This is a genomic window from Salibacterium sp. K-3 (assembly GCF_054052005.1).
Genome location: NZ_JBSVZE010000001.1, coordinates 2,297,790 through 2,354,322, shown reverse-complemented (window position 1 = coordinate 2,354,322; position 56,533 = coordinate 2,297,790). Strand labels below are relative to the sequence as shown.

63 protein-coding genes (2 of these 63 only partly in view) are annotated in these 56,533 nt (G+C 49.1%); 47 read left to right on the top strand and 16 right to left on the bottom strand.

The genetic code is table 11. From position 1 onward, the window contains the following. The 3 genes from ACW9JV_RS11870 to ACW9JV_RS11860 form a co-directional block, all read right to left on the bottom strand. A protein-coding gene (locus ACW9JV_RS11870; RefSeq protein WP_457334750.1) for an aminopeptidase crosses the window boundary here: on the bottom strand, positions 1-1,017 show its 5' portion. The gene continues 216 nt to the left of window position 1, outside the view; the window shows 1,017 of its 1,233 coding nt (coding positions 1-1,017); the start codon lies at positions 1,015-1,017; its stop codon lies beyond the left edge, outside the window. 145 nt (positions 1,018-1,162) lie between these two features. Further along, complete coding sequence (locus ACW9JV_RS11865) at positions 1,163-1,720, bottom strand: LemA family protein (protein WP_457334471.1); 558 nt, start codon at positions 1,718-1,720, stop codon at positions 1,163-1,165. Between the two features lie 107 nt (positions 1,721-1,827). Beyond that, positions 1,828-2,448 (bottom strand): NAD(P)-dependent oxidoreductase, encoded by a 621-nt coding sequence (locus tag ACW9JV_RS11860; RefSeq protein ID WP_457334469.1) that lies wholly within the window; start codon positions 2,446-2,448, stop codon positions 1,828-1,830. Between the two features lie 201 nt (positions 2,449-2,649). Between ACW9JV_RS11860 and ACW9JV_RS11855 the strand changes: the two genes are divergently transcribed. Then, positions 2,650-2,862, top strand: a complete 213-nt coding sequence (locus ACW9JV_RS11855; protein ID WP_457334467.1) for a small, acid-soluble spore protein, alpha/beta type — start codon at positions 2,650-2,652, stop codon at positions 2,860-2,862. A gap of 121 nt (positions 2,863-2,983) precedes the next feature. Here the strand turns inward: ACW9JV_RS11855 and ACW9JV_RS11850 are convergent, their stop codons facing one another. Next, complete coding sequence (locus ACW9JV_RS11850; protein ID WP_457334756.1) at positions 2,984-3,136, bottom strand: hypothetical protein; 153 nt, start codon at positions 3,134-3,136, stop codon at positions 2,984-2,986. A 177-nt stretch (positions 3,137-3,313) separates the two neighbouring features. On the opposite strand from ACW9JV_RS11850, the gene ACW9JV_RS11845 reads away from it, so the two are divergent. The 12 genes from ACW9JV_RS11845 to ACW9JV_RS11790 all read left to right on the top strand — a co-directional run bounded on the left by ACW9JV_RS11845 (position 3,314) and on the right by ACW9JV_RS11790 (position 14,451). After that, positions 3,314-4,450, top strand: coding sequence for a DUF445 domain-containing protein (locus ACW9JV_RS11845; protein ID WP_457334465.1), 1,137 nt, complete (start codon positions 3,314-3,316; stop codon positions 4,448-4,450). A gap of 80 nt (positions 4,451-4,530) precedes the next feature. Beyond that, on the top strand, positions 4,531-4,899 hold the full coding sequence (locus ACW9JV_RS11840; protein WP_457334463.1) for a YlbF family regulator: 369 nt from the start codon (positions 4,531-4,533) through the stop codon (positions 4,897-4,899). A gap of 122 nt (positions 4,900-5,021) precedes the next feature. Then, a complete protein-coding gene (locus ACW9JV_RS11835; RefSeq protein ID WP_457334461.1) occupies positions 5,022-5,861 on the top strand; it encodes an HAD hydrolase family protein in 840 nt (279 codons plus the stop codon). Between the two features lie 123 nt (positions 5,862-5,984). Further along, complete coding sequence (locus ACW9JV_RS11830) at positions 5,985-6,638, top strand: lytic transglycosylase domain-containing protein (RefSeq protein ID WP_457334460.1); 654 nt, start codon at positions 5,985-5,987, stop codon at positions 6,636-6,638. Between the two features lie 65 nt (positions 6,639-6,703). Further along, a complete protein-coding gene (locus ACW9JV_RS11825; RefSeq protein WP_457334458.1) occupies positions 6,704-7,123 on the top strand; it encodes a hypothetical protein in 420 nt (139 codons plus the stop codon). A 267-nt stretch (positions 7,124-7,390) separates the two neighbouring features. Further along, complete coding sequence (locus tag ACW9JV_RS11820; protein WP_457334456.1) at positions 7,391-8,623, top strand: metallophosphoesterase family protein; 1,233 nt, start codon at positions 7,391-7,393, stop codon at positions 8,621-8,623. Next, positions 8,613-11,492 carry an AAA family ATPase gene (locus ACW9JV_RS11815; protein WP_457334454.1) on the top strand — a complete coding sequence of 960 codons (2,880 nt, stop codon included), beginning with the start codon at positions 8,613-8,615 and terminating at the stop codon, positions 11,490-11,492. Before ACW9JV_RS11820 ends, ACW9JV_RS11815 begins: the two co-directional genes overlap by 11 nt. A gap of 43 nt (positions 11,493-11,535) precedes the next feature. Further along, on the top strand, positions 11,536-12,219 hold the full coding sequence (locus ACW9JV_RS11810) for a response regulator transcription factor (protein WP_457334451.1): 684 nt from the start codon (positions 11,536-11,538) through the stop codon (positions 12,217-12,219). After that, the gene (locus tag ACW9JV_RS11805; RefSeq protein WP_457334449.1) at positions 12,216-13,559 is read left to right on the top strand and encodes a sensor histidine kinase; all 1,344 of its coding nucleotides are present in this window, start codon (positions 12,216-12,218) and stop codon (positions 13,557-13,559) included. The genes ACW9JV_RS11810 and ACW9JV_RS11805 overlap by 4 nt, the downstream gene beginning before the upstream one ends. Before the next feature lie 60 nt (positions 13,560-13,619). Next, positions 13,620-13,886 carry a sporulation YhaL family protein gene (locus ACW9JV_RS11800; RefSeq protein ID WP_457334447.1) on the top strand — a complete coding sequence of 89 codons (267 nt, stop codon included), beginning with the start codon at positions 13,620-13,622 and terminating at the stop codon, positions 13,884-13,886. 370 nt (positions 13,887-14,256) lie between these two features. After that, entirely contained in the window at positions 14,257-14,340 is an 84-nt protein-coding gene (locus tag ACW9JV_RS11795) for a YjcZ family sporulation protein (RefSeq protein ID WP_457334749.1), read from the top strand. Positions 14,341-14,364: 24 nt separating this feature from the next. Further along, the gene (locus ACW9JV_RS11790; RefSeq protein ID WP_457334747.1) at positions 14,365-14,451 is read left to right on the top strand and encodes a YjcZ family sporulation protein; all 87 of its coding nucleotides are present in this window, start codon (positions 14,365-14,367) and stop codon (positions 14,449-14,451) included. A 60-nt stretch (positions 14,452-14,511) separates the two neighbouring features. Here ACW9JV_RS11790 and ACW9JV_RS11785 read toward each other — a convergent pair whose 3' ends face one another. Beyond that, positions 14,512-14,694 carry a hypothetical protein gene (locus ACW9JV_RS11785; protein WP_457334445.1) on the bottom strand — a complete coding sequence of 61 codons (183 nt, stop codon included), beginning with the start codon at positions 14,692-14,694 and terminating at the stop codon, positions 14,512-14,514. Positions 14,695-14,824: 130 nt separating this feature from the next. On the opposite strand from ACW9JV_RS11785, the gene ACW9JV_RS11780 reads away from it, so the two are divergent. After that, positions 14,825-15,388, top strand: coding sequence for a YpmS family protein (locus tag ACW9JV_RS11780; protein WP_457334443.1), 564 nt, complete (start codon positions 14,825-14,827; stop codon positions 15,386-15,388). A 12-nt stretch (positions 15,389-15,400) separates the two neighbouring features. On the opposite strand, the gene ACW9JV_RS11775 is transcribed toward ACW9JV_RS11780, so the two are convergent. The 5 genes from ACW9JV_RS11775 to ACW9JV_RS11755 form a co-directional block, all read right to left on the bottom strand. After that, entirely contained in the window at positions 15,401-15,949 is a 549-nt protein-coding gene (locus tag ACW9JV_RS11775; RefSeq protein WP_457334441.1) for a DUF3267 domain-containing protein, read from the bottom strand. Positions 15,950-16,155: 206 nt separating this feature from the next. After that, positions 16,156-16,737: an HTH-type transcriptional regulator Hpr gene (locus ACW9JV_RS11770; protein WP_457334439.1), complete on the bottom strand. Its 582-nt coding sequence runs from the start codon at positions 16,735-16,737 to the stop codon at positions 16,156-16,158. Between the two features lie 82 nt (positions 16,738-16,819). Then, positions 16,820-17,176 (bottom strand): YtxH domain-containing protein, encoded by a 357-nt coding sequence (locus ACW9JV_RS11765; RefSeq protein ID WP_457334437.1) that lies wholly within the window; start codon positions 17,174-17,176, stop codon positions 16,820-16,822. 208 nt (positions 17,177-17,384) lie between these two features. Then, on the bottom strand, positions 17,385-18,467 hold the full coding sequence (serC, locus tag ACW9JV_RS11760) for a 3-phosphoserine/phosphohydroxythreonine transaminase (protein WP_457334435.1): 1,083 nt from the start codon (positions 18,465-18,467) through the stop codon (positions 17,385-17,387). A gap of 83 nt (positions 18,468-18,550) precedes the next feature. Then, on the bottom strand, positions 18,551-18,979 hold the full coding sequence (locus ACW9JV_RS11755) for an HIT family protein (protein ID WP_457334433.1): 429 nt from the start codon (positions 18,977-18,979) through the stop codon (positions 18,551-18,553). A 145-nt stretch (positions 18,980-19,124) separates the two neighbouring features. Between ACW9JV_RS11755 and ACW9JV_RS11750 the strand changes: the two genes are divergently transcribed. The 4 genes from ACW9JV_RS11750 to ACW9JV_RS11735 are packed head-to-tail and all read left to right on the top strand — an operon-like array spanning position 19,125 to position 23,155. Continuing rightward, a complete protein-coding gene (locus tag ACW9JV_RS11750; protein ID WP_457334431.1) occupies positions 19,125-20,459 on the top strand; it encodes an AMP-binding protein in 1,335 nt (444 codons plus the stop codon). Then, positions 20,443-21,183 (top strand): ABC transporter ATP-binding protein, encoded by a 741-nt coding sequence (locus ACW9JV_RS11745; protein WP_457334429.1) that lies wholly within the window; start codon positions 20,443-20,445, stop codon positions 21,181-21,183. Before ACW9JV_RS11750 ends, ACW9JV_RS11745 begins: the two co-directional genes overlap by 17 nt. Beyond that, positions 21,183-22,418, top strand: coding sequence for an ABC transporter permease (locus tag ACW9JV_RS11740; protein ID WP_457334427.1), 1,236 nt, complete (start codon positions 21,183-21,185; stop codon positions 22,416-22,418). Before ACW9JV_RS11745 ends, ACW9JV_RS11740 begins: the two co-directional genes overlap by 1 nt. Further along, complete coding sequence (locus tag ACW9JV_RS11735) at positions 22,415-23,155, top strand: EcsC family protein (protein ID WP_457334425.1); 741 nt, start codon at positions 22,415-22,417, stop codon at positions 23,153-23,155. The genes ACW9JV_RS11740 and ACW9JV_RS11735 overlap by 4 nt, the downstream gene beginning before the upstream one ends. Positions 23,156-23,207: 52 nt before the next feature. On the opposite strand, the gene ACW9JV_RS11730 is transcribed toward ACW9JV_RS11735, so the two are convergent. Together ACW9JV_RS11730 and ACW9JV_RS11725 are read right to left on the bottom strand one after the other, a co-directional pair. After that, entirely contained in the window at positions 23,208-24,383 is a 1,176-nt protein-coding gene (locus ACW9JV_RS11730) for an amidohydrolase (protein ID WP_457334423.1), read from the bottom strand. A gap of 18 nt (positions 24,384-24,401) precedes the next feature. After that, on the bottom strand, positions 24,402-25,118 hold the full coding sequence (locus ACW9JV_RS11725; protein WP_457334421.1) for a cytochrome c biogenesis CcdA family protein: 717 nt from the start codon (positions 25,116-25,118) through the stop codon (positions 24,402-24,404). 57 nt (positions 25,119-25,175) lie between these two features. On the opposite strand from ACW9JV_RS11725, the gene ACW9JV_RS11720 reads away from it, so the two are divergent. From ACW9JV_RS11720 to hemY, 5 genes are all read left to right on the top strand, one after another. Beyond that, positions 25,176-25,388, top strand: a complete 213-nt coding sequence (locus ACW9JV_RS11720; protein WP_457334419.1) for a hypothetical protein — start codon at positions 25,176-25,178, stop codon at positions 25,386-25,388. Between the two features lie 58 nt (positions 25,389-25,446). Then, positions 25,447-27,600 (top strand): transglycosylase domain-containing protein, encoded by a 2,154-nt coding sequence (locus ACW9JV_RS11715; protein ID WP_457334417.1) that lies wholly within the window; start codon positions 25,447-25,449, stop codon positions 27,598-27,600. A 557-nt stretch (positions 27,601-28,157) separates the two neighbouring features. Then, a complete protein-coding gene (hemE, locus tag ACW9JV_RS11710; RefSeq protein ID WP_457334745.1) occupies positions 28,158-29,192 on the top strand; it encodes a uroporphyrinogen decarboxylase in 1,035 nt (344 codons plus the stop codon). Positions 29,193-29,209: 17 nt separating this feature from the next. Continuing rightward, a complete protein-coding gene (hemH, locus tag ACW9JV_RS11705; RefSeq protein WP_457334415.1) occupies positions 29,210-30,148 on the top strand; it encodes a ferrochelatase in 939 nt (312 codons plus the stop codon). A gap of 10 nt (positions 30,149-30,158) precedes the next feature. Beyond that, the gene (gene hemY / locus ACW9JV_RS11700) at positions 30,159-31,532 is read left to right on the top strand and encodes a protoporphyrinogen oxidase (RefSeq protein ID WP_457334413.1); all 1,374 of its coding nucleotides are present in this window, start codon (positions 30,159-30,161) and stop codon (positions 31,530-31,532) included. 61 nt (positions 31,533-31,593) lie between these two features. On the opposite strand, the gene ACW9JV_RS11695 is transcribed toward hemY, so the two are convergent. Beyond that, entirely contained in the window at positions 31,594-31,860 is a 267-nt protein-coding gene (locus tag ACW9JV_RS11695) for a hypothetical protein (RefSeq protein WP_457334411.1), read from the bottom strand. Between the two features lie 145 nt (positions 31,861-32,005). Here ACW9JV_RS11695 and ACW9JV_RS11690 point away from each other — a divergent pair, with 145 nt between their 5' ends. The 4 genes from ACW9JV_RS11690 (at position 32,006) to pheA (ending at position 35,304) form a co-directional block, all read left to right on the top strand. Next, the gene (locus ACW9JV_RS11690; protein ID WP_457334409.1) at positions 32,006-32,536 is read left to right on the top strand and encodes a Spo0B C-terminal domain-containing protein; all 531 of its coding nucleotides are present in this window, start codon (positions 32,006-32,008) and stop codon (positions 32,534-32,536) included. 10 nt (positions 32,537-32,546) lie between these two features. Further along, positions 32,547-33,827: a GTPase ObgE gene (gene obgE, locus ACW9JV_RS11685; RefSeq protein ID WP_457334407.1), complete on the top strand. Its 1,281-nt coding sequence runs from the start codon at positions 32,547-32,549 to the stop codon at positions 33,825-33,827. Positions 33,828-33,923: 96 nt separating this feature from the next. Continuing rightward, positions 33,924-34,376 (top strand): ACT domain-containing protein, encoded by a 453-nt coding sequence (locus ACW9JV_RS11680; protein WP_457334405.1) that lies wholly within the window; start codon positions 33,924-33,926, stop codon positions 34,374-34,376. A 46-nt stretch (positions 34,377-34,422) separates the two neighbouring features. Continuing rightward, complete coding sequence (gene pheA / locus ACW9JV_RS11675) at positions 34,423-35,304, top strand: prephenate dehydratase (protein WP_457334743.1); 882 nt, start codon at positions 34,423-34,425, stop codon at positions 35,302-35,304. 23 nt (positions 35,305-35,327) lie between these two features. Here pheA and ACW9JV_RS11670 read toward each other — a convergent pair whose 3' ends face one another. Next, positions 35,328-35,870, bottom strand: a complete 543-nt coding sequence (locus tag ACW9JV_RS11670) for a 3H domain-containing protein (RefSeq protein WP_457334403.1) — start codon at positions 35,868-35,870, stop codon at positions 35,328-35,330. A gap of 193 nt (positions 35,871-36,063) precedes the next feature. Here ACW9JV_RS11670 and ACW9JV_RS11665 point away from each other — a divergent pair, with 193 nt between their 5' ends. The 10 genes from ACW9JV_RS11665 to yajC all read left to right on the top strand — a co-directional run bounded on the left by ACW9JV_RS11665 (position 36,064) and on the right by yajC (position 43,548). Next, a complete protein-coding gene (locus tag ACW9JV_RS11665) occupies positions 36,064-37,047 on the top strand; it encodes a LysM peptidoglycan-binding domain-containing protein (protein ID WP_457334401.1) in 984 nt (327 codons plus the stop codon). A 79-nt stretch (positions 37,048-37,126) separates the two neighbouring features. Then, on the top strand, positions 37,127-37,861 hold the full coding sequence (locus ACW9JV_RS11660; protein WP_457334399.1) for a YhcN/YlaJ family sporulation lipoprotein: 735 nt from the start codon (positions 37,127-37,129) through the stop codon (positions 37,859-37,861). 131 nt (positions 37,862-37,992) lie between these two features. Then, entirely contained in the window at positions 37,993-38,742 is a 750-nt protein-coding gene (locus ACW9JV_RS11655; RefSeq protein WP_457334397.1) for a YebC/PmpR family DNA-binding transcriptional regulator, read from the top strand. Positions 38,743-38,801: 59 nt separating this feature from the next. Then, on the top strand, positions 38,802-39,086 hold the full coding sequence (locus ACW9JV_RS11650) for a BofC N-terminal domain-containing protein (protein ID WP_457334394.1): 285 nt from the start codon (positions 38,802-38,804) through the stop codon (positions 39,084-39,086). Positions 39,087-39,159: 73 nt separating this feature from the next. Beyond that, complete coding sequence (ruvA, locus tag ACW9JV_RS11645) at positions 39,160-39,759, top strand: Holliday junction branch migration protein RuvA (protein ID WP_457334392.1); 600 nt, start codon at positions 39,160-39,162, stop codon at positions 39,757-39,759. 29 nt (positions 39,760-39,788) lie between these two features. Beyond that, positions 39,789-40,793, top strand: a complete 1,005-nt coding sequence (gene ruvB / locus ACW9JV_RS11640) for a Holliday junction branch migration DNA helicase RuvB (protein WP_457334390.1) — start codon at positions 39,789-39,791, stop codon at positions 40,791-40,793. Continuing rightward, positions 40,786-41,004 carry a DUF2905 domain-containing protein gene (locus ACW9JV_RS11635; RefSeq protein WP_457334388.1) on the top strand — a complete coding sequence of 73 codons (219 nt, stop codon included), beginning with the start codon at positions 40,786-40,788 and terminating at the stop codon, positions 41,002-41,004. Before ruvB ends, ACW9JV_RS11635 begins: the two co-directional genes overlap by 8 nt. Before the next feature lie 51 nt (positions 41,005-41,055). After that, positions 41,056-42,105, top strand: coding sequence for a tRNA preQ1(34) S-adenosylmethionine ribosyltransferase-isomerase QueA (gene queA / locus ACW9JV_RS11630; protein ID WP_457334741.1), 1,050 nt, complete (start codon positions 41,056-41,058; stop codon positions 42,103-42,105). Beyond that, on the top strand, positions 42,093-43,232 hold the full coding sequence (tgt, locus tag ACW9JV_RS11625; RefSeq protein ID WP_457334386.1) for a tRNA guanosine(34) transglycosylase Tgt: 1,140 nt from the start codon (positions 42,093-42,095) through the stop codon (positions 43,230-43,232). The genes queA and tgt overlap by 13 nt, the downstream gene beginning before the upstream one ends. A gap of 61 nt (positions 43,233-43,293) precedes the next feature. Further along, positions 43,294-43,548, top strand: a complete 255-nt coding sequence (yajC, locus tag ACW9JV_RS11620) for a preprotein translocase subunit YajC (protein ID WP_457334384.1) — start codon at positions 43,294-43,296, stop codon at positions 43,546-43,548. 90 nt (positions 43,549-43,638) lie between these two features. Here the strand turns inward: yajC and ACW9JV_RS11615 are convergent, their stop codons facing one another. Further along, complete coding sequence (locus ACW9JV_RS11615) at positions 43,639-44,013, bottom strand: TIGR04086 family membrane protein (RefSeq protein WP_457334382.1); 375 nt, start codon at positions 44,011-44,013, stop codon at positions 43,639-43,641. Between the two features lie 161 nt (positions 44,014-44,174). Here ACW9JV_RS11615 and ACW9JV_RS11610 point away from each other — a divergent pair, with 161 nt between their 5' ends. Continuing rightward, the gene (locus tag ACW9JV_RS11610; protein ID WP_457334380.1) at positions 44,175-45,470 is read left to right on the top strand and encodes an ArsB/NhaD family transporter; all 1,296 of its coding nucleotides are present in this window, start codon (positions 44,175-44,177) and stop codon (positions 45,468-45,470) included. A 66-nt stretch (positions 45,471-45,536) separates the two neighbouring features. Continuing rightward, a complete protein-coding gene (locus ACW9JV_RS11605; RefSeq protein WP_457334739.1) occupies positions 45,537-46,184 on the top strand; it encodes a DUF421 domain-containing protein in 648 nt (215 codons plus the stop codon). Here the strand turns inward: ACW9JV_RS11605 and spoVB are convergent. Beyond that, positions 46,181-47,722 (bottom strand): stage V sporulation protein B, encoded by a 1,542-nt coding sequence (gene spoVB / locus ACW9JV_RS11600; protein WP_457334378.1) that lies wholly within the window; start codon positions 47,720-47,722, stop codon positions 46,181-46,183. The two genes, ACW9JV_RS11605 and spoVB, sit on opposite strands and share 4 nt — an antisense overlap. 104 nt (positions 47,723-47,826) lie before the next feature. On the opposite strand from spoVB, the gene ACW9JV_RS11595 reads away from it, so the two are divergent. The 8 genes from ACW9JV_RS11595 to ACW9JV_RS11560 form a co-directional block, all read left to right on the top strand. Beyond that, positions 47,827-48,159: a post-transcriptional regulator gene (locus ACW9JV_RS11595; RefSeq protein ID WP_457334376.1), complete on the top strand. Its 333-nt coding sequence runs from the start codon at positions 47,827-47,829 to the stop codon at positions 48,157-48,159. Positions 48,160-48,374: 215 nt separating this feature from the next. Continuing rightward, positions 48,375-49,676, top strand: coding sequence for a protein translocase subunit SecD (gene secD / locus ACW9JV_RS11590; protein ID WP_457334374.1), 1,302 nt, complete (start codon positions 48,375-48,377; stop codon positions 49,674-49,676). Next, positions 49,666-50,619 (top strand): protein translocase subunit SecF, encoded by a 954-nt coding sequence (secF, locus tag ACW9JV_RS11585; protein WP_457334371.1) that lies wholly within the window; start codon positions 49,666-49,668, stop codon positions 50,617-50,619. The genes secD and secF overlap by 11 nt, the downstream gene beginning before the upstream one ends. Positions 50,620-50,717: 98 nt before the next feature. Then, positions 50,718-51,590, top strand: coding sequence for a cation diffusion facilitator family transporter (locus ACW9JV_RS11580; protein ID WP_457334737.1), 873 nt, complete (start codon positions 50,718-50,720; stop codon positions 51,588-51,590). A 14-nt stretch (positions 51,591-51,604) separates the two neighbouring features. Beyond that, on the top strand, positions 51,605-51,931 hold the full coding sequence (locus tag ACW9JV_RS11575) for a LapA family protein (protein ID WP_457334369.1): 327 nt from the start codon (positions 51,605-51,607) through the stop codon (positions 51,929-51,931). Between the two features lie 79 nt (positions 51,932-52,010). After that, positions 52,011-54,383, top strand: coding sequence for a single-stranded-DNA-specific exonuclease RecJ (gene recJ, locus ACW9JV_RS11570; RefSeq protein ID WP_457334367.1), 2,373 nt, complete (start codon positions 52,011-52,013; stop codon positions 54,381-54,383). Continuing rightward, entirely contained in the window at positions 54,373-54,888 is a 516-nt protein-coding gene (locus ACW9JV_RS11565; RefSeq protein ID WP_457334365.1) for an adenine phosphoribosyltransferase, read from the top strand. The genes recJ and ACW9JV_RS11565 overlap by 11 nt, the downstream gene beginning before the upstream one ends. 169 nt (positions 54,889-55,057) lie before the next feature. After that, positions 55,058-56,533, top strand: the 5' portion of a protein-coding gene (locus tag ACW9JV_RS11560; RefSeq protein WP_457334363.1) for a RelA/SpoT family protein. It continues 705 nt past the right edge of the window; the window shows 1,476 of its 2,181 coding nt (coding positions 1-1,476); the start codon lies at positions 55,058-55,060; its stop codon lies off the right edge, out of view.

Sequence of the window (56,533 nt, the reverse complement as noted above, 5' to 3'; positions counted from 1 at the left end):
ATCGAAGAGTGTATTGTAAAACAAATCACCGGACTGGGAAATAGGTGAGCTGTGCGGAACGAGCGCAACCTCCCCGAGATAGTTTGACCCTTCATCGGTTTCAATAAGATTTTTCAGGGTCTCTCCACCTTCCCCGGCGCTGTAATCGGTAATTTTACCGTCGGTGAAGTGAATCGTGAAATCGTCAATAATGTTCCCGCTGTAATTGAGCGGTTTTGTATTGGTGACATACCCGTTCACGCCTGTTTTTTCCGGTACGGTGAATACTTCTTCGGTCGGCATGTTGGCGATGAAATGGACGCCGTCACTGTTCGGTCCGCCGCCGCCGACCCAGATATGACCTTCCGGAAGTTTAATGGACAGATCCGTGCCGGGAGCTTTATAGCGAAGTTCGCTGTAGCGCTTATCATTTAACACCGCAGCTTTTTCGCGGAGTTTTTTGTCGTGAGCTTCCCAGGCTGCCACCGGGTCGTCGAGATCGGCCCGGACAGCTTTGAAAATCGCGTTCCATAATTTACTCTCCGCTTCTTCCGGGCTGTCGTCAGGATATACTTTCTGTGCCCAGCCCGGCGAAGGAGCGGCAATGACGAGCCAGCTTACTTTATCGGACTGGATGTAGGAACGAAACGTTTCCATTGCTTCACCGGCTGCTTTATTGGCGTCGGCAATTTTGTCGGGATCGACCCCTTTCAATAAATCCGGGTCAGTCGATTTGACTGTAATAAAAGCCGCTCCATTTTCCGCAAGTTCTTCCCGGCCGCGGGCAATCCACTGCGGGAATTCCTTAAAAGCTTCCCGAGGAGCTTTGTCGTATTTCAATCTCGTGAGGGTTTCATCCACCCAGTCGACGTGCACATGTTTGGCTCCGGCATCATACGCCTTTTCAGCGATGGTCCTGACAAAAGACGAGGCTGTGATCGGAGCGGAAACAAAGAGTGTCTGCCCTTCCTGCACATTGACGCCTTTACGAACAGCGAGATCCGCATAATCTTTCAGGGTTTCATCAAATGGTTTCATCATTATTCACCTTCTCTGACAGGTTTATGTGTGCGGGATTATTGTAACATACCTTTGCTGCACAAATGGGTGTATTGCTTTTTCTTAGGATGGACAACAAGGAAAGAAAAAAATCACCATTCCAGAAGAGAAAGGTGATTTTTCCTTATGATGAGAGTTTGATGTTTTTAGATGTCTGCTCGGGCAGATCCAGTTGTTTCCGTTCTTTAAAACTGTGTATGTTGGCAACAAAATTTGCCGGCAGGGATTGAATCTTGGTGTTATATTTCTGAACGGTATTATTGTAAATCATGACAGCCCTCTGGATTTTTTGATCCGCGTCCTGAAGATTCTGCTCCAGCTGCACATATTCTTCGTTCTGCCGTAGTTCAGGCTGTTCTTCCTTCACGGCAAATAACGGTTCAACTGCTTTACGGAGTTCTTCATTGATCTGAAGCTGCTCTGTGCGGGTGGTATGCGGAGACATGAGACGGCTCCGTAATTCCACTACCTTTTCCAGCGCCTGCTGCTCATGTTTGGCGTAAGGCTGGATGGTGTCAATCAGGGATGGAATGGCATGCATTTTCCGTTCGAGCTGTGTGTTAATCTGCGCCCATGCTTCCTCGACCCAGTTCAGATATTTGATCAGGGCATTGTAGCCGACAATCCAGCTGATGAGCGCGACAATGATCACGATTCCGAGAACAGCACCGAAGATCGACAAGAGACTCCCTCCTTTCCTTTTTGTTTACCCAATCTGTTCCTTTATGTAACAGGTATTCCTCTCATCTTATCCTATTCTTTTCGTTAGTATATCATGATTGGATGATATTAGTAAGCCAGTCCAGCCCGCAGGCGGAAAAAAGATGCTTCCCCTTTTATAAGCTGATACAGAAACAAAGCGGTATCCCCCGTCGTTATACTGCTTCCTTCTTCTGGGAGAACATCCGCTTCTGTCCGGAATCTGCCGGATGCTTCGCCATCGGGCAGATAGGTGGGACAAACGATCGTCCAGTTCAGGGAGGACTGCTGCAGCAGCCGGTAAGCTTCGGCATGGTCCCTGGCGGCTGTTGTGCTGCGTCGTTTCGATTCGTTCGATTCAAAACGGAAAATGGATGGGTTATGCCGGGCATTCAATATACCCGCCGTCCCTGTTGCGATGAAGCGTTTGATGTCTTCTTTTTTCATCGCTTCGATGATCCCCGGAAAGGAGCGCTGGAGCGTATTCTGCTTATCTGTACCGAGTGTGCTGACAACGATATCAGCGCCGGGGACGGCAGTTTTTACGTCCGTGTCCGAAAGGACGTTTCCGTTTATGATCTCCAGTGCGGGATGGTTTTCGAGTTTTTCCGGAGACCGAACGAGTACCTTGACATGATGGCCGTCACGAAGAAGCATGGCAAGCAGCCTGTTTCCGACTCTGCCGGTTGCTCCAAACAAGGAAATAATCATATTCTGTTCTATCCTTTCTTCTGCCGATGCATCTTTTCTCTATACAAACATACTTCCTGTCCGGATACAACTCATCCACAGCACCGTGTGGCAGTACTTCTGCAGCAGGAGTCATTTTCTTTACCTGAATTTACTATATATTTAACAGCATAGTGTCCCGGATTCGTAACAAACTATAGATACCAAGAGGAGGTGAGACACATGGCCAACAACAACAGCTCTAATCAACTGGTCGTGCCTGGCGTACAGCAGGCAATGGACCAAATGAAGTTTGAAATTGCACAGGAATTCGGGGTTCAGCTTAGTGCAGACGCCACATCCCGTTCCAACGGCTCTGTTGGGGGAGAGATCACCAAGCGTCTTGTACAGATGGCTGAACAGCAAATGGGCGGCGGCCAAGGTCCGCAGCAGTAATTAAATATTATGGCTGGAGGGGCTGTCTGAAGGTGCTGCACTGCAGCACCGGGGCAGCCCCCTTTTTATTGGGAACGAAATCATGATGATCAGAAAAAGCCCGGTACAGAACCGGACTTTTTTAATGGTTGGGAGGTTCTTCTTCTGGAAGGTCCCTGGCCTCATCAATCTGGCCCTTATCTTCCGGCCGTCGGACAGTACCGCCGGCGAGTCCTTCGTTGATCATGCGGTCTTCATCATACTGCAGATTCTTTTCTTTTTCCGAACTGGACACACCAACTCCTCCTTCTGTTATCAGTGTCCCCGCGATGTCTCCGATTATGTACGACAGATCATGGAAATCCACCGGCCCTGAAAATGACAACGGCAGGTATGACTTGCCCCGCCGGTCACAAATTGATAAAGTAAGAATGGTCTTAAAATTGAACCGAAAGAATAAAGGAGTTCATACATGGATACTCTTCTGATGATCGCGGTGATGACAGCGATAGGATCCCTGATCGGGGGAGTGACGAATTCCCTTGCCATCAAGATGCTGTTCCGACCCCTTCATCCGGTGTATATAGGAAATCGAAGGCTGCCTTTTACACCGGGTCTTATACCGAAGCGGAGAAAAGAAATGGCGGAACAGATGGGGAAAATGGTCGTAAATCACCTGCTTACTCCGGACGGTCTCCGCAACAAATTGCAGGAAAGTCATTTTCATAAAAACATCCAGAACTGGGTCATCAAGGAGACCTCGTCTATTCTTCATGATTCCTCGACATTGAGGCAGATCGCAGAAAAAACAGCCGGCCGCAGCCTTCCTGTCGAAGAATGGTCCCGATCTTATTTGCAGAACTCGATGGATGCATGGCTTGAAAAAAACAAGGATGCAGCCTTACAGGATATCCTGCCGGAACCGCTTATCAAGAAAGGGGACAACCTGATACCGGTTTTTGCTTCGACAGTGACAGCCAGAGGGGCGGATTATTTCCGGGGAGAAGAGGGACAGCGACAGCTGCACCTGCTTCTTGATAAATTTCTCCAGGGTAAAGGTTCGATGTTGAATTTGCTGGGGTCGATGTTCGGCAGCGACAAAATCATTGAAAAACTGCAGCCCGAAATCGTTCGTTTTTTTGAAGATGAAGCCTCTGAGACGTTCGTCAAAAACATGCTGGAACAAGAGTGGGAGAGATGGAAGAAAACCCCCTTGTCGAACGTACAGCCCTATATTCATACCAGCGCCGCATCAGAGGAACTGATGTCGTTTCTTGAAAAAGAGGTCCCTTTCTTTGATTATCTGGACCGTCCTTTATCGGAATGGGCGCCTGCCTATGAAGAAACCATTGTGGAGCAGTGGGTACCTGACGTCGTTAATCAGATGCAGGCTTTTGTGATGGACAGGCTTTCCGTTCTTTTCGACACGTTGAACCTGGACGAGGTGGTACGGGAACAGGTGGATACTTTTTCTGTGGAGAGGCTGGAAGCGGTAGTACTTACGATCTCCAGACGCGAATTCAAGATGATCACCTATCTTGGGGCGCTGCTTGGAGCATTTGTCGGTTTATTCCAGGGATTGCTCGTGTTTTTCCTGCCCTTTGGTTAAAAGAATCATGGATAAATGGATGATTTCTATGTTTCATTCGTGTTATGCTCGGTGAAGATTGTAAAAAGGAGGACTATGACATGTCCAATGTATATGACAAGGCTCGCGAATTATCTCAGGAACTGAGAGACAGCGACGAATTCCAAAACCTGAAAAACCTTCATGAAGAAGTGGAAAATGATGAAGTAGCAAAACGTATGCTTGATAATTTCCGTTCCCTGCAGTTGGAGCTGCAGCAAAAGCAGATGCAGGGTGAACAGCCGACGGAGGAAGAAATCAACCAGGCGCAGAAGCAGTTTGAAATGGTGCAGCAGCACGAAGTCATTTCCAAACTGATGGAAATAGAGCAACAGATGAGCACCACCATCCAGGATCTCAACAAAATCATTACAGAACCTCTTGAAGATCTTTACGGATCCCCGGAAGATCAAATGGAAGAGGAACAGTAATATGGATACCGGCCGGCAGAGAATCTGCCGGTTTTTTGTATCCTTAAGCAGCCTGTTCTAAGACTGCCTCCGCCTGCATAGGATGACGGTAGACCAGGCCAGGTGCCAAGGAGGGACATGACGTGGGATATCGACTGCTTGCTATGAGCATTGACGGAGTACTTCTGAAATCAAATGACAGAATGAGTCGTGAGACAAAAGATGCTGTTGATTTTGTGCGGAACAAGGGAGTATATACGGTACTTGTGACGAACCGCAGTTTTGGAGCCGCCAAAAAGGTGGCCCGTCATTTAAAAATCGGCCATGAAATGATTTGTCACGGCGGCGCGCTTACAGCCGGACAGTCCGGTGCACCGATTCTGGAATCCCGGATGCCGGCGGAAATGGTGTATGATGCAGCAGCCTGTATGGAGATGTATCCATGCCGCATCCAGCTGGAAAGCCAGGACTATGAATGGGAAAATAAGCAGCCGGCATCGAAAAATGTACTGGGAAAAATCCAGTTCAGTTTAGGGGAAGGACTCTTCCAGCCAAAAACCTATACCGAGAAGATTTCGGCTGCGGCGGCGGAAAAGCATCTGAGTGCGCTGCGGCTGTTCGGTCATTTCGAAAGCAGCCGCGACGCACAACATTGCCGCCGGCTTCTGCTGGAGCAGATACCGGGTATCAAAGTAGAACAGGATGAGAGTGCGTTGACGATTAAAAAAGAGGAAGCGTCCAAGGAACACGCGTTAACCTGGCTGATGGCAGAGCTGGGGTTGGAACGCGAGGAAATGATTTACATCGGATCTGGTACCGCCGATATTTCTGTACTGGATTTAGCGGATATCGGGGTGGCGATGGGACAAAGTCCCGAAGAGGTGAAGCAGCACGCAGACTGGATTACAAGATCCAACGATCAAAACGGCCTCGCTTACATGGTGAAAGAAGTATTCCGCAAACAGATGAAAATGGAAGTGTAACAAGCACAGGTGTCCCGGCAGACGGGGCGCCTTTTTTAATTTGCACGAAAATATATTGTTCACCGATCTTCTGCTGGATACAACAATGGTTTTTGTTTATGATGGTGGCAGGAGGGATCGACATTGGCAGCAGTTCGACAACAAAAACGGATTCCTTCAGCACTTGTCATATTAACCATCCTTTTTCTTGCGGCAGCCATGCTCTGGAATACGGCTGCCGAGGACGAGCCTCCTCTCCGCGAAAAAGAACACACGTCCTTTGAAGCAAATCAAGTACCCGAAGAATACCTTTCTGTCTACAAATCGGCGGAAGAGAAGTACAGTGTTTCATGGGAAGTACTGGCAGCGGTGCACCGTGTGGAGACGGTGTTTTCCACCATGGACGAGCTGGAAAGTCCGGATGGTGCGGTCGGCCATACCCAGTTCATGCCATGCTCTTTTATCGGATGGACTTATGAAGGCTGTCAGGGCAAAGGTGACATCGACATTTCCCGTGAAGCGCTGACAGATACTGCATCTATAGAAGAACACGGGGGATACGGCGTGGATGCAGATGGAAACGGCAGAGCAGATCCTTATAACGTGGAAGATGCCGTCTTTTCGACGGCAAACTACCTGGCCGCCAACGGAGCGGCCGATGGTGAACTTCGTGAGGCGTTGTTTCAATACAACCAGGCGGACTGGTATGTGGAAGAAGTCCTTTCATTCTCCGAAGCATATGAAAACAATCCTGAACCGGTCTCCCTTCCGGACGCAGATTCCAGGCATCCGGGCTGATCGACCCTGCACATCCGTCCGGCCTCCTGAATAGCATAGTCATGACAAAGGAGGCGGATGCATATATGAATCCTATGCATATGCATGCAATGTGCAGACACAATATCGGACGCTATGTAAGGGTACAGATGAACAACAACGAACAGATCGAAGGATATATTGAAAATGTGGATAACAATCATGTGTACATGATGGTACCGGAAAATGCTTCCCAAAATATGGTTCAGGGTACATCCGGGCCTTCCATGCAGGGGATGTCAAAACCGGGCATGATGAGTCCGGCCGGAAACAACAATTCCTGCGGCTGCCATCCCCAATCCATGAACCGCCAGTTTTTTGGCGGATACGGCGGGGGTTACGGCGGATATGGCGGATATGGCGGATATGGCGGATATGGCGGATACGGCGGATATGGTCCAAGACCGCGCTTTCAACGCCTAATCCTGCCGCTGACAGCACTCGTTGCTCTGTCTACTCTGTTTTAACGAAAAGAGTCTGGGGCATAAGAAAATTCATTGGATAAAAAGCGAATATTGGACGGTTTCGAGCCGTGCCCGCGGAAAGCAAAGCATTTTGACGAAGCGGGGTATGATGCACGCAAAAATTCCGAACGATTCATGAAAGAATTGTTCGGAATTTTGTTATCTCTTGGTGGGTTTGTCTCCGTCCCTTTCGAAATGATACGACCGTATGTTCACGTATTCATGCTATAATGAAAGGAAGAAATTATCGAGGAAAGGCTGATCAATAGTATGAAACTGCGGTTTATCCATACGGCCGATCTCCATCTTGGTTCTGCCGTACCGGCTGGAGCTGGAGCGGCTCCATTATTAAAGGAACAGTTGGAAAACAGTATAACCAGGGCTGTGGAAGATATGGTGGAGGACGCTGCGGCGCTTCAGGTGGATTTTCTTATTGTTGCCGGAGATGTTTTTGATCAGGAGAACCGCAGCCTGAAGCAGCAGATGTTTCTGAAACAGCAGTTTGAAAAACTGAACCGGCACCACATTCCCGTTTATCTGATCTACGGCAACCATGATCCGGTAGATCGGCGATATGCTCCGTCCGGGTGGCCGGACAATGTGCAAGTTTTTGATACCGAACCGGAGATGAAAGTTTTTCAAAAAAACGGCGAGCCTGCTGCCCATCTTTATGGCTGCAGTTATAAAGAGAAAACCCAGCGGAACGTTGCCGTCGAATTTGAAAAGCGGACTGGAGCGCCTTTTCATATCGGCCTTCTGCACGGGGCTGAAAAACAAAGGGACACTCATGCCTATGCTCCTTTTTTGAAAGAGGAACTCGAAGATAAGCAGTTCGATTACTGGGCACTCGGCCACATCCATGCAGGACACTTTCTATCGGAACGAATCGCTTATCCCGGCAATATTCAGGGTCGGCACCGTCACGAAACAGGTGAAAAAGGATATTACCTGGTGGAGTTGGAAAACGAGGCTGCGGAGGTGACGTTCCGGCCGGCGGCTTCGGTGGTATTTCAAAGGCAGGAAGTATCTATTGAAGACTGTTCCGGTTTTGATGACCTTACGGACAAGGTGATCCGGGAGACCACGGTTCATCATAACACGAGGATCTCCGGGTGGTGGTTGGAATTAATCTTGACCGGGCGCGGGGTTCTGAGTGATTACCTGGAAGAGGAAAAAGAGGAATGGCGGGAGGCGTTAAACCGGATCGGGGAGACGGAACATCCATTTTTTTATGTATACAGAATAGAGGATGCGACAATCCCTGAAGCGAAGCATGAAGATCTGGAGAACGAGGAGCATTTTCTCGGCGATATTGCACGGGCTTCGGCACAGCTGAAGATGGAGCCGGAGAACGTGGAAAAAGAGTGGCAAACCTTACAGCAGTCAACAGGTCCGGGAATGTACTTGTCATCCCGGGCAAAAGAGGACAGCCGGACCGTTATCGACGACGCTGAACGGCTGCTTTGGCAGTTGTGGGGAAAGGAGACAGCCGATGAAGATTGAATCTCTACATATATATGGTTTCGGCAGATTTCAGGATGAACAGATAGATGTCGATTCTTCCTTTCATGTATTCCAGGGCAGGAACGAAACAGGCAAATCCACTATCCGCGCTTTTATCCAGGCTGTTTTGTTCGGTTTTCCAAGCAAAAAAGAACAGGCCCTCCGCTATGAACCAAAAGAAGGAAGCCGGTACGGGGGAAGGCTGACTATTCAACTGGATAATGGAACGACTGCGGTGGTGGAACGTACAGGCGGAAAAAAATCAGCCGGGGATGTGAAGGTATTTACCGATGACGGAAAGCAGCACGGAGAAGAATGGCTGCAGGCTCTTCTCGGCGGGCTCGACCGCAGTATGTTTCAGGGAATTTTCTGTTTTGGCCTGGAAGGACTTGGTGAAATAAAGCAGCTGAAAGGAAATGATTTAAACCAATATATTTACGAAGCGGGCATGACAGGGACCAGACATATCGCCGGTATCGAAAAAAAGCTGCAGCATCAACTCGACCAGCTTTATAAACCGAAAGGGCAGAAGCCGGCCATCAATATGCTTGTTCAGGAGCTCCATGAGAAAAAAAAGGAGCTGCAGGAATGGGAATCCCGATTTGATACGTATGACCGGCTGATCCGCAAAAAGGAAGAACTCACGAATAAACAGTCAGATCTTAAAAACAGGCAGATCTCGCTGCAGGCTGAAAAGGAAGAACAGCAGCGCAGACAGTCGCTGCTTTCGATTTACCGGGACATACAGGACGTTCATGATCATTTACATACGCTTGCCTCTGCGGACCAAGTATCTCTGGAATGGGAAGAACAGTGGACGGCTCATAATGAAAGAAGAAAAGAAGCACAGGCGCAGGAAGAAGAACAGGCTCTCGCAGAAAAGCAGGCAGCCGACAGAAACCGGGGGACTGCCGTCAACTGGCGGATATTGTCTTTTCGGGATACCGTGTATGACCTGAAAGAAAAACTTTCGGTGTACCAGAAATTCAAAGAAGACCGCTCCCGGCTGCAGCAGGAGGCAGCACAAAAAAAGAAGAGTATGGAAGAGAAAGGAAGGCGGCTCGGTGACGTGGACGAAAAGGAGGCAGCAAAAGCCCGTCCTTCCATAAGCGCCGAAGAAGAGCTGCGGGACCTGTCGGAAAGAGGACGGACTCTTCAGGAAAGAATCCATCTTTTAAACGAACAGGTTCAGCAGTATGAAGACCGCCTCGCTTTTCTGAAAAAAGAAACGGAGACGCTGAAGCAGAACCGACGCTCTACAGAGGAAAAACAGCGGAGTGCAGAGGCTGCAGCTAGACAGGAAAAGGAACAAAGTGAAAAGCACCGTCAGCCTGTCTGGAAACAGCCGGTGCTTCTCTTGCAGCTGGCAGCTGTGGTTTTCTTTACCCTCGGCACGTGGGAGATGATGACCGGCCACTGGCTGATGGGACTGATTATGTTTGGTGCCGGGCTGTCTTCGGCTTCCCTCTGGATTCTTCAGCATCAACTCCGAACCATGACCCGCCGGGATCCACTGGACAGCACAGAGCGTGAACAGCACAAAGCGGAATTGGAAGCCGATCAGCGTCTGGAAATATCCATCCGGGAAAAAGAATGGGAATATGATCGCGAATATAATATGTACCAGTCCTCCATGGAGAAAAAAAATGAAGCGGAAGCAGCGTGGCAGGAGCTTCAGAAGAAACTGGAGGAATGGGCCCGGACGTATGACGTGCCACTCCCTCCCTCGATTCTTTATGCTTTTTCCTTTTTTACAACCATTCAGGAATGGCAGGAAGAAAAAAGGGATCTGGAGAACATGGAACAGGAGATTTTAACAACAGAACAGAAGATGAAAGAAGTGGACGAAGAGACCGCAGCCGTTGCCGGTGCTTTCGGCCTGGCCGGAGATCAGACGGACACGGTGATCCGTACAGCTGCTGCAATGGTGGAAAAAGAAGAAGCCGGGCATTATGAAATAAAACAGGAAATCCAGGACTGGGAAACCGTGCGGAGCAGGAAACAATATTACCGGAAGAAAAAAGAAAATGCGGAACAGGCAGTACAGGAGCTGTATCGTTTAAGTGGCGTAAAGACGGCGGAAGCATTTCATCAGGCTCTTGCGGCCAAAAAAGAGTACAACGAATGGAAAGCAAAAGAAGAATGGCTGATAAGCAGAATGCACCGTTCTCTGGCGGAAGGAGAAACGACGGCAGGATGGTTTGAAACGTTTGAACAGACACATACAGACCCCGGACAGGATATTCAAAATATAGAGCAGGAAGAACAGGAAGTAAAAGCCGAAGAGGAAGAATACGTGAATAAGCTGGCCGCTTTAAACCAGGAGATCCGGACGATTGAAGAGGGAGGAACCTATGAACAGATCCTGCAGCAGTTTGAAGAGAAAAAACTGGAACTGAACCGGCTGGTTCGTACCTGGAAAACATACAAAACGGCGCAGACGATCCTGGACAGGGCTAAATCCGTGTATGAAAAAGAAAGACAGCCGGAAGTGATCCGCCATGCTTCCTCCTGTTTTTCGTATGTAACAGCGTCTCGTTATGAACGATTATTTGCTCCGATTGGCGAAGAAACCTTTATTGTAGAAGATAACCGCGGTTTTCGTTTCACCCCGGAGGAATTGAGCCGGGGAACAGCGGAACAGCTGTATTTATCCCTGCGTCTGGCTCTGGCGGAAAGTTATCATCACAATGAGGTGCTGCCGTTTATTATGGACGATCCGTTTGTTAATTTTGACAGGGAACGCAAAAGTATGGTTTATTCCCTTTTAACGAGCATTTCTCCCCACAGGCAGATTTTATACTTCACGTGTGAGGATACTCCTTCCCTCCCTTCCGGTGAAAAACCGTTCACCCGGACTGTGCTTTAAATAAGGGAAGCATCGATATTTTGTCAGGAAAGGAAACGGATGAATGAATAATTATCTTGTATATTTAGTGGAAGATGAAGCGAATTTGTCCGAAGTGCTGAAAGCCTATATGGAAAAAGAAGGATGGGAGGTAACCGTGTTTGACAACGGCGCCGATGCGCTGGAAGCGGTGAAGGAGCCGCCGCATTTATGGGTGCTCGATATTATGCTTCCAGGCACGGACGGTTATCAGATATTGAAAGGCATCCGTGAAGAAGAAGGGGATGTTCCGGTCATTTTCATTTCGGCCAGAGATCAGGATCTGGACCGTGTCCTTGGTCTGGAAATGGGAAGTGATGATTACCTGGCGAAGCCGTTTCTTCCTCAGGAACTCCTCATACGGGCGAAAAAACTGCTCTCGCGGGTGTATGGTTCCAACGCTCAGGAAAGCAGAAGGATCGAACTGAATGATTATCTGATTGATCCCGAGGCCCGCACGATTACGGATCAAAAACATCCGGAAGAGCCGGTGGACCTGACGACAAAAGAAATGGATCTTGTGCTCCTGCTGACTGAAGATGTAGGCAGCGCTCTTTCCAGGGAAACGATTATTGAAAACGTGTGGGGAGAGAACTATGTTGGTTCTGAGCGTGCAGTGGATGATGTTGTACGCCGTGTCCGAAAAAAGATGCCCCGTATTCACCTTGAAACGCTCTACGGTTACGGCTACCGTATTTTATCGTCATGATGAAGGTAAATCTTACGCAGCGTATCTGGTTTTCCTTTATCGCCCTGGTTGTTCTGGTAGGGTTAACGATTATTATCGTATATCCGATTTCCATTAAAGGAACACTGACGGACGAAACGTACCGCATGATTGAACAGGAACAGGCGCGGATGGCGAATCCGTTCAGTGAACATTTTTCCCTGCCGCAGTCGGAGATGGATTTTATTGAAAGGCGCGAAGCCGAACGTTCGATAGGCCATGTTTTTCTCCTGGACGGACAGCAGCGCGGGGAACCGGTCCCACCGGACGATGTGCTCAAGGAAATGGTTCAGAATGCAGGAAATCAGGATCAGGAGAGGGAAAGATACGAACTGACGTACAACGATGCGACGTTGTTTTACGTTATAACAAGAATACAGTCAGACGGAGAAGAGGCTTATCAGATTTCTTTTATGTGGGACACGTACCGTGATTTAATGGTAAACCGGTTATGGGAACGCCTGATTTATCTTATGATTATTGCCAGCCTGTTGAGCCTGCTTCCGGCCATATGGCTGAAACGGTATCTGCGCCAGCCTTTCCGGGTGCTTGGGGACCATTTCGAACAGATTGCCAAACGGAACTGGAAAGAACCGTTCCGCTGGGAAGGGGATGAGGATTTCCAGAAACTTTCCGACCAGTTTGAGAAGATGCGCCAGAACCTCATCCGCTATGACCGGTCGCAGAAAACGTTTATCCAGCATGCGTCCCACGAATTGAAGACGCCGATCATGGTGGTGAAAACGTATGCGCAGTCGGTGAAAGACGGCATACTGCCGAAAGACAATCTGGAAGAGACGATGAACGTTATTTTGGACGAAACAGACCGGATGGATAAACGTGTCAAAGATATGCTTTATTTCACGAAACTCGACACACTCCAGAAAGAAACGATAAATCTTGAGGAAATGACCTTCGGAACTCTTGCGTTTCAAATCGAGGAAAGGTTCCGAATGCAGCGGGAAGATCTCACCTTCGTTATTCGAGGGACAGATGTGAAACTGACTGCGGATCCGGAGCATATTCAGGTCCTTATGGAAAATCTGGTGGAGAATGCCATGAGGTATGCCCGGGATACCGTCTGGATGTCGGCGGAAAACAGCACAGACGATGATGTTATGCTTCGTGTGCAAAACAACGGAGAACCGATTCAGGAGGAAGACATGACGGCGTTGTTTGCGCCGTTCCGGAAAGGAAATAAAGGCCAGTTCGGACTCGGACTGGCGATTGTAAGCCGCATTGCAGAGCTTCATCACGGGGAGGCCGGTGTTGTAAATCTTGAAGACGGTGTAGAGTTTCAGATATCGCTGCCTAAATCATGACATAACGTCCAAGATCGAGCATACACATGAAACACAACCGGACAAGAACAGGAGGTCTTTATGGATAACCGGCCGAAAAAAGTACTGCTCACCTTAATCGGATTGTTCATTCTGCTTGTGGTCTGGCAGCGTTTCGCTGAGGCTGCAGCACCGGCAGCGCCTTCCTGGGTTCTGTTAAGCGGACTCGGAATTATTTTCAGCGGCTATATGTGGTGGAAAACAAGCCGCGGTGAAAAAGAAGAAGAGGACCACTGGATTGAACAGGAAGGAAAAGTATTTATCAGAAGAATGGAAGAGGAGAAAGCCAAAAAACGGATCTCTTCCTGATGACCTATCGTAGAGAGAAAGGGGCTGATTCCAAAGTTGCCTTTCGATCCATAATACCCGGACGATTCTTTAAGGGACCGTCCGGGTTTTTTGTGTGCCATCGATGCATCCATCCTGGAGGCCGAGGCGGAGGTGATCCTTTGGCGGCCCGATTTGGCATGTAAATGGCGGGGTTTGGCTGGTAAACGCCGATGTTTGGCAGGTAAGAACCACTGTCTGATGTTCATCTGCTGTTCCAGCCCGAGCACAACCCGGGAGAAACATTTTAATATTGCATGGAAAAAAGAAAACAAAAAACAGGTAAATAGCCTAAACAAGAAGGCGGCTTATGACATACCATATCCCAGCAGGCAAGTTAGGAGGTGGTGTAATGTCAAAAGGCTACTATGGCGGCTTTGCGTTGATTGTAGTCCTTTTCATTCTGCTGATTATCGTAGGTGCTGCCTGGTACTAAACGACAGGGAAAGGAGGAAATAACATGGGATATGATTATGGTTCCCAGTTTGCGCTGATCGTCGTGCTGTTTATCCTGCTTATCATCGTCGGCGCAGCCTGGATCTATTAAGACAGAAAAAGCTTTCCCGACTGGTTCGGGAAAGCTTCTTATACATAATGGTTTTTTACATTACGTAAACCATAGTTCTACAAACGTAGACGTAAGCAGAATCGTGAGCAGGATATTAATGGTCCTGAAAATTTTCGGCTGTCTTTCTGCCGGTATCTCCTTCTGGACACAGAGGGCATTAGTCATTGAATTTATTACGAATAAATAGGTCAGCGAAAATATTCCGAATAATGCGATCAGCATCTTTTTACCCCCAATACCATGTATCTATTATACCTTAACAAAAGATTATACAAAAAGATAGTTTTTTTCTAGTACAATGTAAGAGAAAATATGAGAAAAAACGAGGGTACCAGGAAAGCAGGTGAAAAAGATGCAGAAACAAGTGAGCAACAAATGGAAATGGGCCTTTTTTATTTTGGCGGGAGGCCTCTTTCTCAGTTTTGTGCTGTTGTTTTTCTGGATCAGCTCTCCGGTTGGAGACGATGATCCAGCAGAAAACAGGAGTGAAGATTTCCAGGAATATTTTACGATGCAGGCTACCAGAAACCAGTTGAATCAGCTTCTGCAGGAGGAAATAGATTCAGAACAGGCTGAGGTCCGTGTTGCAGGAGAAACCGTACGTGTGAGTGCAGGCATTGATTTTCTTGGGCGGAGCATCGAAGCGGTGATGGAATTTGAAGCGGAAGCCGTGGAAAATGGGGACATGCTTCTTACGCTCCGTGATGTATCAGTCGGCAGCTTATCTCTGCCGGGCCCGCAGGCTATGAGCCTGCTTGCATCGCAGGCGGAACTGCCTGAAGCTGCAGAGATACACGCCAAACAGCAGCAGATACGTATCCGGATGAACGAAGTGACAGTCGGGAATGGGTATTCGCTGCGATTGGAACAATTTCAGCCGGAAGAGGACCAAATCATAATAAAAGTGGGAAAATAAGAAAAGCAGCCGTTATACCGGCTGCTTTAATAGTATATCCATTCCATTTCGGTTTTGCTCAATATAACAGTGGCGCGGGGCGCCGAGGAGCTGTTTGACGTAAATATAATCATAAACCGCAAGACCGGAATTAAAAGACAACAACAGCACAAAATAGTGCATAAAAGAAGGAAACAGGAATGCTCCTGCTGCTGCCCCGATATTAATCAGGCATCCCGGAAACAGCATCGCACCGATGTAGAAGTTACGGCTGACCGGTTTTGTGAAGGTTAAAAAATGCGTTGGCTTTCTTTTGTGTCTGGGAAAAACCCGGCTCCAATCGACGTGAACCCCCGCAAACCGCAGCGGTACGTAATGAAGAAGGGAATGGACCGGAAACAATAAAACCAGTAACACAAACGTATGAATAAGACTTAACTCGGCGTACGTGTGCTCTTTGTGATAAAGGCTGAAGCCGAGATAGCTCAGAATGAACATAACAATCATCATACTGAAAGAAAAAATCATTAACCTCGTCGGATGATAGTCTTTCTTTACATTAATGGATTTCCAGCAGTTCACGGGAGAACCCCCCTTTCGTTTCTTACGTGAATAATGTACGGCGTGAACGCTTAAAAATCAATAGGCGCGGCAAAATCCATGAAAAGAAAAAGAATTTCGACAATTTCGTTGTCGGAGAATGGTGCTTCAGAAGCTGGAGGAAAGCGTAAAAGAACGGGGACCTGAAGAAGGCTCCCCGTTCCCGGTTCATTTTTATGCTGCTGTGATTATGACAATGGAGGTCCGGATGCTGTTTTTTCCTCCGGAACCAGCGTGCCGTTTTCTTCGGTGAACTCTTCATCAAAGGTGTTAATGGATTCTTCGAAAATCCTCATGAAATCTTCGCCGTATAAATAGCGGATAATCGTTAACAGCTCCGTGAAGTCGGGGAACTTTCCGTACAGCTCTTTCATTGGCAGTGCCCCGTTGTATACATGATAGGTATCTGGTTCGTAGGCTTCAATGGTTTGAAGGAACAGACGGTCTCCCTCTGCTGTGAGTTCAATGTAGGTGTTCCGCTTGTCATCCGCGTTTTTGGAAAACGATAAAAGCCCTCTTTCTTCCAGTTTTTTGGAAAAATTAAAAGCAGTGGAGACGTGCATGACACCGAATTTCGCGATATCTGAAATGGAAGCTCCCTCTAAATGGTAGGCAATCCAAAGAATCTGATGTTCATTAATATTAAGGTTATAAGGCTTTATCCATTGCTGCCAGTCTTTTTCCACAGACTTCCAAAGAGCTTTCGTTAACTGGGCAAATTTGTGGCAGAACAGAATGGATTGTTTCGTAGAGGACGGAGAATGTTCCAATCGTCTGCCTCCTTCCAGGTATTATTGTAATAAAAAAAATAAATGTTTTTTGTATAACGAAAAATCGACAAATATTGAGAAATTATTCAGACTCTTTACGAATTCGTTCATTCAGTTCGGTGATGGAATCGGAAATTTCCTTGACCTGCTGTTGAATACTTTCCATTTCCGGTTCCACTTCTTCTTTATAACGGCTGTAGGTTTTTTTCATTTCCTCGGTTAGTCCGTCCACTGCTTCAAACCCTTCTGTAGCAGCATAACGCCAATCATAAACGGCAGCTTTACCTTTGCGGGATAGCAGACGGTTCACCTGCTGCCAATTGTATTGTTTCATATATTGTCTTGTCTCATCTCCGGATGCCGGAGCGGATAAGAGGGTCAGCACTCCTCCTGCAGCCAGCCCCGTCAAAAGTCCGGAAACTAATGATTTCGAATCCATGGTACCACCTATCCTTTCTCTCCTTCTGTCTCTCTTTCTATAAATATTATTCTTTGATAACAGTATAGAGAAAAATAAAGGGAATGAAAAGAACAATCTGCACTTGTTACTCATAAAAAATGGTGACCTAAAGGAATGAAAGCTGTTTTATCTCAAAAGAAAAAACCACCGGCCTGAAAGCCGGCGGTTCCTGTAGAACGGCATGAAGTTATCCGTGGTTTTTATGAAAGTCGAGCATGAAGGTGCGGAGGGCTTCACATGATTCCGGCGATACGGCATTGTAAAGGGAAGCTCTGCAGCCTCCGACGGAACGGTGGCCGTTCAGGCCGACAAACCCTGCTTCCTGCGCCTGTGCGAGAAATTTTTTGTTTAATTCCTCATCTGGCAGATTAAAGGTAACGTTCATGTCCGAACGGCTGTCCGCTTCGGCATGCCCTTTGTAAAATCCGCCGCTCTGATCGATCGTGTCGTAAAGCAGCGCGGCTTTTTCGCGGTTTCGATTCTGCATCCCTTCCGCTCCACCGCGGCTGCGGATCCAGTGGAGGACACGGTTCAGCATATAAATCGCGAACGTCGGCGGCGTATGATACAGGGAATTTTTGTCCGCATGTGTATCATAACGGAGCAGGGTCGGCACGGACTTAGGTGTTTTTTCGAGCATGTCTTTTTTTACAATAACAATCGTTACACCGGAAGGACCAAGGTTTTTCTGGGCACCGGCATAAATAAGGGAAAACTGATCCACCGGGACCGGACGGCTTAATATGTCGCTGGACATGTCGGCGATCAAAGGGGGTTCCCAGTCCGGAAAGGACTGCCACTGTGTGCCGAAAATCGTATTATTGGAAGTAATGTGAACATAAGCGTCGTCTTTATCCACATCCATGTTCCGGCTGTCGGGAATATACGTATGATTTTGTTCGGCGGAAGTAGCGCCGACCTTTGTACGGCCGAGACCTTCTGCTTCTTTTAATGCCTTTTCCGACCAGGACCCGGTAAGAATATAATTAGCCGTTTTCCCTTCCGGCAGAAAGTTCATTGGAATCATCGGAAACTGCAGGCTGGCTCCTCCCTGCAGAAAAAGGACGTCGTAGGAATCCGGTACCTGCAGCAGTTCCTTGATTCCGGCTGCCGCTTCATTGTGTACCTCTTCATAATCTTTGCTGCGGTGGCTCAGTTCCATGACTGACATGCCGGTACCGTTAAAATCAAGCATTTCCTCCTGTGCTTTTCGAAGTACTTCCTCAGGGAGGGCGGCAGGTCCGGCATTAAAATTATGGGCTCTTGTCAAGTTTCTCCACTCCTTACATGTATGTCGCTGTTGTCCGCCTGAAACGTAAACAGGCCGGCGGACGTAATGAAACACAGGTTATTTTATAGATGCCGATTGATGTTTTTGGCAATGGCCTGTAAATCTTCTGATGTGTAGCTGGAACTGTTATCTTCAAACACAGGCTGAAACCCGTCATCGGCCCCGTATCTGGGAATGAAATGCAGATGGTAATGAAACACCGACTGGGAAGCAGCTTTCCCGTTGTTGTTGACTAGATTCATTCCTTCCGGCTGAAATCCCTGTTTAATCGCATTTGCGATTTTAGGTGCCGTTCTGAATAAATGGGAGGCTGTTTCTTCTTCCAGTTCGTAAATGTTTTCCTGGTGGTCTTTCGGGATCAACAGGGTATGTCCCTTGGTGGCCTGGCCGAGATCGACAAAAGCGAGGCAGAAGTCATCTTCATATACGACCGCAGCTGGTATGTCTCCGGAAGTAATTTTACAGAAAATACAATTGCTGTCATGTGTCACGTTGAGCGCTCCTTTCTTCAGTAATCGGTATACGTTTATTCTATCAGTCCGATTACCCATCGGCAAAAACATCTCCCGATTGTTACAAAACCTATGACACAATGCTATAATCTCGGTAGTACAGATACAGAAGGAGGAGGCATATATGTTTGTCCCCCTGCTTTTAACGGATTTTCTCGACCGTGCGGTTTCGCTGTACGGAAGCAGAACGGCAGTCATAGATGAATCAAAAGAAGTAACCTACAAAGAGTTAAACGACAGAGTCAATCAGCTTTCCCGCGCTTTAAGCGGTCTTTCATTCAGAAAGGGGGACAAAGCAGCCTATCTGACAAGGAACTGTCTGGAGCTGGTGGAAGGGTATTACGGCGTGTTTCAGGCGGGAGGCATTATGACGCCGCTGGATACAAGACTTGAACCGGAAGAATATGTGTTTATCCTGAATCACAGCGGAAGCAGGGTGCTGTTTGTCGAAGAAGCGTTATACTCCCGGATTTCTGCTGTGGCCGGACAGCTTGAAACGGTGGAGCACATCATTGTCATTGGAACGTTTTCGCATACTGATGAATACCTGAGCTATCATTCCTGGAAAAATCAATATTCTGCAGAGGCGTTTGACAGAGTGGAGCTGGAAGAAGAGGATGTGGCCACCCTGCAGTATACACGTGGAACGACCGGTCAGCCGAAAGGAGTCCTTACGACGCACCGGAGCAATTATCTGCACGCGATGTCGGCCATGCACCACCTTCATGTCCGTGACCGGGACCGTCTCCTGCATGTGCTGCCTATGCATCACGCAAACGGCTGGGGAGCGCCGTTCATCTATACCGCTAACGGAGCGGTACAGATTATGCAGCAGGATATGAATGCGGAGGTGATGGCCGAAAAGATTGATGCCCATGCTGTTACAGTCGTGCATATGACACGTCCGGTTCTGGAAACACTGTTGGAGTATTACAGGAAAGAAGGCATCATCCCGCAGAATCGGGAGGTGCGCCTTGTTATTTCCGGAGAAATTCCTCCTCGTCAGATCATTACCCGGGTCGAACAGGAGCTGGGCTGGGAATTTATCCAGGTGTACGGCATGACCGAAACTTCCCCGCTCGTAACCGTGTCGGAGGTGCGTCCGCAGCATCAGCATTTCAATGACGAACAAAAAGTAGATATCAAGGCAAAAATCGGGTTTCCGATGATCGGTACCAATGTAAAAGTCGCGGATGAGGAAGGAAAAGAAGTTCCCGCCGACGGCAGAACAGCCGGCGAGATTATGATCCGCTCCAATCATGCGATGGAAGGGTATCTGAAGAATCCGGAAGAAACATCGAATACGATTAAAAACGGCTGGCTCCATACGGGCGATCAGGCTGTGGTGGATTCTAACGGATACATTCAAATCACAGAACGCAGACACAAAGGAACCTATTCATCCAATGCAGCAGACACGACACAGGGAGGGAGGCTTAATCATGACGGAACTGCTTGACGTGAACCATGTCAGCGGCGGATATAATATACATAAACCTGTCCTGCATGGGCTTGATTTTCATGTGCAGCCCGGAGAAATCGTAGGACTTATCGGACTGAACGGAGCAGGAAAAAGTACAACGATCAAACATATTCTCGGGTTGATGGAGCCTGTGGAAGGCGATATTCGTATCGACGGCGTGCGCTGTAAGGAAGCACCGGAAACGTACCGTCAGACGTTCACCTATATTCCGGAAACGCCCGTATTATATGAGGAACTCACGCTTTGGGAACACTTACGTTTGACAGCGGCCGCCTACGGCCTCGGCCGGGATGTCTTTGAGGAGCGGGCCGCTTCGTTGTTGAAGGAATACCGGATGGAAAAAATGAATCACTGGTTTCCGAGCCATTTTTCAAAAGGCATGCGTCAGAAAGTCATGATTATGTGCGCCTTTCTTGTACAGCCCCGGCTGTATGTTGTCGATGAACCGTTTGTCGGCCTCGATCCTGTTGCCATCAAATCTCTGCTGGACATGATGGAGGAGAAAAAAGCGGAAGGAGCAGGGATTATCATGTCGACCCATATCCTGGCGACGGCGGAGCGTTACTGCGACCGGTTTATTCTTCTTCATGAGGGACGCATTCAGTATCAGGGCACACTTGCTGAACTGAAGGAACAGACCGGAATGCCGGAAGCGGATCTGGATGATCTCTACATTGAAGTAACCAGAGGAGAAGTCTGATGAATATTCAATCGTTGTGGGAAGACCGCGTCAAAGCATTCTGGAATCAGGCCATCCGATATCTGCGCCTGATCGGAAACAGCGGCTTTATGTTCAGTCTGTACGCGCTTTTTCTGGCCGGCGGCTACTTTTATCCTTCGTTTATCGAATGGCTCCCGGAAGCCGTGCCGGTACCGCTTCTATTTGCCGCTGTTTTCACATACCTGTTAACAAGATGCCCGCTCCGCACGTTCTTAAAAGAAGGGGATCTCGTTTTTCTCCTCCCTTTGGAGCGCCGGTTAAAGTCTTATTTCCGGAAATCAGTGATGTATTCATTTCTGTTTCAGTCGGCGGGTATGGTGATCCTTTTTCTCTTGCTCGGCCCTTTATTCCGTGATCGTATTGCCGGGGATCATACTTATATGTATATCGTTCTGCTGCTGCTCCTTTTAATGAATGCATGGAATTACGCCGCATTCTGGGCGGAGGCCCGGTTTCAGGAGGAAACCGTCCGCCTGAAGCATACAGCCGGCCGGGCGTTACTGAATATCGCTGGCGCCTATCTGCTGTTTCAGGGAACTTCCCTCTGGTTTCCGGCCTCCATCCTTGTCCTGATGGTTTTTTTGTATACCTTTTATTATTATCCGCTTCTTGGGCGTTATCTCCTGAAATGGGAAGTCCTGCTTCAGCTTGAGGAACAGCGTCTGTCTGCCTTTTACCGGTTTGTACGTTCCTTCACCGATGTCGGGTATGTCAAGACCGTGGTAAAACGAAGGCGCTGGCTGAATGCTCCGGTCGACCGATGGATATGGAGCCGGGGGTCCGTTTTTACGATTCTCTTCAGTAAATCATTTATCCGCTCCGGGGAATACCTTGGCATGTACGTGCGCTTGACGCTGGCTGCGGGACTGGTGATGTACGCTTTTCCAAACGACTGGTTCCGGATGGCTGCGGCTTTGCTTTTTCTTTATATGACAAGCGTTCAGCTCCGGACGCTCTGGCATCATTTCGATGTCTTGATATGGCCGGATCTTTATCCGGTGTCCCTGGAAACGAAACAGAAGGATTTCAAAACCCTTGTGAAAATGCTGCTGATTATTCAGACGGTGCTGCTCACCATGGTGTACCTGCTCACCGCCGGATCACTGCCGCCCGGCATGATTCTGCTTGGAACAGGGCTCCTATTCTGTTGGGGGTACCCGTTATCGCAAAAAGACAAAGCCATGATTCAGACCGGTCAGGAGGCGGGATCATGAACGATTATGAAAAAATGGCACTCGAAGAAGCGGAAATCTGGCTGAGACGTTTGAAAAAGCCCCCCGGCCTCACGCAGTCGACAGCCGGAAAAGTGCAGAATCGGCTGAACCGTGTTATTCCCGGCTCCTTTCACCGCGCCATGGGCCGTGCTGTGAAACAGATGACTGAAGGCGTACTGACGGGGTCGGATTACCTGCCGAACCGAAACACGACTGCCGCTGAAAGCCTTCAGGAAGCGGACCGCCGCCTGGAAGAACTAATACCGGTATATCAAAAGGGAGCGGCTGCAGAAGGTGCCGGAACCGGTGCCGGAGGATTTCTTCTCGGCGCAGCTGATTTTCCGCTGCTTCTTGGTTTCAAGATGAGGTTTCTTTTCTCGGCAGCCATGATCTACGGCATGGATGTGAATGATTTCCGGAACCGGCTTTATCTGCTGCATATCTTTCAGGCCGCTTTCTCAAGTGCGGAGAAACGCAGAGAAACCGCTGGCCGCCTGGAGACGTGGGAGGATTATGCCAAAGAAAAACCGAGGAAAATGGAGGTGGCCGAGGAGTGGGACTGGACGTCGTTTCAACAGGAATACAGAGACCATATTGATCTGGTGAAGCTGCTCCAGCTGATGCCCGGGTTCGGGGCCGTCGTCGGAGCGGCAGCCAACCACCACCTGCTGGCACAGCTCGGTGAAGCCGCAAAGCAGGGATACCGCTGGAAATGGCTGTTGGAACACAGAGAGTAAAAAAGAGCAGGAAACCAAAGGCCCTCCGGCTTTTTGTTCCTGCTCTTTTACGTTATGAATCTTCATAGTCGAGTACGGCTTTGCCAAGGATTTTAGCGGCAAGCAGCATGGCCCGTTCATCAATATCGAACTTCGGATGATGGTGGGGGTACGGTGTTTCCCAGTCCGGGTGCTGAGCTCCGGTGAAAAAATAGGATCCTTTCACGTGGTGGAGGTAGTAGGCGAAGTCTTCCCCCGTCATCTGCGGTTTCATGTATTCGGTCTCCGTCACCCCGGGGACATCTGCGGCGCAGGAAGCAAGGTATTCTGCTTCCCGGGCATGATTGACGACAGCAGGATAGCCCCTGAAATAGCGGAAATCAGCTTCTGCTCCGGCACTGTCACAGGCTGCTTTTGTTATGCGGTTCAATTCCTGTTCAATGGTATCCCTTACCTCATTGTTAAAGGTCCGCACTGTTCCTACAAGGCGGGCCCGGTCTGCGATCACATTAAATGCATTCGGCGCTTCAAACGAGCCGACAGAGACAACGGCGGACTCCTGCGGATCGATACGCCGGCTGACAAGCTGCTGCATATTGGTCACAAGCTGGGAGCCGATGACAATCGCGTCTTTCGTAAGATGCGGGGTTGCGCCGTGGCCGCCCTGTCCGAGAATGTCAATTTCAAACCGGTCGGCCGCCGCCATCATGGCGCCATCTTTGTACTGCATGACGCCGTACGGCACAGTAGCCCAGAGATGCGTTCCGAATATGACATCGACGTCTTTCAGGCATCCGTCTTCAATCATGGCCGCGGCACCGCCGGGAGCGATTTCTTCGGCATGCTGATGAATGAAAAGAATCGTGCCGGAAAGTTCGTCCTTGATTTTATTCATAGCTCTGGCGAGGACGAGCATCTGCGCCGTATGGCCGTCGTGCCCGCAGGCGTGCATCACTCCGTCCCGTTTCGAACGGAAGGGAAGGTCTGTCTCTTCCTGAATCGGGAGAGCATCAAAATCCGCGCGCAACGCGATAACAGGGCCGGATCTGCCGCCTTCCAGTTTCGCTGTCACCCCGCGTCCACCGACGCCTGTATGTACTTCGTGTCCGAGTTTGCGGTGATAGTCCGCAATATAGGCCGGTGTCTCCTCTTCTTCAAAGGACAGTTCCGGATATTGATGAAGATAACGCCGAATTTCAACCATTTCCTCATATCCCTGCTCGAGCAGTTCAAATAATTTCTGTTCCATACATAGACCTCCTCCGTATTAAATGCTGAACGGATTGAATTGGGAAAAATAGGACGATAACATCTGGAAATAACCGGTGAAAAGCAGAATACCAAGGACGATCATGATAAGGCCGCTTCCCCTTTGAATACGGGGCAGCCATTTATTCAGCCGCTTCAGCTTATGCAGAGACTTCGAATACAACAGGCCAACGAGCAAAAAGGGTACGCCGAGCCCCATCGAATATACGAAAAGCATAAACATGCCTGTATACATGGTTTCGGCCGAACCTGCGAGTGTAAGGATGCCGCCGAGAACAAAACCGATACATGGGGTCCAGCCGGCGGCAAAAACCAGCCCGAAGAAAACGGATCCGGCGAAGCTGGTTGACTTTTTCGGCGGCCTGTGTATTTTTTTGTCGGTCATTAATGCTTTAATGGAGATCAGCCCGGTCATCTGCAGGCCGAACAGAATAATAATGATGCCTCCCACCTGCTGAATGACGTTCTGATTATTATCAATTAAAGAACCGAGTGCGGTGGAAGAAGCACCGAGCACCATAAATATCAACGTAAATCCAAGGATAAACCCCATGCTTCGGGATACGACGATCCGCCGTCCCACCTGAATTTCTCCGTCCGCTACAGTAGAGCCTGTAAGCTGGGCAAGATAGGCCGGCACAAGCGGAAAGATGCAGGGGGATAAAAAAGAAACGACGCCCGCACCGAAAGCGAGCCATATACTGATCTCATTCACCGGAACCCCTCCTGGTTTCTTTCATTCTGATAAGATTATACAAAAAAAGTTTGACAAATGCATGAACAAGAAGCCGTCTATGATATGGTACGAGCAACGCTGTTCACGCATGTCTGTTTTTTAGCTGTTGTCTTATCATATCATGACCGCAGAGCGGGAAGAAAACGAGACCTGCCGGTTGTTGGACAAAAGATGATAAAAGTTGGTAAAATCACGCAGAATAACAAAAGCTGTGAAAAAAGATGCCGAATGACGGTTGATATTTTATAATAGCGGAAGAAGGCATTCAGCCGAATCATTGTACATCATGAAGGAGCCGCTGTTCGATATGAGAAATAAATGGTTGAAATGGGGACTTTTTTTTGCCGGATTTATTCTGGTCAGTGCCGGCATTTATCTGTCTTCTGTTGTGATAGGCGCCGCCGCGATTGATGAAAAAGAGCTGGTGATGGATGAAACATCCGTTCTGTATGATGAGGATGGTACAAAACTGGCGGAGCTGCACCAGGAAGACCGGAATGTTGTAGAGATTGAGTCCCTTCCCGAACACGTGAAACAGGCATTTGTTGCGATTGAAGATACGCGCTTCTATGAGCACGAGGGGATTGACCCCCGCGGCATTCTACGCGCACTGTACCGTGATATTCTAGCTGGAGCTGTTGTGGAAGGCGGAAGCACCATCACCCAGCAGCTTGCCAAAAATTCTTTTTTAACGAATGATCAGACGCTCCTTCGCAAGACGAAGGAAGTATTGATTGCGATGGGGCTGGAACGTAAATTCAGCAAAGAGCAGATTCTCGAATATTACCTGAATCAAATTTACTTCGGGCACGGGGCTTACGGTATTCAGTCGGCGGCCCGTCTTTATTTCAATAAGGACGCGGACGAGCTGGCAGTGGATGAGGCAGCAATGCTCGCCGGTATACCGAAAGCACCGTCGAATTATTCTCCGGTGGATAATAGAGAGCAGGCGGAAGAACGTCGTAATACCGTCCTTTCCCTTATGGAACAGCAGGGCTACATCGGTGCACAAAAAGCGGTGTCCTATCAGGGAAAAACGTTGCCTGATGAGCTGCACGAAACGGAAAATAATCCAGCGTACTACACGTATATTGACATGGTTCTCGATGAAGCCGACCAGAAATATAACCTTTCAGCCGAGGAGATATACCGCGGGGGCTATGACATTGTCGTGCCGATGAATCAAGATATGCAGCAGGCCTCTTATGAGTTGTTTCAGGAAGCGTCTTATTTTCCTGAAGGATCCGAAAATGTACAGGGAGCCTTTTTTATGATGGATCACCACAGCGGCGGCGTAACAGCTGTGCAGGGCGGACGGGATTATGTCCGGCAGGGCCTGAACCGGGTCACAGCCAAGCGCCAGCCCGGCTCTGTCATGAAACCGCTCGCCGTCTATGCTCCTGCTCTGGAGTCCGGGAACTATCAGCCTTATTCCCTGCTGCAGGATGAAGAAACAAGCTATGACGGCTATACACCGAAAAACTACAACGGAGAGTATGAAGGAGAAATCACCATGACAGAGGCCGTGACGGAATCAACCAACGCCGCGGCCGTTTGGCTGTATGATCAACTGGATCGAAGTACGACGTCAGATTGGATGGAAGCTGCAGGCCTCGATGTAAAGGACAATGGCCTGGCTGTAGCACTCGGCGGTTTGTCGGAGGGACTTTCCCCGTATCAGATTGCAACTTCCTACACTGCTTTTGCAAATAACGGGAAGAAAACAGACCCTTATTTCATTTCAAGCATTACCGACCGGGATGGAAAAGTCATTGCCGAGGCAGAAACGGAATCCGAAAGAGTCATGAGCGAACAGAACGCCTGGTATATGACAAGAATGCTGCAGAATGTTGTCCAGGAAGGTACCGGCACAGATGGTTCCACCACCTATTCCCTGGCCGGAAAGACCGGTACTACCTCTTTTGTAGAGGTCGAAGGTGCAACGAGGGATGCCTGGTTTGCAGGATTCACCCCGCAGTGGACCGGAGCATTGTGGATGGGATATGACCAGACAACCGAAGAACAGTATTTGCAGGCAGGAAGCTCGTTTCCAACACGCCTGTTTAAAAGCATATTGGATGAAGTGCCGGCAGAATCCGATATCCGAACCGCGTTTGAGCAGCCGGACGGGGTGCAGGACCTTGAATCCCCGGTGGAGATGGAAAATGTGGATGATCTGTCCGCTTCCCTCAGCCTCCGCGGAGGAGGACTGTTCAACGTCCATCTGGAATGGACCCCGGCTTCGGATGAGCGCGTGACGTACAAGATATATGAAGTGACAGATGGAGAAAGCGAAGAGGTGGAAGAAGTGGAGGGAACAGGAACATATACCATAGAAGGGGTCAACATCTTCAATATGAAAGAGTATATGGTTGTTCCCTATAATCCCCAAACCGAAAAAGAAGGTGAAGCTTCCAATGTAGCGGAAGTGTCCATGGGTTCTATTTTCGGCGGAGGATAATCCACGGTGCCGGAAGCTGGGACAAAATGAAACGAACCTGCCCAATATACGATTGGTGCAAAGATAGAGTCCGCAGGACGCTGTCGGGGGAGACTACGCCGTAAATATCGGGCTGTAGTGGTTTCAGGCGGATGGATCGGGCCCACTAAGTGCCCCCGAAAGAGTCATAGTGTCCTTAAGAACATCCTTTGTGGATACTAAACGGCACCGCGTGGCTATCCAGTGTCCACATCCCGCTTCCCTGCACGTTTATGTCTTTCAGCACCCCGGCAGCTTCTGCAGCACAAAAACCCGGACGATGCAGGCTTCTTTAAGCAGCTTGGCAGACCTTCGTTCGGGTTTTTAATACTCCGCATTTTTTGGTCCCGGTTTTCTCATTTATTGATATTCGGGGCGCCTTGCGCTTTTTTATTATCTATCTATTTTATGAACATTGGGGGGAAGTGCTGTACATGACATTTATCATGGATTATGGTAAAAAGGGTATGGACGAAAAGCACGGAACCAAAGGGCTGTGCCGGCGCGCCCGGTGCACCGAACAGGAGGAAATGATCGCTATGGCGGAACATACAAAAAATACGACGTTTCTTCAGGCTGCAAAAAAAGAGGCGGTGGACCACGTTCCGGTCTGGTATATGCGCCAGGCCGGCAGGTCCCAGCCGGAATACCGCAGGCTGAAAGAAAAATATTCTTTATTTGAGATTACACGCGATCCGGAAATGTGCGCGTACGTGACGAAACTCCCGGTGGATCAGTACAACACCGATGCAGCCATTTTGTATAAAGATATTATGACACCTCTCCCATCACTGGGAGTCGATGTCGATATCAAGCCCGGTGTCGGCCCGGTTATCCATAATCCGATTAAAGATCATAAAGATGTCGACAGTCTCGGAATGATTGAACCGGAAGAGGAAGTTCCATTTGTGCTCGATACGATCCGTCTGCTGCGGGAACAGCTGCATGTTCCGCTGATTACGTTCAGCGGGGCACCGTTTACGCTGGCAAGCTACATGATTGAAGGCGGGCCTTCCAAAAATTATTATCATACGAAAGCGTTCATGCACGCCCGTCCCGAGGCCTGGCAGGCACTTATGGATAAGCTTGGTGACATGACGATCCGCTATGTAAAAGCTCAGATCAGGGCAGGAGCGGAAGCCGTACAGATTTTTGATTCATGGGTCGGAGCGTTAAACGCCGCGGATTACCGCCGATATGTCAAACCGGTGATGTCAAGGATATTTAACGAACTGAATAACGAGGACGTTCCAGTTATCATGTTTGGTGTCGGCGCCGCCCATCTGATTCAGGAGTGGAACGACCTTCCGCTGCAGGTCATCGGCCTGGACTGGCGCATGTCAACTTCTGAAGCGCGCAGACTCGGCGTCCAGAAAGCCCTGCAGGGAAATCTTGATCCGGCTCTTCTGCTTGCGCCGTGGGACGTCATTGAAGAACAGGTCAAGCCGATTCTTGATCAAGGTATGCAGGAAAACGGATTTATTTTTAATCTCGGACATGGCGTCTTTCCGGATGTTGACCCGGATACGCTGAAGCGGTTAACGGCTTTTGTCCATGAATATACGCAGAGATAAACAGGGGGTCATTCGATATGGCAGAGAAAATCGGACTACTTGTGATGGCATATGGGACACCGCGCAGCCTGGATGAGGTGGAATCTTATTACACTCATATCCGCCGCGGCAGAAAACCATCAGAAGAAGCACTCCAGGATTTGATTTCACGATATGAAGCGATCGGCGGCGTTTCCCCGCTTGCCAAAATCACCAATAATCAGGGGCAGAGCCTCGAAGAACGGTTGAATGCGAGGACGAGCGAGGTGGAATTCCACTGGTACCTGGGCCTGAAGCATATAGATCCGTTCATTGAGGATGCGGTGGCCCAGATGAAAGAAGACGGCATCGAGCAAGCATGCAGCATAGTGTTGGCGCCGCATTTTTCCACATTCAGCATTAAATCCTACAATGGACGGGCCAAAGAGGAAGCCGAACGAATCAACGGCCCTGACATTCATTCGGTGCAAAGCTGGTATGATGAACCGAAGTTCATTGAATACTGGGTGGACCAGGTGAAACGGACCATGGATCAGACCCGTCCGGAAGAAAAAACATGTGTTATTTTTTCAGCGCACAGCCTTCCGGAAAAAATTATTCAGGAAGGGGATCCTTACCCCGAGCAGCTGAAAGAAACTGCTAAAATGATTGCGGACGGCGCCGGTGTCACTGATTATGCAATCGGGTGGCAGAGTGAGGGCAACACACCGGATCCCTGGCTCGGTCCGGATGTTCAGGATTTGACGAAAGATCTTTATTCAACGTACGGCTACGACGCTTTTATTTATTGTCCGGTCGGCTTTGTGGCGGATCATCTGGAAGTGCTGTTTGACAATGATGTGGAGTGCCGCCAGGCCTGTGACGAAGTGGGGGCTTCCTACTACCGTCCCGCCATGCCGAATGCAGAACCGGAGTTTATCGATGCACTTGCGGATACCATTTTACGAAAAATGGAGTCAGGGGCTCAAAGTAAGTGAGGAATAATTCATGAAAACAGCAATCATCGGAGGCGGGATAACGGGACTCGCAGCCGCCTATTATCTGCAGAAGGAAATTATGACGAATAATCTGGATATAGAATATCATCTATTTGAGAAAGATTCCCGGCTGGGCGGCAAAATCCAGACGGATTATCACAATGGATTTGTGATTGAACAGGGTCCCGACTCTTTTCTCGCCCGTAAAGAAAGTGCTTCCATCCTGGCAAAAGAAGTCGGTCTCGAAGAAGAACTGATTTCCAACAGCACCGGCGGGGCCTACATCCTGAAAGGCAATTCCCTCCACCCGATACCGGCAGGTTCTGTGATGGGGATCCCGACAAAACTGGGGCCTTTTTTAACGACAGGTCTGTTTTCCATCCGGGGAAAATTACGGGCGGCAGCGGATTTGATCCTGCCGCGTTCAAAAGCGGGCCATGATCAGGGACTTGGTGTATTTTTCCGGAGACGCCTCGGCAGTGAAGTCGTTGACCATCTGATTGAACCTTTGTTGTCCGGCATTTATGCCGGTAATATGGACCGGCTCAGTCTGCAGGCTACGTTCCCCCGTTTTGTTGAAATGGAGCAGCAGTACCGCAGTCTGATTTTAGGGATGAGGGAAGAACGCCCTACTGCCGGTGGACCGAAGAAGCCCGGCTTTTATACGTTAACAAAAGGTCTTCAGTCGCTCGTGGAAGGCATCGAAAACCACCTCGATGAAGATGCAGTGCACAAAAACTGCGGCCTTCAGTCGATCCGTAGAAAAGGGGAACAGTATGAGCTTGTTTTTCATGATGGCAGCCGTTCGTTATTTGACCGCGTGATAATGACAACACCTCATGATGTAACAGCTGCCTTACTGGATTCATCGTTTCTGCAGGAGGAACTGGCTCCCATCCCGGCTACATCGGTGGCCACGGTGGCGATGGCGTTTGATGAAAATCAGCTGAGCGGCGATTTTGACGGAACAGGCTTTGTTGTTTCCAAAAAAAGCGGGTATACCATAACAGCCTGCACCTGGACGCACCGCAAATGGGCGCATGCCGCACCGCCCGGCAAGGCCCTTCTCCGTTGTTATGTAGGAAAACCGGGCGGAGAGGATGTCGTCGAGAAAACGGATGAAGAGCTGGTCGACATTGTTCTGAAGGATCTGAACCATGTGATGGAAGTCGAGGGAGAACCGGAATATCATAATGTGACGCGCTGGCGTCATGCCATGCCTCAGTATGAAGTCGGACATGATGAAAAAATGGAACGTATTGCCCGGCACCTTGAAGAAACGTTTCCCGGCGTGTATGCAGCAGGAGCGGCCTACGAAGGAATCGGTCTGCCTGACTGTATCAGCCAGGGCGAACGGGCTGTGCGGCGCATGCTGGAACAATAAAAAGAACCGGTTCATGTCGAACCGGTTCTTTTACATGCACAGAAAACAAACGGGTTTTTGATTATTGGTTCTGCTGGTTCTGCTGTACCTGCTGCAGGTCCTGCTGAGCCTGTTGAAGATCCTGCTGGGCCTGCTGGAACTGCGGCTGGCTTGTCATAGTGGTCTGCTGCTGCTGGGCCTGCTGGAGCTGCTGTTGTGCCTGCTGAAGCTGCTGCTGGCACTGCTGCAATTTCTGCGGATCGTTTCCTGCATTCTGCATGTCTTGTCTGGCCTGCTGAATCGCCTGCTGTGCCTGCTGCATCTCCTGATTCTGGTTTTGGTGAGTCATCAGAATCCCTCCAGATGGTTGATATAGTGAAGCACTATGTATTTTTTCCGCGCTTCGTCAAAATATGTACGATGATGCTGAAAGGAACTGGGTATGATACAATGTGATTTATCCTCAACAACTGCAAAGCAGGAGTGTAAAACGATTGGATGCACAGAGACAATTGGATATTCTTCGGCATGCCAGGCATGACTGGATGAATATTGTTCAGATTATTAAAGGAAACCTCTCCTTGAACCGGCTCGACCGGATAGAGGAAATATTAAATGAAACGATACGGAAAACCGAGCATGAAAGCCGTCTTTCCCATCTTGGCATTCCGAAAACGGCTCTTTTTCTGCTGACATTCAACTGGGAGCAGCACCGGCTGTCGCTGGATGTGGAAGTGCCGGGAGAGTGCCGGGACTGCTCGGATCTGGAAGACTGCTGGTATGAGATGCTTTCATCGTTCACGAAGGAACTGGACGCTGCGGTCGAGCCGGGTGCCGAGAACCATCTGCTCGTCACCATTCATACAGAGCCTGAACCGTATCTTGAAGTTGATTTTCAGGGGACGATTGTACACAGCCCACCTGTGACAGACTGGCTGACTGTTTATGCTGATACGGGCAGGTGCCAACTTGATCATATGGTATGGAATGATAAGGAACTGGTTTTTGTATTGACCAGCGAATGAGGTGAAATCATTGTTTGTAGATAAAGTGAAAATTTATGTAAAAGCCGGCGACGGGGGGGACGGCATGGTTGCTTTCCGCCGTGAAGCGTATGTTCCGGACGGAGGTCCTTCCGGAGGCGACGGAGGACGCGGCGGCGATGTTGTATTTGAAGTGGATGAAGGTCTGCGCACGCTGATGGACTTCAGATATCAAAAACATTTTAAAGCCAAAGCAGGAGAAAACGGCCGTTCCAAAAACCAGCACGGGAAAAATGCGGACGATCTTGTCATTCATGTCCCCCCCGGCACAACGCTGCGTGACAGCGATACAGGAGAGATTGCCGCCGATTTAAAAACACACAGGGAACGATTCACCGCCGCCCGCGGAGGAAGAGGAGGGAAAGGAAACACCCGGTTTAAGACCCCTTCCAATCCGGCGCCGGAAATAAAGGAAAACGGCGAACCTGCCGCAGAAAGGAACCTTGAACTGGAGCTCAGACTGCTTGCCGATGCCGGCCTGGTAGGTTATCCAAGCGTCGGTAAATCCACTTTGTTATCGGTTGTGTCCGCGGCGAAGCCTAAAATCGGCGATTACCATTTTACAACGATCCAGCCCAACCTCGGTGTTGTGGAAAGCGGCGATGGACGCAGTTTCGTCATGGCCGACCTTCCAGGTTTGATTGAAGGAGCACATCAGGGCTCGGGGCTCGGCCAACAGTTTCTCCGGCATATTGAGCGCACGAGAGTTATTATTCATGTAGTGGACATGTCCGGGTTTGAAGGACGTGATCCTTTTGAAGATTATCAGACGATCAATGAGGAACTTAGACAGTACAATCTCCGTCTGATGGAACGTCCGCAGATTATCGCGGCGAATAAAATGGATATGCCCGGAGCTGAAGATAACCTGGCTGCCTTTATAAAAAAGATTCCGGAAGATGTGACCGTATTTCCTGTTTCTTCGCTTACGAAGCAGGGATTGACGGATATGCTGAGAGAAACAGCGGAGCTGCTGGAAAAGACATCTGAATTTCCAATGCATGAAGAACAGGAAGAAGAGCGTGTTGTTTACCGTTATCAAAAGCCGAAAGAACCATTTACCATCACACGCGGAGATGACGGAGTGTTTGAAATCTCCGGGGAGGAGATCGAAAAAATCTTTAAAATGACAGATATAACGAGGGAAGATTCCATTAACCGGTTTTCACGGAAAATGCGGCAGATGGGAATCGATGAAGCGCTGCGGAAGAGAGGAGCCGTGGATGGCGATACGGTCCGACTGCTTGATTTTGAATTTGAGTTCATCGAATAGGCAGAAACGGTGCGTCGTTGTAAAAAACGGCGTGCCGGATTATAATGAGGACGATGCCCGGAACAAAAAGATTTCAATCCGGCTGGTGGTGAACCGATGACAGAGAAAATCGATAACTTTTATCTGGTCAGGCAGGATATGCTGACCGAAGCAATGCAGAAGACCCTTCAGGCTAAATCTCTCCTGGAAAGCGGAAGAAAGCAGAAGGTGGCAGACGCGGTCCAGGAGGTTGATTTAAGCCGAAGTGCTTTTTACAAATACAAAGATGCTATTTTTCCTTTTCATACTGTCATTAAGGAAGAAATAATCACCTTGTCGATTCAGCTGACTGACATTTCCGGTTCGTTATCCAATCTTCTGCAGGAAGTGGCGAGAGCCGAATCCAACGTGCTGACGATCAATCAGACGATTCCGCTGCAGGGAAGGGCCAACGTTACCCTCACGATCGATACGTCGGCGCTGCGGATGGAAATTGGGTCACTTGTGCAGCGTCTCGAACGAATGGACGCCGTGGAGCATGTGGAAATCGTAGGGTCAGGATCGCTGTAGTAACAGGGAGCAGGTTACAATAAGGAGTGGAGAGTTTGATATGACAATGAAGGTCGGCTATTTAGGCCCGCAGGGCACGTTCACGGAGGCAGCGGCAAAAGCCGTACTCCCCGAAAGCGAGCGGCATTCTTTTCCGACAATACCAGCCTGTATGGAAGCGGCTGCAGATAAAGAAGTGGATACAGCGGTGGTGCCGCTTGAAAACGCCATCGAAGGATCCGTGAACATGACACTGGATTATCTGATTCATAAACATGAACTGCCGATCACTGCTGAAGTGACGGTGCCGATTGAGCAGCATCTTCTCCTTCATCCGGATCAGGCAGAGAAGTGGGAGCAGATCACTGATATTTATTCTCACCCGCAGGCGATTGCACAGTGCCATGAATTTATCCAGCGCGAATTTCCACACGCGGATATCCACTACACGAATTCAACCAGTGCTGCTGCCAGGGAACTGCAGGAGTATCCGGAACGCAGTGCTGCAGCGGTTGCCAACTTGCTCGCAGCAGAAACATATGGGTTAACGCCGGTGCGCCGGAACATTCATGATTACGACAATAACCACACCCGTTTTGTTCTGCTCTCGGATTCAAAGAGACCTCCGCTTTCCGGCGGCGGTTACAAACATAAGACAACGATGGTCATTACGCTGCCGTCCGATTATTCAGGGGCTCTTCACCAAGTGTTATCGGCTTTTTCATGGAGAAAGCTGAATTTGACAAAGATTGAATCGAGACCCATGAAAACCGGCATCGGCAATTATTTTTTCGTGATTGATGTAGAAAAAGAGATGGATGACGTACTGATGCCCGGTGTGATTGCCGAAGTCGAAGCGCTCGGCTGCGGGGTCCGGATCCTTGGAAGTTATCCATGCGTTCTCTCGTCTGAAACAGGAAATACGATGAAAAAGGAGCTGTCCCCGTAAAAGGACAGCTCCTTTTTTGATATTCAGGTCAGTAAAAACCCATTTTCCTCAAGAGTGTTTTTGACTTCTTCGATAACGGCAGTGGAGTCGGCTTCTATCGTGTGCAGATGGGTCCCGTCGGTTAATTCCGATAACAGAGGGGCATTTGTTTCCTGAAGGTTCTGAATGAACTTTTTGACGTCACGCCGGCTCGAAAGCATCAATGGAGCAGTGATATCGCCATAAAATGGATGCTCAATGGAGACATCGATCACCCGCGCGCCGTGGTCCACCATAATGTTCAGTTCCTCTTCTGTTATATGTAAATCTGAAGAGTGAAAACAGGCAATCTGCCTCCTGACCTGGTTCCGCTCCGGTTCAGAAAGCATGACGTACCCTTGTGATGTAGCAAGAATGGGGTGGTTTTTTGCTTTTAACAGAGACATATCCTGTACAATAACCTGGCGGCTGACATTGGTTTTGTCAGCCAGATCTTTTCCGGTAATCGGCCTTCCCGCATCCTCAAGCCACTGTACCAATAATTTGCGGCGCTCTTCTCCCGGCAGTTTTTCCGATTGATTTGCCATCTCCGTATTTCCTCCATCATCAAGGTTTGGTTTTTATTTTACAGCATACCTGCAGGCATGAACAGCCGAACGTCATTATTGTGCATATCTCCTCAGCGCTAGGCATATGCTTGCCATAGATACGTCGTTCGAATGAAGGAAATGAAAGCACTCGACCAAGCGACACATGGATGATGGAGAAGGAGGAAAAAACATGCAGATTCACATTGTACAAAAAGGGGATACTTTATGGAAGCTGGCGCAGCAGTATAACGTTCCATTTGAAGATATCAAACAGGCCAACCATCATTTGGCGGATCCGGATCAAATCATGCCCGGCATGAAAATTAAAATACCGGCAAAAAGCGTACAGGTTAAAAAGGAACAGCCCAAAGCCAACCAGCCGAAAGAAGCTCCCAAAAAACCCGGGCCCTCACAAGAAAATATGACGCAGCCGGCGGCACAAAAGCCGAATGTCCCGCCAATGTATCAGCCGGCGCCGATGCCGTCCCATCCACCGGCGCCCTCGACGGAAGAAAATCATTATAATATGAATGTCCATTTTTATCAGCAGGCGGAAAAACAAAAGCAGCAGGAACAGCAACAGCAAAAAAAACCGACAGCGTCTCCTGCTTCAGGCGGTCCAAAAAAACCGGAAGATGTGATGCCGTCCCAGAAGCAGCCCCCAAATAAGCAGCCGAATCAGGTTTCTCCCGGAATGTATGAAGGAGGAGCCAACATGCAGGGTATGATGCCGCACGGACCGTGCACCTATATTCCGGTTGTGCCGGTTATGCCGCCATGTCCTCCGGCAGGCAGCATGCATCCTTATTCTTTTGCGCCTGCACCGCCGTCTCCATGCTCGGGACCGGATATGCAGCAAATGCACCAAATGCAGCAAATGCAGCCCATGCCCCCGATGCAGCAGATGCCGGGTCCGTCCATGCCGTTTCCGCCCGGCGGAATGGAAACAGGCTGGAGACAGCACGCAGTATATCCTGAACCCGCAGTATATCCTGAAAATATGCCTTCGGAAGCTGTGTTCCCAGAGTCTGAAGAAGGTCCAGGACAAAATGGGGAACGGGGAGAAAGAAATCCCTATACAGCGGGAAATCAAAAGGAGGAACCCTGGCAGACCGGTCCTGGGAACAGCCCGTACTCGCCCTGGATGAATACCTTCCCGCCGTATGAATCGTAACTACTGGTTCAATTACCTCTAAATAACAGTGTAAAATCGCCTCCTTGAACCAAACTAACGGGTGAAAGGAGGTTTTTTTATGAAGAAAACAGCGTTAACGCTGACAGCCTGCGCTGTCCTCGCCGGTGGTTTCACCGGATGTGGAAATGCCGGGGATAACGAAGGAGCTGCACCGACCCGCTACAACACAAATAACAATTACGATCAGACCGGTTATAATGATAATGGCAACCGTCGCGGGGAAGGTCCGATGACGGACATGATGACCGAAGATGACCGGATGCAGGGTGGTGCCGGTATGAATGGACGGCGTCAGGCAGATGACGGGTACCGCGGCCAAATCGGGGACAGACCCGGAATGGTCGGCGAACGCGGAATGTTGAATTCGCGCAATGTTGATGACGGAACTGCTGATAATACTGCCGGTAATAACAACATGAATAATGGTAACAATAACGGCAGCGCTGCCGGCATCAACGGACTGGCATCTGATATCGAAAGCCAGGTCGAAGAAATGGAAGGGATCGATGACGCCCGCGCCGTTGTACGTGGAAAAGACGTGCTCGTCGGCATTGACACGCCGGAAGAAGGCAAAAAAGCAGAACAGCTTGCCGGTAAAGTCAAGAGCCGTGTAGCTTCCAAGATGGAAAACAAAAACGTGCATGTCACTTCTGATGAAGAACAATTCGGCAATATTCAAGAGATCGGCAATGATCTGGAGAACGGCACCGGTCTCAATGAAGCCGGTGACACGATTAATGACATGATTAACGATATCGGCAATGCTGCACAACGTCCGTTTGAAGATAGCTGACAGAAAAAAAGCGTTCCACCTCATAAGCGTGGTGGAACGCTTTTTTGTGATTCATTGCATGCCTCTTTCCTTCAATGTTTCCGCTGAATATGCTATATTTTATAATTGGAAACAAAGAGGAGGAATGAACAATGGCAGGACATTCCAAATGGCATAACATAAAACGCAGAAAAGAAAGCCAGGATGCAAAACGCGCCAAGATTTTCACGAAATTATCGAAGGAGATATTCGCCGCAGTACGGGAAGGCGGAGATGACCCCGACACGAATCTGCGCCTCAGAATGGCTCTCACAAAAGCACGCGCGGAGAATGTTCCGTCGGATAATATTGACCGGACGATCAAGAAAGCTTCCGGTGAAGCCGGAGCGGTGGATTATGAGGAAGTGACCTATGAAGGTTACGGTCCTGGAGGAGCCGCTGTTCTTGTCCAGACGCTGACCGAAAACAAAAACCGGACGGTGTCGGAAGTACGCCACGCTTTTTCCAAGCAGGGAGGGAATCTCGGTGAAAACGGCTGTGTCTCCTTTATGTTCAATCGAAAAGGACAGCTGATCATTGAACGGTCCGATGAAATGGATGAAGAGGATTTTACGCTTGAAGCGATTGACGCAGGGGCAGAAGAGTTTGATTCCGATGATGAGTGGTTTTACATTCAGACCGAGCCCGATGATTTTGAAGATGTCAAGCAGGCGCTTGAAGAAAAGGGGTATACGTTTTCGAAAGCGGAAATCATTCTGTTTCCCGATACGAATACGACATTAAACGATGAGCATGCGGAGAAAATGATGAAACTCATTGATGCGCTGGAAGACAATGATGACGTCCAGAACGTATACCACAACTTTGAAGTGGAAGAGGAGCAGCTGGGACGGCTTTCCTGAACCGGCGAATACATCCTTTTCTGGATGGGCATGCTGTCCAGTAAAAAGGGGGATGCCGTATGAAAGGAAAATCGGCAGGAGCGGCTGCGTGTGTCGTTCTTCTGTTTCTTTCGGCCGCAGCAGTCAAGGATGAGCAGAAGCATTTTTCCGCTGATTCGAAGAACGGCCCTGCACAATATGAAATAATTCTGAAGAAAAAAACGCCGGATGGAGGCAGTATCACGGAGAAAAAAATGGAAACGGTGTGGTCGGTCGAAGACTTCTGGCAGAAATATCAGAATTGGGAACTGGTGGACCAGAACCAGGATCAGATCATCCTGCAGCGACCTCGCAGCAGAAATTAACTGGTTTCTATCGGACAGTAATTCTGCTATGATATAAAGAAAGCATGTTCGGCAGGGAAGAGGGAGAAAACGGTTGTTTGAATTCTTAAGAGGAAAAATTGTCCATACAGAACGGGAAACATTAACACTGGAAGTCGGCAGTACCGGTTATCTGATTTACTGCGCCAACCCATTCGTATTCGACAGGAACGAAGAGCAGGTGACGATTTACACCTACCAGTACGTAAAAGAGGATGTGCTGCGGCTCTACGGTTTCCCGACAAGAAAAGAACGGGGGCTGTTTGAACAGCTCCTTCAGGTTTCCGGAATCGGTCCGAAAGGCGCGCTCGCTGTTCTCGCTGCCGGAGCTCCGGCTCAGGTGGTTCAGGCTGTGGAAGAGGAAAACGAGTCGTTTCTGGTGAAGTTCCCGGGTATCGGAAGAAAAACGGCCCGCCAGATGATACTGGATCTTAAGGGCAAACTTACCGCGGCGGTGGACGATACAGAAGGCAGCAGCGCTGCTGTCCTGCTTACCGAAGACAGCGGCGGGGAGGCGCTCGAAGAAGCACTCGAAGCTCTGAAAGCCCTCGGCTACGGCGAAAAGGAAATAGCGAAAGTAAAACCGGCGTTGAAAAAAGAACAGTTAACGTCGGATGAATATGTGAAAAAAGCATTGCAGTGGATGCTTTCCTAAACTGATAAGCAGCAGGTGGTGCTTCAATCATGGAAGAACGTGTCGTGTCACAATCGGCTTACGCAGAAGACGATGCTGCCGAAAACAGTATCAGGCCGCTTGATTTCAGCCAGTACATCGGCCAGAAAAAAGTGAAGGATAACCTGGAAGTATTTATCGAAGCGGCGAAAATGAGGGAGGAAAGCCTGGATCATGTCCTCCTGTACGGTCCGCCGGGTCTCGGTAAAACCACCCTCGCGATGATCATCGCCAATGAAATGGGGGTTCATATCCGCACCACCTCCGGACCGGCTGTGGAACGCCCCGGGGACCTGGCTGCTGTGCTGACCGCTCTGGAACCGGGAGATGTCCTGTTTATCGATGAGATCCACCGCCTGCCAAGGTCGGTGGAAGAAGTGCTTTACCCTGCAATGGAGGATTTCTGTATCGATATCATCATCGGAAAAGAATCGACGGCAAGGTCTGTCCGCCTTGACCTACCTCCGTTTACGCTGGTCGGGGCAACGACAAGAGCCGGCATGCTTTCCTCTCCGCTCCGGGACCGTTTCGGTGTTCATTCCAGGCTGGAGTACTATGAAGAAGAGGATCTTTCCCATATCGTGAGCCGCAGCGGAGAACTGATGGGAGTTTCGATTGAAGACCGGGCGGCGCTTGAAATGGCCAGACGTTCCCGGGGAACACCGAGAGTGGCGAACCGGCTTCTGCGCAGAGTACGGGATTTTGTACAGGTGAAAGGAAGCAGCCGGATTTCGCTTGATGAAGCGGATTCGGCTCTGGAGAACCTTCAGGTGGACCGGCTCGGTCTGGACGACATTGACCATCAGCTTCTTCATACCATCATTCAGAAGTTCCGCGGCGGACCAGTTGGAGTGGAAGCTGTAGCAGCCGCGGTCGGTGAAGAAGCGAGCACCCTCGAAGATGTATATGAACCATACTTGATGCAGATCGGATTTCTCGTCCGTACCCCGAGGGGACGGATGGTGACGTCCAGTGTATATGAATATTTCGGTATGGAGGTGCCGGACCGTGAATGATATCCCGAAATTTCTCATCGGTCTCGGCGCAGCGCTCGTTCTTTTCGGGCTGGTCTGGCAGGTCGGAGGAAAGTTTATTTCGCTCGGAAAACTGCCTGGTGATATTCTCATCAAGAAAGAAAACACGACGTTTTATTTTCCGATTGTGACGTGCATCGTCGTCAGTGTTGTTCTTTCCCTTGTGTTTTATATTATTGGACGATTTCGGTAAATCACCGCACTGGGAACCGGGTGTGTACAGCAGAAGTGAGGTATGAATGAAATGAATGTGGAAGACTTTAATTTTCCGCTTCCGGAGGAACTGATTGCCCAGACGCCTCTGGAAAAACGGGATGACTCCCGTTTAATGGTATTGGACCCGGAAGCAAAAAAAATACATAACGATACATTTCCCTCTATCCTAAATTATCTGGATGCGGGAGATTGTCTGGTGCTCAATGATACGAGAGTACTTCCGGCGCGTTTGTTCGGAGAAAAAGAGACCGGCGGCAGGGTGGAGGTCCTTTTACTGAAACAGGAAGAACAGGATGTCTGGGAAACACTGATAAAACCTGCTAAACGAGTGAAACCCGGAACTGTGCTTTACTTTGGAGGTACCACGCTGCAGGCTGAATGCATCGATACACTGGAGCACGGCGGCCGCCTCCTTCGTTTTCACTACAGCGGAGTCTTCCTGGAAATACTCGAGGAGCTGGGGGAAATGCCGCTCCCTCCATATATTAAAGAAAAACTTGAAGACCGCGAACGGTATCAGACGGTGTATGCAAGAGAGGAAGGATCGGCTGCCGCGCCGACGGCCGGTCTGCATTTCACGGAAGAAATTCTGGAACAGGCTCGAATAAAAGGGGTTCATGTGACGACAATCACCCTGCACGTCGGTCTTGGCACGTTCCGGCCGGTGGAAGTGGAAACAGTGGAAGATCATCATATGCATGCGGAGTTTTATCAGATCAGTGAAGGAACGGCACTGCTGCTCAATGAAACGAGGGAAAACGGCGGTAAAATTGTTGCAGCGGGAACGACGTCCGCCCGTACGCTCGAGACGGCGGCGGATGAGAACGGAACATTTAACAAAGTGTCGGGCTGGACGGACATCTTTATCTATCCCGGTTATGATTTCCGTGGAATTGACGCGCTGCTTACGAATTTTCATCTGCCGAAATCCACGCTTATTATGATGGTGAGCGCGCTTGCCGGAAGAGAATTTTTAATGGATGCCTATCAGGAAGCTGTCCGGCTTCGTTACCGTTTTTTCAGTTTCGGCGACGCGATGTTTATTATGAAGGGAAGTCGTCATAGATGGCAGCAGTAACGTATGAACTGAAAAAAACCTGCAGGCAGAGCGGGGCGAGGCTTGGAACGATTCATACCCCGCACGGTTCCATTGACACACCGATATTCATGCCGGTTGGAACGTTGGCGACCGTTAAAACCTTGAGCCCGGAAGAACTGGAGGATATGAACGCGCAGATTATCTTGAGCAACACGTATCATCTATGGCTCCGACCCGGCGAAGATATTGTCGAAGAGGCGGGAGGCCTGCACTCCTTTATGAACTGGGACCGCCCGATTCTAACGGATTCCGGCGGATATCAGGTGTTCAGCCTGAGTGACTTTCGTGATATTAAAGAAGAAGGGGTTCATTTCCGGAATCATATCAGCGGTGAAAAGCTGTTTTTGTCTCCGGAAAAAGCCATGCAGATTCAAAATTCCCTGGGTCCTGATATTATGATGGCGCTGGACGAATGTCCGCCTTATCCGGCTGAAGAATCCTATATGAAGGCTTCTGTGGAGCGGACATCACGTTGGGCGGAGCGGTGCCTTGAAGCCCACCAGAACAAGGACAGCCAGGCGCTCTTCGGTATCATTCAGGGAGGAGAATATGAACATTTGCGCAAACATTCGGCGGATGATTTGATTTCTCTTGATTTTCCGGGTTATGCTATAGGCGGCCTCTCCGTGGGAGAGCCGAAAGATGTCATGAACCGGGTGCTTGAATTTACGACCCCGCTGCTGCCGACTCATAAACCAAGATACCTGATGGGCGTCGGTTCGGCGGATTCGCTGATTGATGGAGCGATCCGGGGAGTGGATATGTTCGACTGCGTGCTGCCGACACGGATTGCACGTAACGGCGCATGCATGACCAGCCGCGGCCGTCTTGTTGTGCGTAACGCGGCGTATGCCCGGGATTTTGGTCCGATCGACAGCAGCTGCACCTGCCATGTTTGCCGGAATTATTCGCGTGCCTACATCAGGCACCTCATCAAAACCAATGAAACATTCGGGTTCCGCCTGACTTCCTACCATAATCTGTATTTCCTGCTCAACCTTATGAAAAAAGTGCGGGAAGCGATCACAGAAGACAGGCTTCTCGATTTCCGGGAAGAATTTTTCGAACAGTACGGCTTTAACCGTCCGGATGCCAAAAACTTTTAGCTTTTCCGACAGGTTCTGTGTTAGCCTGTTTTATAGGGAAAGTAATGGAAGGAGGGGAATCATGGAAGCGATTATCATGCTCGTTCTGATGTTTGCGATTTTCTATTTCCTGCTTATCCGCCCGCAGCAGAAGCGGCAGAAGCAGGTCAAGGAAATGCATGCGAATCTGCAGAAAGGAGACCGCATTGTTACGATCGGTGGTCTTCACGGAACGATTGACGCTATCGACGAAAATAAAATTGTCCTTGCCGTTGATGATGACAAAAAATTAACATTTGACCGCAACTCCGTCCGGGATGTTGTAAACGAAGACTAGCGGCCGCTTACATAAGCGAAAACCCCGCCGATGGATCATAATGAATCATGTAAAGAGCTGTCCAGATAATGGGCAGCTCCTTTTCTTGACTCAGCTTGAAGAAGTGTTTACTCCGATAACACCCCCGAAAACGGCACAGGCGGTAAATAAGGCAAAATGAAGAAGCTGCATCCCGCTTATAGCGCTGTCGTATCCCAGGTATTCAAGCAGGATAAAAATCAGCAGGACCCCCGCAGCAGTGACCGCTCCGGTCAACATGCCTTTCTCTTTTGCTCTGCCTCCCGCGATCAGCCCGCCCGTAAAAAAGCTGATCATGGAAATGATAAGAAGCAGCCAGCGTACGGAATCCTCCGGCACTGAAGTGAAACGCAGCACCGTTGTTACAATCAATCCCGAAACGAGCAGCATGCCAATGATAACCATCATACCAGCGCCTGCCCCATAAAATTTTCCTGTTTCTTCCATATAATTCTTCTCCTCCCCCTTTACGTTTATTCATACCTATGGACAACTCACGAAAAATAGAAGAAAAAAAGCAGTGAAATAAAAGGATTCCTCATTTCCTGTTCAGCTTGGGTGACCTTTCTCATAAACTTGTACAAATCGAGAAAAAGGTGGTCGCTCTTGTGGAAGAAGTTCTCCCTGCCCTTTTGATTTTTATCATCAGCTATGCCCTGCTTATGGCAGAGAAAGGCGACCGGGTGCTGGTAGCATGTTCAGGCGGTCTGTTGATGGTTGTCTTCGGTGTCCTGGATCTGGACCTTGTCTTTTTTCGATATATCGACTGGCATACGATCATTCTTCTGCTGTCCATGATGATCATCGTATCCATCACAAGCCAGAGCGGTATGTTTGAATATGCCTCCGTGAAAACGGCCCAGCTGGTGCAGGGCAGACCAGTGCCGCTTATGATACTGCTCTCGGTGTTAACAGCGGCAGGCTCGGCTTTCTTGAACAACGTCACGACAGTGCTCCTGATTACACCGGTCGTCTTCACATTGACAACTATGCTTCAGCTTCGCCCGCTTCCTTTTATCATGGCGGTTATTATTACTTCCAATATAGGAGGTACCGCCACGTTGATCGGAGATCCCCCGAATTTGATGATAGGCCAGGCAGCGGCAGGGTTAACCTTTAACGATTTTCTACTGCATCTGGGGCCGCCCGCGTTCATCATATTCGTGCTCGTCACGTGCGGACTTGCGTATTATTACCGGAATGAGTGGAAAGAAGAAAAACGGGCGGAGATTCTGCACAGTCTGCTGTCATTGGACGCGGTAGATTACGTCACGGATAAACAGCTGCTGTTAAAATCCGGATTTGTTCTTATTCTGACTATCAGTGCCTTTATGATGCAGCCTCTGCTGCATATGGAGATCACGGCGATTGCGATGGGCGGCGCGCTGCTGCTGTTATTTGTAACAAGGGAAGAGGCAGATCCAGAAAAAGTATTTCAGCGGATGGAGTGGACAACGGTGTTTTTTTTCGGGGGTCTGTTTATGCTTGTCGGAGGGCTTGAGGAGACGGGTCTTCTGGAAGAGCTGGCACGCGGCCTGATTTTTATGACGGAAGGGGAAATGACAGCAACGGCTCTTGCGATGTTATGGATTTCAGGGATTGTTTCCGGATTTGTCGACAACATTCCATTTGTCGCTGCCATGATACCGGTCATTCTTGAAATGGAAGGCTATGGAATCGGCGATCTGCGTCCGATCTGGTGGGCGCTTGCGCTGGGAGCCTGTCTCGGCGGCAATGCCACTCTGATCGGTGCAACGGCTAATGTTATTGCAGCCGGCCTTGCCAAAAAGGCCGGTCATGGTTTCAGTTATATGGAGTTTATGAAAATAGGCATGCCTGCTGCGATTTTATCCCTTATCGTGTCCACTATCTATATTTACTGCCGTTATCTTTTATTTTATTAACACACATGGAAACCATCGAGACGGCTATACTAGGAAGGCAGAGACAAGCAAAGGTGGATGGATATCGTGGAATGGTGGACGATGGTGTTTCGGACCATAGTGGTTTACTTTTTTCTCTTGATCGTCCTGCGGATGATGGGAAAGCGTGAAATCGGAGAACTCTCCGTCCTTGATTTTGTGGTTGCAATCATGATCGCAGAACTGGCTGTTGTTTCCATTGAAGATACCGATATTTCTTATGTCAAGGCGTTCTCTCCCATCATTGTTCTGTCCTTTTTGCAGATTGCACTTGCCTGGTGGTCGCTCAAAAGCGACCGGATGCGGCATATTCTGGACGGCCGGCCGACGGTATTGATCCGTGACGGCAGCATTGATGAAAAAGCGATGAAAAAACAGCGCTATAATTTCGATGATCTGTTAATGCAGATCCGGCAGAAGGATGTGAAAGACGTTTCCGATGTGGAATTTGCGATTCTGGAACCTTCAGGGGAGCTTTCCGTTTTTGAAAAAGACGACGAAGCGGAGGAGATGTCCTATCCGCTCCCATTTATCATAGACGGGCATATTCAGTGGGATCATCTCGAAAAAGCCGGGAAGGATGAAATGTGGCTGCGGCGCGAGCTTCGCAAGACAGGAATTGATTATGTGAAAGACGTCTCCTACTGTGCGCTTCAGCAGAACGGCGTGTTATATATTGATGAGAAAAACGATTAGCGTACGGAAGTAATTTTTCTCCAGTGCGACCGTTTGAAAAATCCGGCAGACCACAGCAGAATGACAAAGATCAGCCCTGATGCCGATGCCCCCGCAGCCACCTGAAGGAAACGGGGAAGAGGTTCCCACCACGGCTCGAGCAGAGCATTGGTTCCAAAGACGGCAGCACCGGCAGCCGCGGGAATGAAAAGAAACGCTTTTCCTTCCAGGATGAATCCTGCTGCCTTGGTCACCATATGAAAATGCAGCATCGTGACAAGTACCATATTTACAGCGATGGCAAGAGCGGCCCCGGTAATGCCGAGCTCCGGCTGGGAGGTAAAGACAAATAGAAGAGACATTTTGATAACAGCACCAGTCAGTGTATTTAACATAGCCGTTCTGGCGAGGTTCAGCCCCTGAAGAACGGCCTGAAGCGGCGCCTGCATATACAAAAAAAGACTGAAAGGAGCAAGGGTCTGAAGCAGGTAGGCGGTCTCCGGCGAGCTGTACATAACATCCATCACCGGTTCGGCAAACACAAACAAAAAACAGGCACAGAAACTTCCGGCAATCAATCCCGTCCGAAGGGTCTGGCGCAGTCTTTTTTGAATGACATCATACTGCCGCGCAGCAGCCGCTTCACTGACGGCAGGCACGAGTGTGACGGAAAAAGAGTGTGTGATGAATGTGGGAAGCAGAAGCAGCGGGATAACAAAGCCGCTTAGTTCCCCGTACTGGGACGTGGCAGCTGCTGTACCGATTCCGGCAAGAGCAAGGCTGTGCGCAATAACAATCGGCTCCATGAATAACGAGATAGAACCGACAAGCCGGCTGCCGGTCGCAGGCAGGGCAACAGCCATCAAATCCTTAAAGACCGTTCCCCCTCCTTTCAGGGATTGAAAAAACCGGTGCCGGAGCGGCAGTGGTTTATGATGTTTGAACCGCCACAGCAGATAAACCAGTGATGCTCCTTCCCCCGCTACAACGGAGAGCATGGCCCCGGCCGCTGCAAACTCCAGACCGTAAGGAAGAAGAGCATTTGTGCAGACTGCCACAAGCGCAATCCGGACAACCTGTTCGATCATTTGTGATACCGCTGTCGGGGTCATATTCTGCCGTCCCTGAAAATATCCCCGGAGTACTGCAGAAACGGCGGTAACAGGAATAACAGGGGTGATAGCAAGCAGGGAATACAGGGCACGTTCGTCTGTAATAAGATGGTTGGCAAAAAAAGAAGCACTCCACACTAAAAATATAGTGAAAAAAATACTTAACAATCCGGTGACAGAAAGAGATACAGCGAGAATCCGCTTCAGTTTCCGGTTGTCTCCGGAAGGTACGGCCTCTGCGGTTAACTTGGATATCGCCACAGGAAGCCCGAGTTGTGTTAAAGTTATAATCAAAAGCAGTGTAGGGAACGCCATATTATACAACCCGACACCTTCAGCACCGAGAATCTTCGCGGTGACAATTCGGTTGATAAAACCGAGGATGCGGGTCGTTAACCCTGCTGCAATTAATATAATCGTACCTTTAATGAATGTTTGACTCCGCATAGGACGCTCCCGCCTTCTTTTGAAAAATGCTGCAGCATACACCCGCTTTTATGTATATGCGGCAGGGGAGGACGAGCATGACTACTTTTGAACTGGAGGAGTGAATGATGAATACCGCACCGTTTGAAGTATGGAAAGAAGATGTAGAACCGGCTCTTGCCAGTAAAGTGGATGAGTTCCACCGGTTCGGCTACACGATTGTAGACGAGGAAGATATCTGGAACTTCACGATGAAGAAGCTCGAAAAGGAGGAAATCACCCTTCGGATTCACGCTCTTGTACAGGCAGTACTGCACGTTTCCATCAGTGATTACATGAACGATATTACCGTTGCTTCCTATAAGGAAAGTGCGTCCCTTTATTCGTCTAAAGCCGGATTGGAAGAACTTCTCGGCGATATTGAAGCTGGGGGTTCATCAGACCGTCATTTGACATGACAGAAAATGCATCAGTATAATTAACCTGTTGCTGACGAGTAATGGTAAATTTGTACATAATCAGTTGAGTTCCCTGGCAGCGCCCGGATGCTGTAAAAGAACCCTGCGGGCGCTGCTCTTTTTCCTCGAGCGCCGGGTTGCAGGAACAGCATGGAAAATGGAGAGCCGTCTCGCGCATCTCCTCAGGGAGCAGGCTGAAGGAGGATGGAACGTTCATGGTAAAAAAGTGGAGAATTGTCACGTTTTTTGTGATTATCCTGGGGCTGGCCGGCGTTATTTCGCAGACCGTCATGGGTACCGCCAAAGGTATCAACCTTGGCCTTGATTTACAGGGTGGCTTCGAAATATTGTATGAAGTTTCCCCGGCTGAAGAAGGAGAAGAGGTGACAGATGAAACTCTGCAGGCTACTGTCAGCGCACTGAATCAGCGGGTAAATGTACTGGGAGTGTCGCAGCCGAACATAACGATTGAAGGAGAAAACCGGATCAGGGTTCAGCTCGCCGGTGTGGATGATCAGCAGGAAGCCAGGGAACTATTATCCACGCAGGCGGAGCTAAGCTTCCGTGATGTGGATGACAATGTAAGACTGACCGGCAATGCTCTCGAAGAAAACGGAGCAAGTGTCGGCTTTTCTCAGACGAATGAACCTATTGTGACGCTTGAGTTGAAAGACCCGGATGAATTTGGACAGGTAACAGAAAACATTATTAATGAGTATAATCAGCCGAACAACCGGCTTGTCATCTGGCTGGATTATGAAAAAGGTGATTCTTTCAGCGAGGAAGTCCAGAAAGAAGATCCGAAATATTTATCGGCACCGGTTGTGAATGAACCATTGTATAACCAGAACATTCAGATTGAAGGCGATTTTGAGCTCCAGGAAGCGGAATTTCTCGCGGAAGTCCTGAATTCCGGTTCGCTGCCGGTGGAGATGGAAGAGATTTATTCCAACGCCGTCAGCGCCTCCCTTGGTGAAAAAGCGATGGACAATACCATTTTTGCCGGATTTATCGGTATCGGACTTATCCTTGCCTACATGATCGCCTATTACCGGTTCATGGGTGTGATCGCAGCCATTACACTGTCTGCTTACATTTACATTGTACTGCTCATCTTCAACTGGATGCAGGGAGTTCTGACACTGCCGGGTATTGCGGCATTGATTCTCGGTGTCGGGATGGCGGTGGACGCCAATATCATCACCTATGAACGGGTCAAAGAAGAAATCAAGTCCGGCAAAACGATTTTATCCGCTTTTAAAGCGGGAAGCAGGCGTTCATTGTCCACGATACTCGATGCCAACATCACGACGATTCTAGCTGCCGGTGTGCTCTTTTATTACGGAACAAGTTCGGTGCAGGGCTTTGCGGTCATGCTTATTGTAAGCATACTGACCAGTTTTCTGACGGCGGTATCCGGATCACGGCTGCTTCTCGGGCTGTGGGTCCAGAGCAGAATCTTCAATAAAAAACCGCGGGTGTTCGGTGTAAAGGAGAATGAAATCCATGAGTCCTAGTGAAAATAAGCGTTTCATTCCATTTGTAAAGCATAGAAAAAAGTTTTTTACGTTTTCGGCGGCATTTTTTGTGTTAGGCATCATTCTTCTCTTTACCGCGGGTCTCAATCTGGGCATTGATTTTCAGAGCGGTTCGAAAGTGGAAGTGCTCGCCAATGATACGTTGACTGAAGATCAGGTTCAGGAAGAATTCGCCGCTATCGGTGACGGATATAATCCCGATGAGATCACGCTGGCCGGAGATAATAACGAAATGGCCTATGCCAGTTTCATAGGGACGCTCTCCCAGGATGAAATTGCAGAGATCCAGACGTATTTTGGGGAAGAATTCGGTCAGGAGCCAACGGTGAGCACCGTTTCTCCGCAGATTGGCCAGGAACTTGCCCAGAATGCGCTCATTTCAGTTCTGATTGCGTCTGTCGGCATCATTTTGTATGTGACGATACGATTTGAGTTCTGGTATGGCCTCGCTTCCATTGCGGCCCTGATGCATGATGCGTTCTTTATCATCGTTGTATTCTCGATCGTCCAGTTTGAGGTGAATGTGCCGTTTATTGCGGCGGTATTGACGATTGTGGGGTACTCCATCAACGATACGATCGTAACATTTGACCGAATTCGGGAAAACATGAGCTACGAGGAGGAAATAACCTCCTTTGATGATCTTGCCAGAGTGGTGGATCTCAGCCTGAACCAGACGCTGGTACGTTCCATCAATACAGTGCTGACGGTCGTCATTGCAGCAGCTGCGATCTTTTTCCTCGGCGGCGAGGCCATCCGTTCATTCTCGTTTGCCCTGTTGATCGGCCTGGTAGCAGGAACATATTCTTCCCTCTTCCTCGCATCCCAATTATGGCTCTCGTGGAAATGGAAGAGTATTCAGCGGGGATGGAATAAACCGCAGGAAGAAAAAGATCCGGAAGATCTGGAGCCGGAAGTATGAGTCATGGTATATTACCATGACTTTTTCATTGTTATACTACATGTACAGTGATTTGGAAACGGGGGTTCAGTCCGGTGAAAGAAGATAAACGATACAGAATGGTGCGTTTCGGTGCCGTCGTCGGCATTGCCGGCAATGTGTTTCTGGCTGTATTTAAGGGAATTATGGGAATTCTTACGGACAGCCGGGCACTCATCGCAGATGCCGTTCATTCCGCTTCTGACGTGGTGGGATCGGCAGCGGTGTTAATAGGGGTGCGGGCTGCTGCGCTGCCGCCCGACCGGGATCATCCATATGGACATGGTAAAGCAGAGACCGTAACAGCCATTATTGTCGCTGTCCTTCTTTTTATCGTTGGGTTTGAAATCGGTCTTAATGCGCTGCAGGATATCGGGGAACCGGTTGCAGTCCCGCGTACGGCAGCGCTCTATGCAATCCTGTTTTCCATTGTTGTGAAGGAAGGAATGTTTCGATATAAACATTTCCTGGGTAATAAGTATAACAGTGATGCACTTATTACCGACGCCTGGCACCACCGCTCCGATGTTTTTTCCTCTATCGCGGCGCTTGCCGGGGTGGGAGCTTCCATCGCCGGAGCTCATCTGGAGATCGGCTGGATGCTTTACGGCGACCTGGCAGCCGGCCTGTTTGTATCCCTCTTAATCATGAAAATGGCCTGGACACTGGGGAAAACATCGATTCACAATGCCCTTGATCATGTTCTTCATGCTGAAGATACGACCGTGATGCGGGAAAAAGTGAGCAGAGTGGACGGAGTTCTTCATATTGACGAATTTCTGGCAAGAGAACATGGACATTACGTCATCATTGATATCAAAATCGCTGTTGATCCGTTTATCACGGTACAGGAAGGGCATGATATCGGCAAAAATGTCAAGGAACAACTGCTTGAAGAACCGAAAGTAAAAGATGTGTTCGTGCATATTAACCCGTATGAAGAAAACATCTGAAAAGGATGGTGCAGATGAAAGGACAATCGGCATTAATACTTGGAGCGGCTGCGGCGCTTGTGATCGCTGTCTTTGCCGTTATGAACGTCGACGGTGTAGAAGTCAACTATATGTTCGGCACGGCGGAATGGCCTTTGATACTGATTATTCTCGGCTCAGTACTGATGGGGGCGGTCATTACAGGATCATTGGGAATTATTAAAGTGTACCGCCTGCAGCAGGAAATAAAACAGCTGAAACAGGGAAGGGACAGAAAAAACGAGAAAGAGACTTCCTCGACCGCATCAGCAGAAGCCGGATCGGCAGAAGGGAAAAAATCAAAGTCATCGTCTGCCGAATAACCATTATCAGAATCCACCACTACCAATTGTAACCCCTGACCTGCTTTAGTATAATGAGTGGGTCAGGGGTGGTTTTTTCATGTTAAGACCGAAAACACGCTGGATCGTGGAGGATTCCTCCTTTTCCGGAAAAGATATGCTCGAAAAAGAACTGAACCTGTCTTCTATGACAGCAGCGCTGTTGTCGAAAAGAGGATACGAGACAGTAGAAGACGCTTCCCTTTTTATAAAAAAATCGATGGAAGGCGTGCATGATCCGTTTTTAATGGACGGTATGCAGGAAGCAGTGGACCGGATTCAACAGGCAGTAAATGATAATGAAAAGATACTTATTTTCGGAGACTATGATGCAGACGGCGTCTCCAGTACGATGATTATGATCCATGTGCTGAAAGAACTAAAAGCAGATTTCGGCTGGTACATACCAAACCGTTTCACCGAAGGGTATGGTCCGAATATACCGGCGCTGGAGCAGGCGGCGGAGGAAGGAGCTTCGCTTGTTGTTACGGTTGATACCGGAATATCCGCTGTCCCGGAACTGAAAGCAGCGAAAGAGATGGGGCTCGACGTGATTGTTACCGACCATCACGAACCGCCTCCGGAACTGCCGGATGCCTATTGCATCCTAAATCCAAAAAAACCAGGCTGCCCGTATCCGTTTAAGGAACTCGCCGGCGCTGGTGTAGCGCTGAAAACAGCAGAAGCAGCACTCGGTTATTTTCCTTCACATCTTCTTGATATATTTACAATCGGAACCATCAGTGATCTCGTTCCGCTTCTGGACGAGAACAGAATACTCGTTTCCAGGGGTCTGAAAGCACTGGCCGTATCAGAAAAACCAGGAATTCAGGCGTTGAAACAGATATGCGGGATCGACGATGGCCCAATGGAGGAAGATCATGTCGGATTTGCGATCGGTCCCCGTATCAATGCGGCAGGAAGAATGGAAGCGGCCGATCCTGCTGTTCACCTGCTTGCTTCAGGAAGCCGGGAAGAAGCGGAGGAATGGGCGAATGTCATAGACGGACTGAACAAAGAACGCCAGAAAATCGTAAATCAGATGACCAAGGAGGCGGTGGAAGAGGTGGAAAACAGCTTTCCGCCGTCGGAAAACTGTGTGATCGTTATCGCACGTAAGGGATGGAGCCCCGGAGTGATTGGAATTGTCGCCTCAAGACTGACGGAACGTTTTTACAGACCGGTGGTTGTTCTCGGCATTGATGAAGAGACCGGCGAAGCGAAAGGATCCGCGCGGAGCATTGAAGGGTTCGATATGTTCCGTGAACTATCCCGTAACAGGGATCTTCTTCCGCATTTCGGCGGCCACACGATGGCAGCTGGATTGACGATGGATGAAAACGACATTCCCGAATTAAGGGAGCGTCTGGAAAAGCAGGCCGCTGCGTCGCTTCAGGAAGAGGATTTCATCCCTACTACAACAGTGGATATGGAAGTGCCGATAGAGAACGTCACAACAGCGGCTCTGGAAGAACTGCAGAAATTGGGGCCTTTCGGTGTCGGCAATCCCAAACCTGTATTCATGCTTCGAAATGCCGTACTGGCAGCAAAACGAAAAATAGGCAGTGAAAAAAATCACTTAAAAATTGAAATGGAACAAAGTGGAAAACGTATCGACGGAGTCGGTTTCCATCTCGGCGCACTGGATGACTACATGACAGAATACGCACGCGTCCGTGCGGCAGGGGAGCTCTCCATCAATGAATGGAACGGATACCGGAAGCCGCAGCTGATGGTAAAAGATATGGCGGTGGATGAGTGGCAGCTGTTTGATAAAAGACAGCAGCACAATACGGAAACATCCCTGCGCCAGATTCCCGATGCAGCCACGACAGTGATCGTCTTTCAGGAAAAGAATACCCACCATTTCCAGTCGATATGCACGGATAAAACCATTCTCTCCTATCAGGAAGCTCTTTGCTCAGAGCACCGGGCGGCAAACCTTGTTTTCGCCGATATGCCGGAACACGCGCGGCAGGTGGAAGATGTACTCTCACAGATCCATGACGTTGAAAACATATATGCTTTTTTCTGCGAGAAAGAACCCCTTTACTTTCAGGCTGACCCTGCAAGAGAAGATTTCAAATGGTTTTATGCGTTTCTGAAAAAAAGACAATCCTTCAACCTGGAAAAGCACGGAGAGGAACTTGCACGTAGAAAAGGATGGAAATACAGTACCGTGTCCTTTATGAGCCGCGTGTTTTTTGAGCTTGATTTTGTTACAATGGATAACGGTATGATAAAGGTAAACGATGCTCCCGCCAAACGGGATCTGTATGATTCGGAGTCCTATCAAAAACACAAGAATCAAAGAGAAGCGGAACAGATATTCCTGTATTCTACATACAAGGAACTGAAAGAGAAAATAGCGCCGTTTATCCAGGCAGCCGGCGGTAATAACCACAGTAAGGAGAAGGTAGGCCATGGACTTTAAAGACTATATTACGATTATTGAAGATTATCCAAAAGAAGGGATACGCTTCAAGGATATTACAACATTGATGCAGAACGGACCGGTGTATAAGCAGGCGGTGGATGAAATGACCGCCTTTGCTGCCGACCGGAATATTGATGTTGTTGTGGGACCGGAAGCCAGAGGCTTTGTCGTAGGCTGTCCGATCGCATATTCTCTCGAAAAAGCGTTTGTACCGGTACGCAAAAAAGGAAAACTGCCGCGTGAAACGGTAGATGCAGATTACGGACTGGAATACGGAGAGGCGAGCCTTTCCATTCATAAAGACGCCATTCTGCCCGGACAGAATGTATTGATCACCGATGACCTTCTGGCAACCGGGGGGACGGTCAATGCCACGGTCCAGCTCGTGGAGGAACTGGGAGGAAGAGTAGCGGGTATGGCTTTCATGATAGAACTGTCCTATTTGAACGGCAGAGAAAACCTGAAAGACTATGACATCTTTTCCCTCGTTACATTCGAATAGACATCCACGAAGGTGCTCTTTTGCGGGAGCACTTTTTACTATCCGAAGGTTCGCTGCGTACGTTGGATTTCTTGGTTTTTCGACTCATTTCTTTATCCTTTACAGAAATGAAAAATTTAAAGATAATATAAAGAAATAATGATTTTAGAAAGGCTTGCAGGGTGATTTCATGACCATCGATGAAGTGTTGGAAAAATCCAGGGAATTTTTGTCGGAAGATGACGTTTCTTTTCTGGAACGTGCTTATAAATATGCCGAAAATGCTCACAAAGATCAGTACCGAAAATCCGGGGAACCTTACATTCTGCATCCGATTCAGGTAGTTGGAATCCTGGTCGAACTTCAGATGGATCCCGATACGTTAGCTGGAGCTTTTCTGCACGACGTCGTGGAAGATACGGAAGTGACTGTGGAGGATATTGAAGAAGCGTTTAATGAAGAAGTTGCCATGCTGGTGGATGGAGTCACCAAGCTGAAAAAAATAAAATATAAATCAAAGGAAGAACAGCAGGCGGAGAATCACCGGAAAATGGTGGTTGCCATGGCCAAGGATATACGTGTTATTTTGATCAAGCTGGCCGACCGCCTCCACAATATGCGGACGTTAAAGCATCTTCCGCCGGACAAGCAGCGGCGGATTTCAAATGAAACACTGGAAATATTCGCCCCTCTTGCCCACCGGCTCGGTATATCCACCATCAAATGGGAACTGGAAGACACGGCCCTGCGTTATCTGGACCCGCAGCAGTATTACCGTATCGTCAATCTGATGAAACAGAAACGGGCGGAACGGGAACAGTATATAGACGAAGTGATACAGGAAATCCGGGTGAACATGCAGAATACGAATGTAGAAGCGGCTGAACTGTACGGCCGGCCGAAGCATATCTACAGCATTTACCGTAAAATGGTAAAACAGAAAAAGCAGTTTAATGAAATCTATGACCTGCTGGCGGTTCGGATTATCGTGAAAAGCATTAAAGACTGCTACGCGGTGCTCGGTATCATTCATACGTGCTGGAAGCCGATGCCGGGCCGTTTCAAGGATTATATTGCCATGCCGAAAGCCAACATGTACCAGTCTCTTCACACGACCGTTATCGGTCCGAAAGGCGAGCCGCTGGAAGTACAGATCCGATCGGAGGATATGCATCGCGTAGCTGAATTCGGGGTTGCCGCCCACTGGGCCTATAAAGAAGGGAAGCCGGCGTCGGGCACATCCCTTGAGGACAAGCTGACCTGGTTCCGCGAAATTATAGAATGGCAGAACGAAACATCGGATGCCCAGGATTTCATGGAATCGCTGAAAATGGATCTTTTTTCGGATATGGTATTTGTGTTTTCGCCGAAAGGGGATGTGATCGAGCTTCCCCGGGGATCGATACCAATTGATTTTGCCTACCGGATTCATACCGAGATCGGAAACCGTACCATCGGCGCCAAAGTGAACGGAAAAATGGTTCCGCTCGATTATCAGCTCAACACCGGTGATATCGTTGAAATGTTGACATCCAAACATTCTTACGGCCCGAGCCAGGACTGGCTGAAGCTGACCCAGAGCTCTCATGCCAAAAACAAGATCAAGCAGTTCTACAAAAAGGAACGCCGGGAAGAAAACGTGTCCAAAGGCAGGGACATGGTGGAA

What these genes read in the sequence shown, in the direction of transcription:
- ACW9JV_RS11860 (WP_457334469.1), bottom strand. Translation starts at nt 2,448, where the DNA reads ATGATTATTTCCTTGTTTGGAGCAACCGGCAGAGTCGGAAACAGGCTG.
- ACW9JV_RS11855 (WP_457334467.1), top strand. Translation starts at nt 2,650, where the DNA reads ATGGCCAACAACAACAGCTCTAATCAACTGGTCGTGCCTGGCGTACAG.
- ACW9JV_RS11845 (WP_457334465.1), top strand. Translation starts at nt 3,314, where the DNA reads ATGGATACTCTTCTGATGATCGCGGTGATGACAGCGATAGGATCCCTG.
- ACW9JV_RS11840 (WP_457334463.1), top strand. Translation starts at nt 4,531, where the DNA reads ATGTCCAATGTATATGACAAGGCTCGCGAATTATCTCAGGAACTGAGA.
- ACW9JV_RS11825 (WP_457334458.1), top strand. Translation starts at nt 6,704, where the DNA reads ATGAATCCTATGCATATGCATGCAATGTGCAGACACAATATCGGACGC.
- ACW9JV_RS11820 (WP_457334456.1), top strand. Translation starts at nt 7,391, where the DNA reads ATGAAACTGCGGTTTATCCATACGGCCGATCTCCATCTTGGTTCTGCC.
- ACW9JV_RS11815 (WP_457334454.1), top strand. Translation starts at nt 8,613, where the DNA reads ATGAAGATTGAATCTCTACATATATATGGTTTCGGCAGATTTCAGGAT.
- ACW9JV_RS11810 (WP_457334451.1), top strand. Translation starts at nt 11,536, where the DNA reads ATGAATAATTATCTTGTATATTTAGTGGAAGATGAAGCGAATTTGTCC.
- ACW9JV_RS11805 (WP_457334449.1), top strand. Translation starts at nt 12,216, where the DNA reads ATGATGAAGGTAAATCTTACGCAGCGTATCTGGTTTTCCTTTATCGCC.
- ACW9JV_RS11800 (WP_457334447.1), top strand. Translation starts at nt 13,620, where the DNA reads ATGGATAACCGGCCGAAAAAAGTACTGCTCACCTTAATCGGATTGTTC.
- ACW9JV_RS11795 (WP_457334749.1), top strand. Translation starts at nt 14,257, where the DNA reads ATGTCAAAAGGCTACTATGGCGGCTTTGCGTTGATTGTAGTCCTTTTC.
- ACW9JV_RS11790 (WP_457334747.1), top strand. Translation starts at nt 14,365, where the DNA reads ATGGGATATGATTATGGTTCCCAGTTTGCGCTGATCGTCGTGCTGTTT.
- ACW9JV_RS11785 (WP_457334445.1), bottom strand. Translation starts at nt 14,694, where the DNA reads ATGCTGATCGCATTATTCGGAATATTTTCGCTGACCTATTTATTCGTA.
- ACW9JV_RS11780 (WP_457334443.1), top strand. Translation starts at nt 14,825, where the DNA reads ATGCAGAAACAAGTGAGCAACAAATGGAAATGGGCCTTTTTTATTTTG.
- ACW9JV_RS11765 (WP_457334437.1), bottom strand. Translation starts at nt 17,176, where the DNA reads ATGGATTCGAAATCATTAGTTTCCGGACTTTTGACGGGGCTGGCTGCA.
- ACW9JV_RS11750 (WP_457334431.1), top strand. Translation starts at nt 19,125, where the DNA reads ATGTTTGTCCCCCTGCTTTTAACGGATTTTCTCGACCGTGCGGTTTCG.
- ACW9JV_RS11745 (WP_457334429.1), top strand. Translation starts at nt 20,443, where the DNA reads ATGACGGAACTGCTTGACGTGAACCATGTCAGCGGCGGATATAATATA.
- ACW9JV_RS11740 (WP_457334427.1), top strand. Translation starts at nt 21,183, where the DNA reads ATGAATATTCAATCGTTGTGGGAAGACCGCGTCAAAGCATTCTGGAAT.
- ACW9JV_RS11735 (WP_457334425.1), top strand. Translation starts at nt 22,415, where the DNA reads ATGAACGATTATGAAAAAATGGCACTCGAAGAAGCGGAAATCTGGCTG.
- ACW9JV_RS11730 (WP_457334423.1), bottom strand. Translation starts at nt 24,383, where the DNA reads ATGGAACAGAAATTATTTGAACTGCTCGAGCAGGGATATGAGGAAATG.
- ACW9JV_RS11720 (WP_457334419.1), top strand. Translation starts at nt 25,176, where the DNA reads ATGCATGAACAAGAAGCCGTCTATGATATGGTACGAGCAACGCTGTTC.
- ACW9JV_RS11715 (WP_457334417.1), top strand. Translation starts at nt 25,447, where the DNA reads ATGAGAAATAAATGGTTGAAATGGGGACTTTTTTTTGCCGGATTTATT.
- hemE (WP_457334745.1), top strand. Translation starts at nt 28,158, where the DNA reads ATGGCGGAACATACAAAAAATACGACGTTTCTTCAGGCTGCAAAAAAA.
- hemH (WP_457334415.1), top strand. Translation starts at nt 29,210, where the DNA reads ATGGCAGAGAAAATCGGACTACTTGTGATGGCATATGGGACACCGCGC.
- hemY (WP_457334413.1), top strand. Translation starts at nt 30,159, where the DNA reads ATGAAAACAGCAATCATCGGAGGCGGGATAACGGGACTCGCAGCCGCC.
- ACW9JV_RS11695 (WP_457334411.1), bottom strand. Translation starts at nt 31,860, where the DNA reads ATGACTCACCAAAACCAGAATCAGGAGATGCAGCAGGCACAGCAGGCG.
- ACW9JV_RS11680 (WP_457334405.1), top strand. Translation starts at nt 33,924, where the DNA reads ATGACAGAGAAAATCGATAACTTTTATCTGGTCAGGCAGGATATGCTG.
- pheA (WP_457334743.1), top strand. Translation starts at nt 34,423, where the DNA reads ATGAAGGTCGGCTATTTAGGCCCGCAGGGCACGTTCACGGAGGCAGCG.
- ACW9JV_RS11670 (WP_457334403.1), bottom strand. Translation starts at nt 35,870, where the DNA reads ATGGCAAATCAATCGGAAAAACTGCCGGGAGAAGAGCGCCGCAAATTA.
- ACW9JV_RS11665 (WP_457334401.1), top strand. Translation starts at nt 36,064, where the DNA reads ATGCAGATTCACATTGTACAAAAAGGGGATACTTTATGGAAGCTGGCG.
- ACW9JV_RS11660 (WP_457334399.1), top strand. Translation starts at nt 37,127, where the DNA reads ATGAAGAAAACAGCGTTAACGCTGACAGCCTGCGCTGTCCTCGCCGGT.
- ACW9JV_RS11655 (WP_457334397.1), top strand. Translation starts at nt 37,993, where the DNA reads ATGGCAGGACATTCCAAATGGCATAACATAAAACGCAGAAAAGAAAGC.
- ACW9JV_RS11650 (WP_457334394.1), top strand. Translation starts at nt 38,802, where the DNA reads ATGAAAGGAAAATCGGCAGGAGCGGCTGCGTGTGTCGTTCTTCTGTTT.
- ruvB (WP_457334390.1), top strand. Translation starts at nt 39,789, where the DNA reads ATGGAAGAACGTGTCGTGTCACAATCGGCTTACGCAGAAGACGATGCT.
- queA (WP_457334741.1), top strand. Translation starts at nt 41,056, where the DNA reads ATGAATGTGGAAGACTTTAATTTTCCGCTTCCGGAGGAACTGATTGCC.
- tgt (WP_457334386.1), top strand. Translation starts at nt 42,093, where the DNA reads ATGGCAGCAGTAACGTATGAACTGAAAAAAACCTGCAGGCAGAGCGGG.
- yajC (WP_457334384.1), top strand. Translation starts at nt 43,294, where the DNA reads ATGGAAGCGATTATCATGCTCGTTCTGATGTTTGCGATTTTCTATTTC.
- ACW9JV_RS11615 (WP_457334382.1), bottom strand. Translation starts at nt 44,013, where the DNA reads ATGGAAGAAACAGGAAAATTTTATGGGGCAGGCGCTGGTATGATGGTT.
- spoVB (WP_457334378.1), bottom strand. Translation starts at nt 47,722, where the DNA reads ATGCGGAGTCAAACATTCATTAAAGGTACGATTATATTAATTGCAGCA.
- ACW9JV_RS11595 (WP_457334376.1), top strand. Translation starts at nt 47,827, where the DNA reads ATGATGAATACCGCACCGTTTGAAGTATGGAAAGAAGATGTAGAACCG.
- secD (WP_457334374.1), top strand. Translation starts at nt 48,375, where the DNA reads ATGGTAAAAAAGTGGAGAATTGTCACGTTTTTTGTGATTATCCTGGGG.
- secF (WP_457334371.1), top strand. Translation starts at nt 49,666, where the DNA reads ATGAGTCCTAGTGAAAATAAGCGTTTCATTCCATTTGTAAAGCATAGA.
- ACW9JV_RS11580 (WP_457334737.1), top strand. Translation starts at nt 50,718, where the DNA reads ATGGTGCGTTTCGGTGCCGTCGTCGGCATTGCCGGCAATGTGTTTCTG.
- ACW9JV_RS11575 (WP_457334369.1), top strand. Translation starts at nt 51,605, where the DNA reads ATGAAAGGACAATCGGCATTAATACTTGGAGCGGCTGCGGCGCTTGTG.
- recJ (WP_457334367.1), top strand. Translation starts at nt 52,011, where the DNA reads ATGTTAAGACCGAAAACACGCTGGATCGTGGAGGATTCCTCCTTTTCC.
- ACW9JV_RS11565 (WP_457334365.1), top strand. Translation starts at nt 54,373, where the DNA reads ATGGACTTTAAAGACTATATTACGATTATTGAAGATTATCCAAAAGAA.